Origin of the sequence: Bartonella sp. AP65SXKL (assembly GCF_042195725.1) — a bacterium.
GTDB lineage: Bacteria > Pseudomonadota > Alphaproteobacteria > Rhizobiales > Rhizobiaceae > Bartonella.
Map to the genome: position 1 here is coordinate 288,357 of NZ_JBHIOW010000001.1, position 57,671 is coordinate 346,027.

Genomic DNA, 57,671 nt, shown 5'->3' on the forward strand with positions numbered 1-57,671 from the left:
AATACACCAGCAGCAAATCCAAAGAAGAGAAAAAATACCAATCCCCAAGGCCATGAACCTGCTAACTTATCAAACCCCAACCCCAAAACAATACCAACTATAATACTTGCCAGAAACTCACTAGAAAGCTTAATTGCACCTGCCATCCTTCCTTGTGATTTTTCCCGCTTATTCCTATGCTCCCGCTTCTTTAATGCTTGCTTGCGCACTAAAGCTACGCTTAAGTTCCTACTACGACATTCCAAATCCTCTGAATGAAGACACTCTCCTTGCTTTTCCTCTTCAGCCTCCTTACGGCTCATAACGGGTTTCTCGCCCATCGCCATCATTGGCTCCTTAATTAAAAAGCAACGTAAGAATACATTTCATAAAACCGTGTGCATCATATTGTTCCCGAATTTATTCGTCAAGATACTAAAAGAAATCTATCACAAGTTATCGTATAAATTTTATTGCAGAAATAACGTATTTTTCAATTTACATGCTTTCTTAAAAAGATATTCCAAGCACCTAAACCGATTTCACGACAGCACCCGTGAATGTATAACGAAAAGTTCACGTGAATAATATAAAACTCATAGAACAACCATTTTTACACTTAACAAAAGGTGTAAACCAATACCATCTTATTTTCCGACTCCCAATGTTATATCAGTCCTAGTTTTGAAAGAGAACATAGAAAGCTAAAAACAGTATGAGAGCGTTGGTTTTCTCCTTTTATTCGAATAAACTTGCACTTTTTATTTTATGAAAATGAAATAATCAATGGTTTCTATATGATCCTATTCGCAAAGTATTTTATATACGCCATTACAGGCCTCATCACGAAATGAGCTTGAGGGTATTAAGAGAAGGTCCTTTAAATACAAGATATTAATAAATCCAAAATTTCAAATAGATTAAGCCAATAGAACACAATAAAATTTAAATACGATTACCATACTACTTTATACAATTTTAATCCACTTTTATGAATTTCGCTCTTTACAATTGAATATCCGTAGATTCAGCAAATATTTTTGCTTTTTATTCAGACAAACTATCGTAAGCAAAAGCGCTTATTCATAAGCTTTATTTTTATGAAACGATAATCTAATGCTGCTTTTCAAACAAGCATCATAATTACATTCCCCTACCCTCATATTGCATCTATTCTTGCACTTTAATAACCCATTAAGAGGATTATGTACTCTTTCTTAAATACTCCCTATTAAACTCTTCTCATGACATGCAAATAAATGATCTTTATCAAGATGAGAGAACTCTATTCAATAGCGCTCATGATAAATGATTATCAATAAAATTAAAACTTTAGCAAATAAAACTTTTTCTTTTATGAAAAGAACGATCATTTAAAAAACTTATTTTTAAGATTCTTAAGTATAGATTTCATTCACTTAAAAAATTAAAGAGTTATCATTTCTTCTTGGAACGTGTCGCAAAAGGATTATCAGAGGCTCGTAATGATATGCGAACGGGTATACCAGACATATCAAATGTTTCACGTAACCCATTGACAAGATAACGCAAATACGACTGAGGCATACTTTTGGGGCGCGAGCAGGAAATCATAAACCCAGGAGGACGTGTCTTAACCTGTGTGATGTATTTAACCTTAAGTCGACGTCCAGAAACCGCAGGAGGTGGATGATGTGCCACAACAGTTCCAAGCCATTGGTTCAATTTAGCCGTCGAAATGCGACGATTCCATACACGGTGCATCATCATGACATTTTCCATCAGTTTATCAATCCCTTGACCATATTGTCCTGATAAAGGAACAGCTCTCAAACCACGAACTTGAGGAAGAAATCGCGCACATTTTTCATGCAAATCAATCAATGTGGTCTGACTGTTTTCAATAAGGTCCCACTTATTGAAAGCAATAACTGGAACACGCCCTTCACGAATCACAAGATCAGCAATTTGTAAATCCTGCTTTTCAAAAGGTATCGTTGCATCAAAAACAATGACCACCACTTCTGCAAAACGAATAGCACGCAAAGTATCTGCAACAGATAGTTTTTCTAATTTTTCTTGAATTCTCGACTTTCGACGTAAACCTGCAGTATCAAAAAGTTTAATATGACGACCACGCCATTCCCAATCTACAGAAATAGAATCACGCGTGAGTCCTGCTTCTGGTCCTGTTAACAATCGCTCTTGTTTCAACATACTATTGATAAGAGTGGATTTTCCTGTATTGGGACGCCCCGCAATTGTAATCCTAATGGGCTTACTTTCATCGTAAATAAGCTCTTCTTCTTCCAAATCCTTTACATCATCACCAACAGATGCAGGTTGTATCATTCTATCTTCTTCTTTGTTGTTGCCAAAAACATGCTCTGATCCAACAGCATCTATAATTGCATCACGCAGATCACTAAGTCCCAAACCATGTTCAGCCGATATTGGGCATGGCTCTCCCAAACCTAATGACCACGCCTCATACTCTCCTCCTGTTGCCGCTCTTGACTCAGACTTATTGGCAACAAGCACAATTGGCTTTCCTGATTTGCGAACCAATGAAGAAAAATTTAAATCACTTGGTGTTATTCCGCTCTTTGCATCAAATACAAATAAAATAAGATCCGCTTCATCAATTGCAACTTTTGTATGAGAACGCATACGCCCCTCAAGTGTATGATCACCTGCTTCTTCCAGCCCAGCCGTATCAATCACATCAAAACGTAGATCTTGAAGTTTTGCCGCATGAATACGCCGATCACGTGTTACACCAGGCTTATCATCAACCAAAGCCAATTTTTGCCCAACCAAACGATTAAATAGTGTTGACTTCCCAACATTGGGACGACCAACGATAGCAATGGTAAGGCTCATCGATTTATTCCTTATTTGCCTTGCCCTCAGCTTGTATAAGCTCAAGCATCATTCGAGCCCGATCTGTTATTTTTAAACCCAAAGAACCTTCTTCAGAAATTTTCTTAAAATAATAAACCGCCTCATCCATTTTATCCGCCTTATAAGCAGCTAAGCCTAAAGCTTCTCTTGCAGACATACGCATAGGATCGGTATCACTTGCCATATCTTTGATGCGCTTTTCAACATCAGCTAATGTCCCTGTATCAACCAGAATATAAGCCGCCCGAATTTTTGCAACTTTCTGCAAAATCTGCGGTGCTTTCTCATCCGCTGCAACAGAATCAAAGATCTCCACTGACTTAATAATATCACCTTTCTCCATGAGTAAAGAAGCCTCACGTAAACGAGCAAGAAAAGGATACCCCCCAAAATGAGAGGTTTTAACAGTTTCTAATTGCTTTATCGCTTTATCAAAATCACGTGTATCCGCAAGATCAAGACTCTTTACAAATGCATCACCAATATAACCAGCTTTCTTTATTTGTGTATGATGATAAACTTGATAAGCAACTATCATGAATATAAAAAGAACAGCCGCTCCAATAATTGAAAAACCATACCGTCTCCAAAAAGCAAGCGCCTTTTCCTGACGAAATTCTGCATTCACTTCAGCAATAAAACTATCATACGACATATATCATACCTTGAAAAAAGTTACTTCACCTGTGCTTTTACGCATAAATGGATAAAGATGGTAGCCCTAATTAACTAAAAATCTTTAAATTGCTCGTTTATTTATTTTAAATCAACATGTAGCCAATTCAATCAGATTTTTGCAACAGTCTTAATCGAAAATGATGTAAGCACCCTGTTTGTTCACATTACAGCTTTTACATATTATGAAAAATTCACTGCCTTAATATTTATCATGATTGCCTATCATCTCAAGCGAACTTTCTCTCCATTATATAGAGGAATAATCTTTTAAAGTCTTCAACCGCAATCGTTGGTTGTATTGGATTATACAATTATAATAGAAAAACCAATTCTTGAAAAAACTTGAATAAACAGTAAATTTCCATGAATATCTACTAAAACCAAATAGATAAATTTTTATCTGTATCAAAAATACCGAAGCGCCATGATTACAGTGTGGTATAATTCCAAATCTTCAGTTAAAGCTCTTTATATAAAGTATATCCCTTCAACTTATCTTCATACGATTAACAACCTTTTATAATTGATTCTTAAAGTTTCTAAAAATATCCTATTGTAAAGGCCAAACCCACATAAGCATTGGAACAGCAATAATAACGATCAACACCGCCAATGGAGCACCTAAACGTGGATAATCACTAAAACGATATCCTCCTGGCGCCATCACGAGCATATTACTTTGATGTCCAATAGGTGTAAGAAACTCACAGCCCGCACCAATTGCAACAGCCATCAAAAAAGCTTCAGGCTTATAATGAAGGGAATGAGCAAAACTTGACGCAATTGGTGCTACCATCATCACTGTTGCTGCATTATTCAAAAATGGCGTAACCAACATAGCTGTCACCAACATAAGCGCTAAAGCACCGGATGGCGGGAAAAATATTGCCAATTGGCTCAGCCATTGACCAATGAGATCCGTACATCCTGTTTTCTCTAACGCTTCACTCACTGGAATAAGAGCCGCTAATAGCACTAATATTGAGCCATCTAATGCCTGATACAGATCACGCGCGGGCAAAACACGAAAGATCACCATTGCAGCAGCAGCAGAAAAGAAAGAAAAAGCAACTGGAACAATATGAAAAGCTGTAAAAATAATTGCTATAAATAAAACAGCTAAAGAGATGAAACCATGTCGTAAATTTCCAAACACAATATTTCGTTTTGCTAGGGGCAAGCATTTCAATTCTCTTAATAAATTTGGAATAACTGCATCCTGTCCTTGCAAAACAATCACATCTCCAAGATGGAAAATAATATCATCAAGTCTTCCCCGCACCCTTTCATGTTGACGACTTAACGCAAGCAAATTTACATTATACCGATCAAATAAGGAAAACTCTTTCGCACTAATACCGATAAGAGGTGAATTATGGGTAATGACTGCTTCAATAATATCAATATCACTGTCCTTATCACCTGCAACAATAGTTCGCCCCTTAGAAAACTCTAAACGAGCAGAATTCATCACGCTATCTAACCCTGTATGTGATCCTTCCAGCAAAATAATATCATTTTCAGACAAAACAAAATCTGGTAATGGTGAAATAGATACTTTGTTTCTGATGATTTGAATCACCATAACATCACCACTTGATGGCTTAACCAAATCAACAATATTTTTTCCCACAATCGGTGAATTTATTGGAATATGTACTTCTGCAACATAATTACGAATATCAATGGCATCATCAAATGATACACCTGAACGCACACGCACAGGCAAAAGCCAATAAAAAAGAACCAAATATACAACACCAGCCGTCGCAACAACCGCACCAACTGGTGTAAAATCAAACATAGTAAAAGGTGTTCCTGCTAAACGTTCTTGCATCGCTGAAATAACAACATTGGGAGATGTTCCTATCTGTGTCATAAGCCCCCCCAACAAAGAACCAAAGGCCATGGGCATCAAAAAGACAGAAGGAGAAACCTGAGAACGACGTGCAAACTGAAAAGCTATCGGAAGCATAATCGCCAAAGCACCAATGTTTTTAACAAACATTGATAATACGACAACAGAAAGAACCAAAAACGCTAATTGAAGACGCACCGATTTCACGTCTGGCCATATCCGTTGGATAATAAATTCCATTATACCAGAGCGAGATACAGCAGTACTGACAACAAACACACTCCCCACGATAATAACGATATCATTACTAAAACCGCTAAAAGCTTCCTTCGGACTGACAAGACCAAGGGCACAAGCTATTAATAAAGTACAAATAGCAACAAGATCATAACGAAATCGATCCCAAATAAAAACAACCATCATGAGACCAATGATCGAAAAAGCCATTATTTGATTTTCTGTCATAACACTTACCTCTCCCCATTAAATTATAATGAACAAGAACATATTTTTTATGTTTTAAATATTCCTATAAACAGCAGCAAGATAAAAGCAGACATCGAAATATTTTAGGATAATTTTAAAGTGATAAAAAATTATGATGCGCATAAACTTGCCTCTCCTTATTATGCGTGCTTTTCTATAAAGTGCTGAACCCAAAGAAAATTGATAAAAGTTGATAAAGCTATATTGCAAAAAAGATGAGAATAACTCTAATATAGAGAGTAGATAATTGTTGAAACTGGTACACGCTATATTTAAACCTTTGTCGTTGCTTAAAAGAATTTATCTTCACTCTCAATTCAAAGAGTGATAAAAATGAAAGAAGAAAGAATGGTCAATCTTAATAGTGGGTATCAAAGTAACCTCAGATATTGGCTCACTTGCATTATTGGATTTGTTGCTATCTTGGCAATTATAATTGTTGGTGGATTTTATATTGCAAAACCCTATCTTGACAGTTTTGTAAGAAAAGAAATAGCCCGTCATTCCATAAAAGCCGAAACATCTGAAGTAAGCATTCTAGGTAAAATCAATTTGAAGAATGTGACAATACCTGTTCCAGCTGGTACATCACTTAAAATTGGTGCCATTTCTGCCCGTCCTCCTCTTTCCTTTATTCCCGGAACTTTTACATTTTATAATGTTGATTTAAAGTATAATAATATTCATGTGCAAATTCCCCAAATTTCTCTTCGGAATGTATCCTTAAAAGAAAAAGATAGAACGATAACATCACGTCTTTTACAATCAATGATGCGTATTGAGCTTTCCTCAATTATTGCTCCCAATATACAACTTTCTATAGAAAATAAAAATAACCGAACAGAAACGGTTGAAATCAAGAATTTCCAGCTTTCTGATTTTAGAAATAACCATATCCATTCAGTTAGTATCAAAAATATGGATCTTAAAACGATCGTAGCAAATGGTGCCAAACAGATGCAACTTATGGCTAAAAGTAATACAATAAAAGCCCATGATATCGACATCAACTATGCCTACTCTATCATTTTTGGAAAAAACAATGCTCTCAATCAAGGTAAAACCGTTACTGGCCCCATTTCTTTGAATAATATAAGTGTCGATATTTTTGAAGAAGCAGAAAAAAACAGCTCTTTCTTCCTTGGGCAGTTTAAAACATCTGGTTTAAAGATGAAACTGCTTGAGCAAACTCCTGAAAAATTAATCAAAGCTTATCTTAATGCAAGAAAAGAGAATAATAAAATCGCTGAAAAAGTAGCACAAAATGGTCTTCTTCTAAACATACTGCTCGCCATTACCTCAGCGGATGCCAAAGTTGATAATATCACCGTTGATATACCGCAGTTGAAAGCAACGCTCGAATCATTCCAATTCAAACCAAGTTTGTGGAAACAACCTATCCCTAAAAAGCTTTTTCTTTCTCTCAATAACCTTTCCGTTTTACCTAAAAAAATGAATGAAAAAGACTTAGAGTTCTTCAAAAATCTGAACTTTGAGCGCTTTAATGTTTCAGGAAAAATTGATATTTCTTACGATGAAAAAAAACGTATGCTCTTTCTTGATACAATGTCTTTCAATATGAAAAACGTTGGATCTGGGAACATCTCGGCTAAGGTTATTGATGTTGATGAAAAGCTTTTTTCTGGTCAGAAAAATATAATGATTGCTGCGTCTCAAGACCTTGGCATCAATGAAATTGATATACAATATACGGATGCAGGTTTCATTGATAAGCTTTTTTCTTATCTTGCGCAAAATCTTAATGACAGCCAACATGATCTAAAAAAGGAACTTTATGACGATTTCTATCTAATGATGACGCAGACCCCAAAAATTCTGCTAAAAAATCATGACGAAGCAGAAAAAATTTCAAAATCCTTAGGAGAATTTGCTAAAAATCCACAAACATTGATCGTTAAAATTAAAGCAAAAGATAATAAAGGTCTCGCAATAGTTGATCTCGAATCTGCTCTACAAAATGATCTATCTAAGGCTTTAAGCAAAGTACATCTCACTATTAAAAATGAAGCGTCGCGTTAAACATTTTGTGCTTTAAACATGATGATCTTGTCTATAAATTAAGAACTTTATTCCTCTTTTTTCTTTTGTATGATACAGAAGGTATCATACAAAGTCATTTATACAGAGAGTATAGAATCTAAAATTGACGATGCTTGGAGTTGTTCATGTCTGATTTATCTTCAAATCGCCTGCCTAATCGCGCTTCTCGTGTCACTAATCAAGCGCTTTCTGCTATCGAGCGTTTTCTCCATATTGAAGCTCTTAGTGGTGTTGTTCTTTTATTAGCTGCTGCTGCTGCACTTATTTTTGCCAATTCTAAATATGCTGCTTTCTATGAATCTTTTTGGCATACACCTCTTGGCTTTAATTTGGGTCATTTCACTCTTTCATGGGATTTACATTTCTGGGTTAATGATGCCCTTATGACTATTTTCTTTCTCGTCGCAGGAATGGAAATTCGACGCGAAATTCATGAAGGGGCTCTTGCCGATTTTAAACAAGCAATCTTACCAATTGTTGCTGCAATAGGGGGCGTTTGTGTTCCTGCAATTATTTACTTTATCTTCAATTTTAACGAGGGACATATCCGCGGTTGGGCTGTGCCAACAGCAACAGATATTGCCTTTGCTCTAGGTATTCTTGCTCTTCTAGGGAAAAAAATTCCCTCTAATCTTCATATTATTCTTCTATCATTAGCAATTATTGACGATATTATCGCTGTTCTTATTATTGCTTTTTTCTACTCAACAAACATTGATCCTAGCGGTTTAATGATTGCAGGAGCGGGTATTGCTTTGGTACTATTTTTTCAGTGGATCGGGCTTGCATCAGCATGGCTTTACATTTTACCTGGTGCAATCATTTGGTGGGGTTTAATGGTAACAGGCGTTCACCCATCGCTTGCTGGCGTAATCTTAGGGATGATGACTCCCGTTCTTCCTACCCGTACTCTTGTAGCGCCACTCACCATGCTCAGTAACGCTATGCAAATTCTTCAAGAAAAAAATACAAAAACAGATCTGCATCATATTTCAACAGCATTGAAAAAGATGCGCAAAGGACAACGGGCCATGATCGCCCCAGTAACACGTGTTCAAAAAGCATTGCATCCATGGGTTGCATACGGTATCATGCCAGTTTTTGCCTTCGCAAATGCAGGAGTAAGTTTTGCAAACTTTGATCTTTCTTCTGACAAATCATTCTTGATTGTTTTGGGTGTTGTCATTGGTCTTTTCATCGGTAAGCCTCTTGGTATTATCACTGCCAGTTATATAGCTGTAAAATCAGGGCTATGCCGCCTCCCCCCTCATATGACCTGGACAGGCGTTTTACTCATTGGTTTTTTAGCAGGAATTGGCTTTACAATGTCTATTTTTGTTTCAATGCTCGCTTTTAAAGATATTATTCTGCTTGATGCGGCAAAAATTGGGGTTCTTTGTGGCTCAGGTTTATCTGCCCTTATCGGTCTGGGATATGGATTTATTTATATTAAGCGCAATAAAGGAATTTCTCATAGTTCCTAACAAACTAACTGAAAATACATTTTTATGCAGAACTTTTAAAAAGCGATTTCGCTCATTTGTTGGGTTCGGACGATATTTAATGTAAAAGCTGTTGTCTCGCCTCATCTTTACACTTATGAAGGAGAAAACTAACATCATCATACTATTTACGAGCCTCTAATGTTACAACACCTTTGACTCTTAAGAAGACTTATAAGAGATATTTTTATTCCTTTCTTCAATATTCTTTTACTCATGCACCAGCTCCACTCATGATATGTACAGAAATAATTTTAATTGTTTCAATATAAAAGGCTTCGTGGTTTCAGAAAAGCTGCCTTTCGTCGGAACTATTATTCACTATAAAGAAAAATTAATTATTATAAATCAATATCTTATGTTTAATCATACGAAACAGATAAGAATAAGCAAAATTCAATAATCAGTTAAGTAATTCCATGGTTTATTTTTTTCCAATAAACTACCCTCCTCGTTACTGATTTTATTGCGGTATTCTAAATAACTTTAATTTTTATCTTCTTAAAAGCACATTATTTTTGGATAAAAAATATTTGATTTATCATTATAAATCTTGAATGGAGTCTAGATATCGTATGATTTCCTCATTTCAAATCTGTACATGATGAATCAATCAAGACTATTCTCTTACACGTCACAAGCCGAGGAGAAGTATGGATTATTTGAAGAAAGAAATAAGAATGCTTCATCATATCCATATAAGCGCTGTTCAACAGGAAAACTAAAAATTAAATGATGACGACCAGCTGACACCTTTGATCTAAGTAAAGGAGATGGTGGTCCCCAATAAACTTTACGTTAGCCATCCACAGGCGCCATAATGTGGGGGGGCGCTTGGGGAGAGAGATATTTTTTCAAAACAAGCGCGTAAATTGGCACTATAATAGCGTTTTGTTTTACGTGAAAGGCATATACGATTTAAATAACGCAATAAACAAAAACGTGAACCAATGTGTAATATCCATTATTTAAAAGATATTGCTGTCAATACCTTTGAAAGTTGTAAAGCAGAATTAAAAGGAAGTTGTAAAATGGAAGTTGATTTTCACTTTTATGGCTTCATATTCTCACCCAATTAGGTTTTATCTCCATTTCAGAAATTACCCCACCAGTTATACGCAACATCCTTATTCCTATCTGGCATACAAAAAAAGGAGTTGCTCGTAAGCCCCTTACCCGTCTCAATATATATCGTCAAACACGCATCTACGCTGATATTAGATATTGATACAGGTAACAAAAAACAAAAGATTTTTTTGGAATAACAACGTCATAACATCACTACTAGATTGACAATGGAGTGGAAAAATATTCCCGTTTTTTATCATCGACACATCGCTTGTCTCACTCCATGAAAGAATTAAACTTGAAGCATGCTTCCATAGGGAGAACTCTAGTTTACGTAATTAACTCGCGGGAAAAAAGAAACCCCTAGTCATTTAGACTATTCTAAAACATATGATTGATGGAAAAATAGAGCATATATATCGTTGTTCTCCCCTTTTTCCGCTCTTATTTGATATTTATTTTCTTTTTGTTTAAAGAGGTCGCTCTATATTTCTTGATACCATAAAATACTCTTCATAGATAATTTAAAAAGCAATATTTCCGAGACTTTCGAATTTATACAACGCCACATAAAATACAAAAAGAGTAAAATAATATGGCTATATTTCTCACAAGAAGAGTTTTGCTTACAAAGACCACCATTTGCAAAATATGTAAACACGATAAAGAAACTAGCACGATATACTGAAAAAACGGAAGAATGTATTTCATGCGTGGTTGGCAGTATGACACAGAAAATACTTATAATAGAGTAGTTAAGGGAAGAAAGTTAACCTAAAGAACATATGGAGGTATCAAAAACTTTGAAAATCTTAATCATAATTCAAAAAAGAGAAATAGACATGAAAAAAAATTTAAGTAATAAAAGCAACACACTGTAACATTATCATTAATTTTGATCTATAGTTATATGATTTTATGAAAAGTACTTCTGAAGAAGCTATAAACGCATAAGATATAGTAATTTTATAACGTATAGCGTAAACATAAATATTGTCTATAGAGATAGATTTTTTATTGCCTCATAATACGGAAAAAATTAAATTTTCAAGATACACATAAAGTCATAAACAATCATTTGAAGATAAACTAAATATCTATAGAAAATACATCATCAATTTTATTTTTGGTAATTCCGTCACTAATCCAATGAGCTCCCATTTCTCTAAGATTTTTAATATTAAATCTGTATTGACGGGACTGTCCCTCATGCAACATGCATCTTTTGAATAAACACTGTGCACTGCTCCTTATTCCATTAAGGCTTATCGTAAAGTCTTCTCCATCTCACTCTATAGGCTCTAAAACGTTTATAGACGGCATATTTTTTATCCCTTCTTAAACAGAGTTTTTTACCCAAAAATCTTTCTCTTGTAATGTATAAGTGACCATTTTTAAATTCATCATGAACAAGCTTAAAATGAGAGAGTTTTGCTGTATTAAATATTCTATTTAAGTTAAAAATATAAATTGTTCTTAACAAAAATTATTAACATATATTAAAGCTTTATGTTATTGAAACTTTGTTGAAACTAAAAAATACTTATCCCTTATCAAGAGCATAAACAGCATGTAATGTTCTAACCGCAAGTTCAGTGTAAGCACTATCAATCAAAATAGAAATTTTAATTTCTGAGGTCGTAATTGCTTGAATGTTAATCCCCTTTTCAGCCAAAGCCTTAAATGCTGTAGCGGCAACACCTGCATGGCTACGCATTCCAATACCAATCACAGATACCTTGGCGAGATCGCCTTCAAATTGGAGAACATCAAATCCAATTTCTTTGCGATTCTTTTCAAGAAGTGTAACGGCTTTTTCTACATCTGATGATGGTACAGTAAAAGTCATATCAGTTTTTGAGCCATCTTCAGAAATATTTTGCACAATCATATCAACATTAATGCTTTCTTCAGCCAAGGGACCAAAAATTGCTGCCGAAATCCCTGGACGATCGGCAAGCCGACGAAGGGAAATTTGTGCTTCATCCTTAGCAAAAGCAATACCAGTAACATTTTGTTGTTCCACAATTTCATCCTCATCGCAAATAAGTGTTCCAGAAGAACTCATTGGATCCTCCATGCCTAACGCATCAGGATCCTCAAAACTTGAACGCACAAAGGTACGAACCTTATGAACCATTGCCAATTCAACAGAACGAACCTGTAAAACCTTTGCACCAAGAGAAGCCATTTCTAGCATTTCTTCAAAAGCTACTTTTGGTAAACGACGCGCTTTCGGCTCTATACGTGGATCCGTTGTATAAACACCATCCACATCCGTATAAATATCACAGCGATCAGCTTGTACAGCAGCCGCTATAGCAACAGCACTTGTATCTGATCCCCCACGCCCTAAGGTAGAAATCCGGTTATCCGGAGATAACCCCTGAAAACCAGCAATAACGGCAACCTGTCCTTCCTGAAAACACTCGATTAAAAAAGATCCATCAATATTAGTAATACGTGCACGGCCATGCGCATTGTCTGTATGAATAGGAATTTGCCAACCAAGCCATGAACGTGCATTCACCCCCATTTCTTGAAGTGTCAAAGCCAACAAACCTGACGTAACCTGTTCACCAGAAGCAACCACAACATCATATTCACGAGCATCTCTATGCATGGAGGAAGCGTCACTTGTCCACTGAACAAGTTCATTTGTTTTACCAGCCATCGCAGATACGACAACGGCAACCTCATTGCCTGCATCAACCTCTCTTTTGACATGCCGTGCAACATTATGAATACATTCCATGTTTGCTACAGATGTTCCACCAAATTTCATGACAATGCGCGCCATTAATAACACTCTTACCTTTACATCTCTTATCTCAAACAGTAATGAGAATTAGATGCTGTATCAACTAACCATTTTCTCGACATAGCGAATATCTATCATTTGTGCAAGTTTCATTATGATTATATTAATTTCTCTTGACTTTGTATAAAATCTACTTGACCTGATCATTAAAAATAAAAGGAAGGCAACATGATCGATGAAACACAAACAACTATTGATCAAAGTGAAATTGATCATTTTTCACGTATTGCTACAGAATGGTGGAATCCACAAGGAAAATTTCGACCTCTTCACCAATTTAACCCAACACGCCTTGCTTACATCAGAGAAAAAATCTGTTTAGAGTTTAATCGTGACCCTTCTTCACTTACGCCCTTTCACAATTTGAAAATTCTTGATATTGGCTGTGGAGGAGGCTTGTTATCTGAACCAATGGCACGTCTTGGTGCTATGGTTGTAGGCGTTGATGCTGCACAAACAAATATTGAAGTCGCAAAAACCCATGCTGCTCAAAATGACCTTTCCATTGATTACCGCACGACGACAGCAGAAGTACTTGCTAATGAAGGAGAAAAATTTGATATTATCCTTAATATGGAAGTTGTTGAACATGTCGCTGACGTTAATCTCTTCATAGCAGCTACAGCAAAAATGTTGAAACCACAAGGGTTGATGTTTGTCTCAACACTCAACCGCACATGGAAAGCATGGGGGCTTGCTATTGTAGGCGCTGAATATATTCTACGTTGGCTTCCTAAAGGAACCCACGATTATAAAAAATTCCTAAAACCTCTAGAACTTAAAAACTTCTTATCAAAAAACGCTCTGACTGTCATTGATGAGATAGGTATTACTTATAACCCTTTAAACGACAGCTGGAATCGCTCAAAAGATATGGGTGTTAACTATCTCCTTCTCGCAAAAAGGTCGTAAGGATATGTAATTTACAAATATTATATGCCTTGTAATAAAGAATTCAGCTTTCCCTCAGCCTCTAAAGCATAAAGATCATCACAACCGCCAACGTGATAATCACCTATGAAAATTTGTGGAAATGTATTACGTCCATTTGCACGCTGTACCATTTCTTGGCGAAGGGATGTGGAAGCATCAATCTCTGTATACTTTACGCCTTTTTTATTAAGCAAATCACGTGCTTTTGTACAATAAGGACAGTTAGGGCGTGTATAAATTATTATCTCTTTCATAGTATTATCCTCCAATATTTTTTAATAATATTCATTTTAAATTCCTCTTAAGAAGAGGGAAAAATAGAATCTTCTTTGAGAACACGCGAAAATGTTAGCACATCAACCTGTCGTGCACCTGCATCTTTTAATGCAGCAGCTGCTGCTGTAACTGTTGCACCCGTTGTAAATACATCATCAATCAGCAAAACAGAACATCCTTTGAGATATTTTTTAACTTTATGCGAAACCTTAAAAGCATTTTTTACGTTAAGTTTTCTCTCTCTCGAAGAAAGACTAACCTGCGGACGGGTATGCCGACAACGAACAAGCCAACTCGGTTTTAAAAGCTTTTTTTGTGATGCTGCAATGTAACGTGCAAGCTCAGCAGATTGATTATAACGCCTCTCCCAAAAACGACGAAAATGCAATGGAATGGGAATAATAACATCACAATCATCAATAACCTCGCGTCCAGCAAACATCATCCAATTGGCCATAAATGATGCCAATTCTATATGATCACCATATTTTAAGCGCGTTACTAAAGTTCGTGCAAGCCCTTTATGAACAATGACTGAGCGAACACGTGAAAAAGGATGGGAATTACGGAGTGCTTCACCACTAAGAAAACCATCCCCCATATCACAAACAAAAGGAGTCCCCATAACAGGACAATAAGGTTTTGTGATAAATTGAAGATCTTTCCAACATTCGGAGCAAATCGTACCATAAGTAGAAACATTTTGCTTACATCCAGGACAAATTGGTGGATAAAGCATCGTTTTCAAGCGTTCAACGAACTTACTTAGTATATCTCCGCTATTTAACGCCGCTTCTCGAAAATACAACATTATAAATTTAGGCTTTTACAAGTTTCCCTCAGAACAAAAGTTCCTTTGTATTTCCTCAATTTATAATTTTAATTCCTTTAAAAACTCTTACCTTCTATAAATTTATTTCTTTCATATTATAAACTTGACAGAGCTTGCACAAATAATGAACCTTTTCAAAATATATTCTTTCATAGATCGAAAGTGTTCTACAATATGTCGCATCCTTTAATTTTTGATCATAACCGCATTGAACAATTCCGAAAACGTGCCTTTCAAAAAGCAAAAAAAGGATGTGACTTTTTACTCTCTCACATGGCAGAAGATCTCTATAAACGCCTTAGCACTGTTGATCGCCTCTTTACATTAGCTCTCGATTTACACAGCCATACAGACCTTGCTGCGCAAGCTTTAATGAAATCTGGAAAAGTTTGTTCCATAGAACGCATTGAGACCGATCCGCTTTATCAAAGCCATGATAAAAAATTTCATTTACGTCATCGAGAATTTCTTGATTTACCTCAAAGTTACTGTGACCTTATTGTTTCACTTCTTTCATTACAATTGACCAATGATACCCCTGGTGTTCTAAGCCAGATAAAAAATACCCTTAAACCAGATGGCTTATTTCTTGCTGTTATGGCAGGAGCTGGTACATTAAGAGAATTGCGCGAAAGCCTGCTGCAAGCTGAAAGTGAAATTTATGATGGAGCAAGCCCTAGAATCTACCCTTTTGCCGACATTCGTGATGCAGGCGCTCTTTTACAGCGTATTGGCTTTGCCCTGCCTGTAGCAGACGTTGAAGATATCACAATACGTTATAATACAATGTTTGACCTTATGCACGATCTTAAAGCTATGGGAATGCAAAATGCACTCATCAATCGTTCACGACGCCCTGTATCCAAACGTTTTTTTCTCCGCGCAGCTGAAATCTATGCACAACGATTTAGTGATCCTGATGGACGTATTCGTGCACATTTTTCTTTCATCTGGCTCTCTGGTTGGGCTCCTCATCCCAATCAACAAAAACCGCTACAACCTGGTTCAGCGCAAATATCTCTTACAGATGTTTTACAGCCCCAAAAAATATAATCTAAAATTATTTTTTAAAAATACTTTTATCTGTTGTCCGTAATATTTGACTGGTGACCGTTCCAGCTATCATTGAATCGCTCACGTTTAGAGCAGTCCGTCCCATATCAATTAGCGGTTCAATAGAGATAAGTACAGCAACCAAAGTAACAGGAAGCCCCATAATTGGTAACACAATCAATGCAGCGAAAATAGCACCTCCCCCCACACCAGCAACACCAATAGAACTCAACGTTACAACACCAATAAGCGTAGCAATCCAAGTAGGATCAAGAGGATTAATACCCATAGAGGGTGCAATCATGGTCGCAAGCATCGCTGGATAAAGACCAGCACAACCATTTTGTCCAATTGTTGCCCCAAAAGAAGCTGCAAAACTCGCAATGGATTGTGGTACACCTATCCACTGTGTTTGCGCTTCAATATTCAAAGGAATACTTGCAGCACTTGAACGACTGCTAAAAGCAAATGTTAAAACTGGTAAAACCTTTTTGAAAAAACGAAAGGGATTAATCCCAGAAATACCAAGCAATACACCATGAATTCCAAAAATTAAAATAATACCGACATAAGAGGCAATGATAAAAACCAGTAAATTTAAAATATCTGTAATACGCGATATTGCTCCTACTTTCGTCATAAGTGCAAAAATACCATAAGGCGTCAAAGCAATCACAATACGGACTAACCGCATAATCCAAGCTTGTGCCACTTGAATAAATAAAAGCGCTTTTTCTCCTTTTTCTGGCTCATCTTTCTTTAAAAGAAGAACCGATGCACCTAAAAATGACGCAAAAATCACAACACTAATAATTGACGTACGTTTAGCTCCACTCAACTCAGCAAATGGATTTTTAGGAATCATAGACAAAATCATCTTTGGTATATTCATATCTCCAAGTTTAGAAATATGACCTTCAAGAAGAGCAGAAACATTTTGCCCTTCATGCACCAAACCATCGGTTGTTAATCCAAAAAAATTAACCACAAGCACACCAACCAATGCTGAAAGAGCCGTTGTAAAAAGCAATATTGAAATTGTTATTATACTCATCTTTCCAACAGCATAAACAGAATGTAAATGAGCAACTGCTGAAACGATAGAGATAAAAACCAATGGCATAACAATCATTTGCAACAATAAAATATAGCCCTCACCGACAATGTTAAACCATTCAACGGATTTCAATAAAGTGCTTTCACCCTCTCCATAAATAAACTGCAAAACACTTCCAAAAATCAAGCCAAGGATAAGCCATAGCATAACACGTAGTGAAAGACTCCATTGCATTTTCTTACTTTGAAAAACCAACAATAAAAAAATAACAAATAGAAATAAATTGACGAAAAAATTAAATGTCATTGTCTATGCTCACTATTATTATGGTTGACATAAATAATCTGCATAATTCAAAATCAATGCATGATATTTAAAATTAACCTATAAAGCTTACAAGGCTTTTACAAAATCATTATTTTTTTAATTTATAGATTAAAAGAGAATTTTTTATCTACTAATAACTGTTTAAAGAAAATAAATAAAATTATTTTCTTATTATTTAAATTTTCACTCTCATAAAATAGTTAAAAAAGAGAAATATAAGCAGCATTCATTGCATCTTAATACTGAATAATTCCAGCATATCTTATCATATAAATCTCCTTACCTCTCTCTTTTTCTATTTGAACTGAAGCGAGCTTTCCAAGCAAGGATGAATTAACAATCGAACATTCATGATTTTTCTAGAAAATACACCAACAAGCTACTTCTGCTCATTTTATGGACTGCACTCTCAATAGCTTTGATCAGCACTTCAAATATAATTATTTTATTGAAAATACTTTTTATACATTCTTTCTTTGCTCTCAATGAAAGCTTTTTTATTTTTCAAAACTCTTTTTATAATCATAAAAAGGCTTTGAAATACAACATGTTGATTTATAATCATAATTTACTGTTTTGCATATTAAATGAGAGTCCCGAATAACGTAAGATTCTCTCATTTCAAACCTGTTTATCTTGAATCAATCAAAATCATTTGCTTGCACGTCACAAGCAGGGCTGGCGTATGAGTAAAAATGTATAAGAAAGGAGTAGAAAGACCTCTTATGAAACATCTTAATGCAAGAGTTGCCGTAACATTGGAGGGCGGAGCTTGAGCAGAAAATATAAATAATATGATTGCTTTTTATAATAGCGCAGTAAAACGTTTTAACGATACCTATTCATATGCTGATCGAACAACACGTGCATGTGCTATAGATAATTTTGTCACTTTAGATATAAAAAAGATAAGTTGGAGTTATAATGTTACGCAAGAACTAATAAGAGGAAAGGTTTTTGAATTTGAAGAGGCATGCCTCACTCAGAGTTCATATCATCCTTTTACGCAACAGTGGTTTTATTATAATCGGAATCTCAACGATGGAATTTACCAAATGCCTCGTATAGTCCTGATAGGACAAAAAGTTGAAAATAGGATGATACAAATTACAGGCATAGGAGCACGAAGCGTTTTTTCTGTATTGATAGCTAAGAATTTGCCTAATCTAGATGCAATAGATACAGGTCAATGCTTTCCACGGTATCTTTATAAAAACGTTGAATCTCTGTAACTGTTCATGATGAAAAACAATCCCATTTGTTTGCAAATTCAATAAAGGAAAGAAAAACATCTGGTTTACAGAGGCGTGATGCCATTACGGATGAAGGACGAGCACATTTTAAAGCTGCTTATCCTAGTGGAGCATAACAAAGACGATTACAAATTTCTAGATAATGAAAACAATGGAAAAGACTGAGGATATATGATTACAATGAGAGGCTTTAAGCCTACAAATATTATAAATTTTATGAATAGTACAGTTTAAAGCATTAAAAGCAGTCTTACAGTAGATTTACAATGTATGGGGATAATTAGTTGCCTATAATAAGTTGCGCTCATACTGATAAAGATTATTCTGCTATAGAAATGTTGTGCTTTTTTGAATTTTTGTGCGTATTCAAACACTCATTCGTTACAAGCTCAATCTCTTTATCTCGTGCCTCTTTATCAAGAATAATAGTATTTTAATATAATACCCCTTTACATACAAATAGTTATTTCTTATCTATGAATAGCTTATAATTTCATATAACTCTATGAAGATAATATTTTTTATTTATCAATATTTAATGATGTAATTAACACATTCATTATATATAATAATCTTTATTTCTATCTATTTACATAATATATTTCTTTTTTTTATAAAAATAAAATTGAGTTATACATACATAGATCTATCGGTATTTTTTCTACTGTCTTTTTAGCGCACTGAAAGATTGATATCATAATTTTTGTATAATAAAATGCTCTTTCATATAAGCATTGTATATTGAATTATAATAATTGACTATTAACCGCAAATTATATTTTTTTATCCCTTTTAAAAGTGAAAAATATTATTTTCAGACCTATTCATAAGTAGATGAGCCAAGTGAATAAAAAATGTTTGATAATAAGCTTTATCTCTTATGAACTATCTTTAGTACAAAGGGACAACATTACGATTACGGAAATATCGTGATATTATTGGGTATAAAAATCACACTGCCCAAGAGATTTTTGTATTGTATCCTTTCCGTTATGAGAAATGTTAAAAGCAAGGTAGGATATGCTCTCTAGAGAAAATGAGTGAATGAACCACCACGGTGATATGCATTTTTAAAAAAGTAGGAAGTATCTTTGCTTCAAATTTAATAGGCACATTCTAAAAATAAAGGTTCTACCGACTCATTCCAAATAGAATAGTAATGGGACAAAAATTTTTCAGCATCTGTTTGTCCCATTGCAACAACCTCTTCTAGAGGATTAAGAAAATTTGTTTCATCAAAACCATTCGTATCATACTGTTTGCGATTTTTTAAGCCTTTGCGAGCAATAGCGAGAGCTTGACGTGCTAACTCTAAAAGAATAGTTTGACGAAAAGGAGTTCTTAACCCTTCTTTAGGAACGCGTTGGCGCAACTCTAAAACTTCTTCAAAACACCAATCTTTTGTCAAAGCCTCTGCCTCATTAAGTGCTTCCCTATCATAAAGAAGCCCAACCCAAAAAGCCGACAACGCACAAATGCGCTTCCAAGAACCACAATCAGCTCCCCTCATTTCTAAAAATCTTTTTAAGCGGACTTCAGGAAATAACGTTGATAAGTGATTAATCCAATCTCCCATGTTTGGAATTGAATTTGCAACTTGTCCTTTTAATGCTCCATTCATAAACTGACGAAACGTTATGTGTGTACAATCATAATAACGACCATCACGCACAACAAAATACATTGGAACATCAAGGGCCCATTCAACATAATCAGCAAAACCAAAACGCTCAGAAAATACAAAGGGCAGAACGCCTGTCCTCTGATTATCCGTATTACGCCAAATTTCAGAACGCCACGATAAAAAGCCATTTGGGCGCCCTTCTGTAAAGGGCGAACTTGCAAATAATGCCGTTGCAATGGACTGTAACTTCATGGATACTTGCATTTTTCGCCGCATATCACTTTCAGATGAAAAATCAAGATTAACCTGAACTGTTGATGTGCGATACATCATATTAAGACCATTATACCCCACTTTAGGCATATAATCAGTCATAATCTGATAACGTGATTTAGGCATTCGCGGCGTTTCAGCTAAAGTCCACTTTGGACTAGCTCCAAGACCTAAAAAACCTATACCTAATGGTTCTGCAATTTTTTTGAGAAGAGTTAAATGCTCCATCAACTCGTAATATGTATGGCTTACTGATTTTAATGGTGCACCAGATAATTCAAATTGTCCCCCAGGTTCCAAAGAAATGGCTCCCTGATCAACTGATCCTACGAGCCCAATAATATTCTCTTCATCTAAAATAGGTTTCCATCCTAAGGCGCTTTGCATCCTCTCTAAAAGCGCTCGGATTCCCCTCTCTCCTTCATAAGGAACAGGGTGAAAACCATCTCTATAAAACGGAAATTTTTCATGTTCTGTACCAATGCGCCAATCATCTTCTGCTTTATACCCCCCTTGGAAATAGCTAACCAAAGAATCTAAGTTATAAATTTCACTTTCATCAGTTATATCAAGCGCCATAACTTACCGTATCCTATAATTGGTATCATCATCTTAAATAAATTGTTTAGAATGATTTTACAGATTTCTCAATCCATTGCCCAATCCCCCACGGTAGCATTAAGAAGAGCCAAAGCAGCAACAGCGGCAGTATCAGCGCGTAAAATACGCGGACCTAGTGATATTGGAACCACAAAAGGATGTTTTTTTAAAAAGCTCCGCTCTTCTTCACTAAAGCCACCTTCCGGTCCAATAAGAATACCAGGTGTTGTAACGTCACGCTTTTTAAAAGAAGGTAATGGATTATGCGATTTATGCTCTTCATCACAAAAGAATAAAGGCTGTGTCTCATCCCACTGTGCTAAAAGTTCTGCTAATGATAGAGCCGATACGCATTCAGGAAGAGATAAAATTCCACACTGTTCAGAAGCTTCAATAACATTGGCTTCCATACGCGCCATATTGATACGCGTAACCTGCGTATGATGCGTTATAACAGGCTGCAAAATCGATACCCCCATTTCAACAGCTTTCTGCACCATATAATCCAACCGCGCATTTTTGAGTGGAGCAAAGCAATAAATAAGATTGGAATGCGTCGTTTGTAATCTTTCTTGATGGATAAGCTGAACCACAACAAATTTTTTCTTAACAGTGATAAGTTTAGCAAGCCACTCACCATCCTGTCCATTAAAAAGTAAAATTTCTGCTCCTTCTTTCATACGCAAAACATGCATAAGATAAGAAGCTTGTGCCCCCTCTATCTTTATTTCTTCATTCAAAGCCAATGTCTGTCGGATAAATAATCTTTTAAGTTTATAATTTATGCGCATAAAAATTTTGCCAATGCTCACTATCGTCATCGAGAAAATGAAGAAAAATATATAGCAAAAAGAAAAAATTATATCTATAGAACTATAATATATTAAAGAATTATAGAGTTTTTTTAGCTTTATGAGATAATAATAGGAACTTATAGATCCTTAAGTGATTCTGCTTTCATAAAAGTTTAAATAATGCACCATTCATCTTTGCATTCAGTCATTGATGCATCCGTGGAGGAAAAATATGTCTGCTAAAAAAGCTACAATTATTACGATTACAACCCTCTTAGCCTTTATTTTGATTACAGTGGGAATTGGTTCTGTTGGAGCCGACGGGAAGCATACAATTACCAAAGATGGCTATGGTATTTCTTCTGCGATTCAATAAGCACTGGCCAACATCCTCCTTAAAATTTTAATGTTTTTTAGCAATTTTTATAAGATTAGCACCGATATTATGAATCTCTTGTATTTGAAAGATTCCATAAGAAGGTTTTTTATTCCTCTCTTCAGTCATTTATCTATACCAACCTCACTTATTATGACGGTGAGGATGGTTTTTACTGCTTCACGACGAACGGATTTAAAATGAGAGAATCTTCCGATAATGGGAGCTCTGATTTAAATTTAAAAGACAATTTTAAGTTGCAAAAAGACGAATTACCATTATAGGATAGAATATTATACAGATGAAAAACGATACTCAATCTGCGTTAATATCTTTTGTAACCCAAAAATCACCATGATTTTGTCCTTTAGAGCTTAGAGAAAATGTAAAAGGCCATGCAAGGCTATTAGCAAGACATTGGACATCTTTACATAAAGTTTCTGATCTATAGTTTTTGCGTAGTTGTGCCTGTAATATCAGTTCATTTTCCTTCCCTTGCGCAATAGCAGTTGCAATGGTTCCTTGAATGGATAAGCTCAAGTCTGCTGTACGCATTAATGACTCTGTTACCTTCATCATACCTTCTGAAAAGCTTGTCTGAATATCCCAGTGATCAAATGTTGTTGAAAAAGTATCATTATTCATTAAAAGAAATTGTTGTTTATTTGAAAGTCTTGTTTGTAATTCATTCAGATCATACCCTAATAGCCGACCAGAAGACATCTTCAGTGTTAACTCACCCTGCATTTTCGTAAAAATTTCTGGCCAAGAATCAGCAAGTGTTCGTACCGTTGCAGTAAAATTCGTTTTGCTTTGTATAAATGGAATAAATCCCAAGATTTCTAAAGTCTCCTGCATATCAATAGAAGCACCTGAAATATTTCCTCCAATACGCACTTTCTGTCCAGCTGAGGTAACTTCAATATTACTTTGCACAGATCCACCAAAAATATTCGCATGTCCAAGATCAAAAATACCATGACCATCTCTTATTTGTATTGCAGCAGCTAAATTTGTGAGTGAAATATTTCCTATTTTAGCTTGTGGCGCAGAAAGTCGTATATCCACGCCAATACAATCAAAAGTTCTCATGTCAAAGCAGGCATTTTTCTTTTTACCTGAAAAAAACATTGAACCCAAGAGGCTAAGGTCTAGATTATCAAAGGCTAAAGAGCCCATGACATTTGGTACATAATCTTGAAAATCGAGTTTTAAAGCTCCTCGCGCATTGGCTTTCCCCATCGTAAATGTAACATTGTTCATTTGGATATGCATTGGCTGCGCTAAAAAATGAGATTCCCATACAATGGGTATTTTTAATTTATGTCCCCAAAACTGATTTCCACCAACCCAAGACAATGTCTGATTCCATCCAGGAGAACGCATTGACACTTTTCCGTCAAAAATATAATATTCAGATAATCGAGCCTTTCCTGTAAAAGTTATTCCCCCACGTACAGAATTGAGACTTGCCCTAATATGACTTTTGCCTCCAGCAAGAAGCAGTAATGCTTGAGAAGCATCAAGTGATAATTTTGTAAACTCTCCGCGCCAACGCGCATCTGCACGTAACCGTACTTCCTGAGTTGATTCCGGCCAATCTAAAGTTGCATTTAATCCTGTTATTTTTTCTGCTACTCCTGAAAAACTATCGTGATACACAAGAACACCATTTTTAATGACAATCCGTCCAAAAGGTTGTTTTAAAAGGTGCTCTATCTCTGGATGCTCAGGATTATGTTTTAATATTTCACGCGTATTACGTATTGCCACCCCTAATGCACCTTGTGAGCGAGAAAACCGATCAAAAAAATCTGCTATTGTTTTAACAGGCTTTTCCATAACAAATTGAGGATGCATAATCCGCGTCTCTGAAAAAGAAATATGTCCCCAAAGAAGATCGACGACAGAAAGATCAACTTCTATTGATTCAGCTTCCATTAATGGCGCAACATCATCCATTTTTGATGTTAAAGTAACGCCAGAAAGAAATGCTTTAGGATAAGGAAAAAGATGTAACCGCGGTGGATCACGCAATTGCACATTGTAACCCGTCCATGCACTTAAATCCTGCGCTAAACGAATACGAATCGCATCTGTAGAAATAAGATAAGGTAAAACGAGAATCCCCACTCCAAATAAAAAGATAATTGTAATAAAAACTCCGCTCAAAAATTTTATTATTCTGATGCGCACATTATCCCTCTATACTTATCCCCCTATAACAGATTAAAAACAAACTTAAATGATCATAAAAAGTTTTTATAACCCTATAATTCACTATATCCACTTTGTATCTTCATTATTTTTGTTCTTTATCCAAAATTTATTCAAACAGCAATGTTGCTGCTTCTTTATAAAGCAATTATTTAAAAGTCTTCAAAACTATAAATCCACAACATTATAAAACCATTCTTACTGTTCTCATATGAATATTGCTATAAAACTCTATCGTATTATTAGAAAATGCTTTACAAAAAAAAACAAACAGCCTTACCGAAAGGATCTCTGAATGAATAATATTATCGACGGAAAAAAACTTGCTGAAGAGATTATTGTGAAAGTTAAGGCCGAAACAGCAAAGCTCCGCCATCACTATAATATACAACCTAGTATCGCTGTTATTATCGTTGGAGATGATCCTGCAAGTCAAGTATATGTCACCTCAAAAAATAAAAAAGCCGAAGAATGTGGGTTTCTTTCAATCAAACATGCCGTTTCCAAAGAAACGCAAGAAAAAGAACTCCTTCAACTTATTGCAACATTAAATTCTGATCCCAAAATTCATGGTATTTTGGTACAGCTGCCTCTCCCTGCTCATATGAATACAAATCGCATAACACAAGCCGTTGCTTTCCAAAAAGATGTTGATGGTTTTCATTATATTAATGTAGGAAAACTTGCGGCAAATGCACTTGAAGATGCAATTATTCCCTGCACTCCAGCTGGTGCCATGATGATGATTGAACAACACTGTGGACGAGATTTATCTGGACTTGATGCTGTCGTTGTTGGACGCTCTAATATTGTTGGAAAACCTATGGCTGCCCTTTTAACAGCAGCCAATGCCACTGTGACAATTGCCCATAGTCGTACCCGTGACCTTGATGATGTGTGTCGAAGCGCTGATATTCTAGTAGCAGCTGTAGGCCGCCCACAAATGATTAAAAAAGACTGGATAAAAGATGGTGCAATTGTTATTGATGTAGGTATTAACCGCGTTGCTGCACCAGAAAAAGGTATAGGGAAAACACGTCTTGTTGGTGATGTCGATTTTGAAAACGTAAAAGAAAAAGCTGCTGCGATCACCCCTGTTCCAGGAGGCGTTGGACCAATGACAATTGCCATGCTTATGGTTAATACACTCAAAGCCGCCGCGCGATCACACAATCTGCCGATACCAAAATTCTAAAAATTGTAACAATTCCTTGTATATGGTTTCATTGTATATGATTCAGCTTATTTATTTTTGCATTTTTCATGTCATAAAAACAGATGCCCCTTGATCTGCACGATTAACGGATTGACGAAAAACATGAAAAAGTTCGCGTCCAACACCATGTTCGTTTTTTGAAAGATCCGGAGATATGATTTTTCGCGCGTTAAATTTTGCTAAATCCTCCAAAAGGGTTAATTTACCCTCATGAGCATCAAGAAAAACAATATCACCATCCTGCAAACGTGCAATGGGGCCATTATCCACTGCTTCTGGTGTCACATGGAGAGCAGCAGGAATTTTTCCTGACGCTCCTGACATACGCCCATCGGTTATCAATGCTACCTTTTGACCGCGATCTTGTAAAACGCCTAAAATGGTCGTTAATTTATGAAGCTCTGGCATACCATTGGCTTTTGGTCCTTGATAGCGAATGACAGCGATAAAGTCTTTATTATGCAACACTCCAGATTTAAAAGATTTTTGTAGTTCCTCTTGATCATTAAAAACAAAGACTGGTGCTTTAATCTGCCAATACTCTGGTTTAACAGAGGAAACTTTTATAATAGCTGTTCCCAAATCTCCTGATAAAACACGAAGACCACCATCAAGCTGAAATGGCTTTCTCCACCCCGCTAACACCTTATGATCACCACTCTCCTTAAGAGCCGCTTCACGCACCACATGACCATCAGCAGAAAGCTTTGCTTCAATTGCATAAGCATTGAGATCTTTACCAAAAACCGTAGAAACATCTTCATGGACCAAGCCTGCCTCGATAAGCTCGCGAATAATAAATCCCATTCCCCCCGCAGCGTAAAAATGATTAATATCTGCTAAACCGTTAGGATAAATGCGCGCTAAAAGAGGCACAACGGATGAAATTTCTGCAATATCATGCCATGTCAATTTAATACCGCAAACAGCAGCCATAGCAATCAAATGAATCGCATGATTGGTAGAACCTCCTGTTGCATTTAATCCTACAATGGCATTCACAAAAGAACGCTCATCAATGATCATACCAAGTGGACTATAATGATCACCAAGATCTGTCATTTCAAGTACACGTTTCGTAGCTTCTTTTGTTAAAGCATCACGCAACGGTGTATTCGCATTAATAAAAGAAGCTCCAGGCATATGAAGCCCCATCATCTCCAGTATCACCTGATTAGAGTTAGCTGTTCCATAAAATGTACATGTTCCTGGCCCATGATAAGAACGTGCTTCTGATGCTAAAAGTGTTTGGCGATCTATTTTATTTTCCGCGTAAAGTTGACGTATCTTCGCTTTTTCATCATTACCTTGACCACTTGTCATGGGACCAGCTGCTATAAAAATTCCTGGTAAATGACCAAATGTTAGGGCACCAATCAATAAACCTGGCACAATTTTATCACACACCCCAAGATACAATGCTGCATCAAAGACATCGTGTGATAAGCTTATAGCTGTTGCCATTGCAATTACTTCACGCGAAAAAAGGGAAAGCTCCATCCCCGCATTTCCCTGCGTAACACCATCGCACATCGCGGGAACACCACCTGCAACCTGTGCAACACCACCAACCATACGGGCCGACTCTTTAATTAAGTGAGGAAATTTTTCAAAAGGTTGATGTGCTGAAAGTATATCGTTATATGCCGTGATAATGCCAATATTCCCAACGATATTTCCCTTCAAACGCTCTTTATCTATTGCACCACAAGCAGCAAAGCCATGAGCCTGATTGGCACATCCTAAAAAACTCCGTTTGGGGCGATGAACTTGTGCTTTCGCAATACGATCTAAGTAAATTTCTCGTGTTGATCGAGAACGTTCATAAATTCTTCGTGTAACTGTGGCAATTGTCTTGGAAAGTGCCATATTTCTCTCCCCCTTTCATTGTTTCTTCCCCTCATTCATTGAGAGAGATTACGTTTTATTCACTTTGTGTCACATATTTTGATTCACTTATTTCATTTTCTGCAGGCGACCAATAAACCTGAACGAGATGAGGGGAATTACGCAAAATTGCCCGAATAGGCATTTCTATTTCAGACCCGTCTTGACAAGCTTCTTCAAAACAATCGCGTTTCTGAAAACCTTCGAAATGGAGAATAACGCAACGAGATTGCATAATAACTGGCAAAGTTAGTGAGAGTCTTGGCTCAACAGCACTCTTGGCATGAAGGGGTAAAACAAGTGCTTGCGTTCGAAGATCAAGCGCTTGCTTTAAACGATCAGCATCAGGAAAAAAGGAAGCTGTATGTCCATCCTCCCCCATTCCTAAAACAACAACATCAAAGGGTTTAGGCAAAGTATTAACACGACTCGCCGCTGAAAAAGCAGCAAGTTCAGCAGTAATTGCTTTATGATAAAGCCCTACAAAACGTGCTTTTTCGGCAAAATTTTGTAACAAATGACACCGTACCATATGTTCATTTGAACGTTCATCGTGTGTAGGGACAAAACGTTCATCGACCAAAGTGATAATAATATTTTGCCAATCAATATCCGCTTTTGACAAATAATGAAAAAACAATTCTGGTGTTTTACCACCAGACACCGCTAAAACTGCTCTCTTACGCTCAAGAACAGATACACTAAGCTCTGCGGCTACTCGATCTGCTAATGCCAAGGCTAAAGTCTGAGGGGTTTCAAAATCTAAACGGTCAATATTCATTCTATACATACTTATTGCTCTAAACTAAATTGTTCCATATACGCCTATCACGTTCCATGAGGCTCATCGAAGCAGACGGCCCCCACGAACCAGCGTTATAACTGTGAACAGGCTGTTGTATTGCTTCCCATCCCTCAATGATTGGATCAATCCAACGCCAAGCAGCCTCAACTTCATCACGACGCATAAACAGTGTTTGATCTCCACGAATAACATCCATTAATAAACGTTCATAAGCATCAGGATTACGTTCAGAAAATGCAGAAGCAAAACTCATGTCTAATGGAATGTGACAAAACCGCATACCGCCATAACTTGGATCCTTAATCATCAACCATTGTTTTACACCTTCATCAGGTTGGAGACGAATTACAAGCCGATTAGAAAAAATTTCATCTAAACCCACATTAAAAATATTATGAGGAATAGGTTTAAAAACCACAACAATTTCAGACATTCGCGTGAACATGCGCTTACCTGTTCGTAAATAAAAAGGCGTATTAGCCCAACGCCAGTTATCAATCTTAACCTTAAGTGCTACAAATGTTTCACTCTTACTCACTCTTCCCAGATCATCAAAATAAGACTCTACCGATATACCATTTGATAGACCAGAAAGATACTGCCCACGTACAGTATGCTGCCCTACATTATGGACATCAAGCGGTGTTAAAGAATGTAAAACTTTAAGTTTTTCATCGCGCACAGCATTAGCACTGTTGGTAAATGGTATTTCCATCGCAACCAAACAAAGTAATTGTAGCATATGGTTTTGAACCATATCGCGTAGAGCACCAGTGCTTTCATAATATTCTGTACGCCCTTCTAACCCTAAAGATTCAGCAACGGTTATTTGAACATGATCAATATAATTGGAGTTCCATAGCGGTTCATAAAGTGTATTAACAAACCGCAATGCCATTAAATTTTGAACAGTTTCCTTCCCAAGATAATGATCAATACGAAAGATCTGCTCTTCATTAAAGGCGCTTGCAAATACATCATTAAGTGAAACCGCTGTTTTTACATCGCAACCAATTGGTTTTTCAATGATAATCCGTGTTTGTGGTGTCACCAAATCATTTTTTTCCAACTTCATCGCAATATCAGCAAAAAGTGACGAACCAACAGCCAAATAAAAAGCTCGAATATCCGCTGAATCTTGTGACAGAAGGAGGGCTAAATCCTCCCACCCTCGATTTGAGGTAACATCAACAGAAACGTAAGTTAAACGTGCAAGAAAACGATTGAGTTCTGTTGAATTTAGATCTTTTGGATGGATATGTTTTTCTAAAGAAATGCGGACAAAATTTTGATATTCTTCACAACTTAAGGAAGTGCGCGAAACCCCAATAATACGTGTTGGCTCACTGAATTGCCCAGCACACTGACAATGATACAAAGCCGGCAAAAGCTTGCGCAACGCCAAATCACCATTGCCACCAAAAACAATACAATCAAAGGAAGAAACTGGAATAATTTTACGCACCATGAACTTGTTTATTTTTCTATTCGATTATGAAATCCCATATCACTTATAAAAGCTTTCATCATTAAAGCAGACAGATACTAAATAAGCCATTAATTTTCTTCATTTCAAGCAATGTTTACATTAAAGGCGATCCAATAAAGAAAACCAACGCATTGCTAAAAATATAAGCGGATAACGCAAAACGCGTCCCCCCGGAAAAGATGAAATCTTTAAGTCTTGGAAATAGGAAAAACGTTCATATTTTCCAGTTAACCATTCTGCGTATAATTTTCCCACGAAAGGAGCCAGCATAACGCCATGCCCTGAATAACCACCACAATAAGTTATCCTTGAGAAAAGTTGGCGAACATAGGGCATGCGCTCAACTGTGATGGCAACCGTTGCTCCCCACCGATGGCTTAAATTGATAGAATGTAATTGAGGATAAATTTCAACAATTTGCCGTTTTATACGTTCATCTAAATTTAGAGGATGCTTATTATCATAACTTTCTACACCACCAAATAAGAGACGATTATCAATGCTTTTGCGAAAATAGCGAACCATAAAACGGGAATCATCAACCGATTCCCCCCCTATAAGAATTGAACTATGCTTTGGTAATGGGTCCGTTGCTCCAATATAAGAGCGAATAGAAACAATATTTTTTTCAATAAAACGCTCCAGACCAAGTTTATACCCATTTGTTGCAAGTAAAACATGCTCTGCTGTTACACTGCCTTTTTCTGTTATCACTTTCCAATGTGCTCCCTTGCGCCTTATGGTCGTTACTTGTGACTTCTCATAAAGCTTAGCACCAGCATCTTGGGCTTTTTTTGCCAATCCAACAACCAATTTTAAGGGATTTATATGGCCGGTATCCGCATCATAAATACCACCACAATAAAAAGTTGATCCAAGTCGCTCAAATGTTTCAGCCTTATCCATAAAAGTAAGCGCGTGATAGCCATAACGCTGCATCGCCTCAATATGCCGTTGATAAGAGAGAAGCTCACGCCTTTTATGGGTTACAGAAAGCTGTCCTCCTATAAAATCACACGGACAATTAGGCATTGCGCATAAAGATAAAATATCTCTTTTAGCTTCTTCTGCCAAATCAAACAGAGCCTTACTTCGCTCAAAACCATACTTTTTTTCTAATGTTTCTACCCATTGCCGTTGCCCTGTTCCCAGCTGTCCACCATTGCGCCCTGAAGCGCCGTCACCAAAACGTGATGCTTCAAATAAAACAACATCTACTCCAGCCTTGGCTAAATGATAAGCAGCCGAAAGACCCGTAAATCCGCCTCCAATAATGACCACATCACACTGTCTGTTTTCACAAAAAGAGGGATACGATGGACGTTCTCTTAAAGCATCTTCATACCAAGAAATTCCTGGAGAAATTGAATTATAATCAATCATCGTCATAAAATTTAAACATTCAGCAGGAGATATTCACGCTCCCACGGACTGATTACTTCCATAAAAGTTTCAAACTCTTGGCGTTTGATTGCAGCATAAGTACTGACAAACACATCCCCTAAAATAGCACGTATCACTGTATCTTGTTCAAACAAATTGACTGCCTCAATGAGTCCACGCGGCAACTCAATATTATCAGCGTTTACATTATTTGTCGCTGGCTCATCCGGCTCAATTTTTTGTTGCAAACCAATAAGACCACACGCTAAAGAAGCTGCAAGGGCTAAATAAGGATTCGCATCTGATGAAGGAAGTCTATTCTCAACACGTCGCGCTTGAGGAGCAGAACGGGGAACTCGAAAAGCTGTAGTACGATTATCATATCCCCATCGCAAATTAACAGGAGCCGAATTATCAGGGACAAGACGTCGATAAGAATTCACATAAGGTGCAAGCATCACAAGTACCCCTGGCATATGTTTTTGCAATCCACCAATAAAATGGCGAAAACAGATACTTTCTTCACCATTTTCCTGTGTAAAAATATTCATACCGGTTTTCTTATCAACAACCGATTGGTGAATATGCATAGCAGAACCCGGCTGCCCTTGAATGGGTTTTGCCATAAAAGTTGCATACATATTATGTTTTAGTGCTGCTTCACGAATTGTTCGTTTAAACATAAAAACTTGATCCGCTAACTCAATAGGATCACCATGACGTAAATTAATTTCAAACTGACCTGCTCCTTCTTCATGAATGAGGGTATCAATTTCCAATCCTTGTGCCTCTGAAAATTGATAAATATCATCTATCAAATCATCAAATTCATTAACACCAGCAATGGAATACCCCTGTCCACCACCAATTGAACGCCCAGAACGACCAACCGGTGGAACTAACGGATAATCAGGATCGGGATTTTTTTGTACCAAATAAAACTCAATTTCTGGTGAAACAACAGGGCTTAAACCCATTTTTGTGTAAAAGTGAACCACCGTTCGTAAAACATTGCGTGGTGTGTAATCTACAACCTGACCATTTTGATACACAAGATCACAAATCACCTGTGCCGTAGGAGCATCTTCCCATGGAACAATGCTTAACGTAGAAAGATCAGGCTCAAGGCGTAAATCACCATCTGCTTTAGGATATTCAAAACCATGACCATCTTCCGGATAATCCCCTGAAATTGTTGCCATAAAAACTGCTGAAGGCAATGCCAATGATGTTTCCGATGTAAATTTTTTAGAAAGCATCATCTTGCCCCGTGGTACCCCTGCTTGATCAGGCGTAATACATTCAATATCCTCTACCTTACGGAAAGCAAGCCATTGTGAAACTTGTTCCCAATTGTGCACACCACGTAAACTTTTGAGAAAACGAGAAACAGGTTTAAAATTCTTACTTTTCGTTTGTTTACCATTTTTTACATCCATAACATACCAACTTTAAAAACAATCAAGTCCTATTCTTATTGTATCAGCCCATGCATAAACGACACGAAAAAAATTTATCAACTGATATTTTGAATAATACTATAAGATCCATCAAGGTAAAAGAACTTTACGCTCAACAAGCTATCCTATCACCATAGTGAAAAAATTGATATTGCACGCGATACATCGGTGCGAACCTTCTCCTTATATAAAACAGCGAGAAATACCATATTGTACGTAACCTAATTCCGATTCAAATAATCATATATAAACAAACATTGGCGAGAATAATAAAGGCGAGATATTTAATTTCCTTTTGGTTGTAGCAATGCTTAATTAAAAGAAAGGCAACTTTTCTTTTAATATTATGAAGCAAGTTTTGTAACTCTATTATTATCCACATAGAAGTAAACACCCTAGGATGGTGAGTAGCCTTTACAGCTAGTGCTTACAAACACTCACCCCGCCATAATATGCGTAAATGTATTTTCAGGATAAGACATACGCTCAGCATTTCCAATATGAAACTTAACCATCGCCTGCATAACAGAGCTATCAACCTTGTTCTGAGCGGATGGTACAAACTCTGCACTTATATCAATTCCCACCGCTTGACATTGCACTTCACACACAATATTTAGAGTTGAGAATCCAGTAGAGCATACCAAATCCAATAGATAGGATTTTTTGCTAATTGCGCCATGCGTGATCCAACATCTGATAGTCTCCAGCCCACTAGGAGGTGTGTTGTTTATATCTAAAAAGCCAAAAAATCAGGATATGAAAACACAATAATATCAATTTTCTTTGAACTAACGTCCTTCATCATCGATCTTCCACCATCGTAAATTTTTTTTGTATCAGTTGCTTTCACATACTTTGACTTATGACCTCGTGATACTGTGCAGATTGAGTACACATCCCCAGAGCCCAGATTGTAATTAAGTTCGTACCATTCTGCTCTTTTATAGAGCTAATATTTGAAAATAAATAACCATAATCTTTAGATATAACACGCCTAGGTTCAATAATTACCGTAAGCTTATGTAAACCACAACCCAATTGTGATAATGCCTCATAAATTTTACGAGGGTATTCGTCATTGATCGTCATGGCATCGCAGAACGCTGTGGAAGTCGGATATCCCCGCCTAAACTGATAAAACTTTTTTGATCCTTCAATGCGTAAATATCCTTTCCAGCCTTAGTTAAGGTGGATACTATTAACTCAGTCGAATTCAAATTAGAGCCCACATGAAAAGGCGCCCCATTAAGCCTAATCCTATTGGATTCTAGCAAAGATAATGCGGCACGTAACTCCGCCGCAGTCATACCAAAACGCGATCTATCCCCGTTTGCCAGTACATGGCACAATCTCAATGAGATTTTAGGTAGTATATCAAAATGGCGTGCAAGAGTGATGATGTCATGTAATTCGATAATATTATCACACTGGATATTTATATGTTTTCTAATAGGATAACTCTATCTCTTCTCGAAGTTTTACAGGGATATTAAAAAATGTATCTCTACCTTTAAAACCATCTTTTTGCGCTAATGATATCTCATAACCAGACGCAAATTCCAAGTCCCAGCAACATAACAATGATGCCCCGCACGTCCATTAAAATACCCTGCTTTTTCTCGCCCTAGGCATCCATAGCCCAACCACGTAAAACAGGATACCAATTGCAATATCAGACCATAAGGCTGCAAGAGAAAGTTCTTTTATATTTTTATCTTTACATTGCCTCTTAAACAAGCTCATCTGTTCATATAATGAGTTATATGTATAATACATATAACTTCTACAAAAGGAGGATTCATTATGTTCCGTGAAAATCTTTGGTAATACACTCGGATAATTGGATCACCAGTCGCCCGTCAATAATATAGTGCGCGTTAAGAAATTGGGGGAGATAAGCTATGCAACTCGTGGATCATCCTTTTGTGAAATTCGATCAACTCAAGCTGATTTACAACTTCACATATCCGTTATTTCGCACTATTTCAAATGAATTTTACGATTACCTAGACTTTAATAAACTAGCGCACAGTAAGCAGATTCCACAAGCGCATACTATTTCTCTTTATTTGCATATTCCCTTTTGTGAAACCATCTGTTCCTTCTGTCCCTTTCAGAAAGGGGCCTACAAGCACGTTAAGCAAATCGAATCTTATATGTCAGCGCTTACCACAGAGATCAGAAACAAAGGAAATTTCATTCGCTCGCTTAGAGGGCCCATCCGCAGCATCTATATAGGGGGCGGCACACCGTCGCTTTTGTCTGCAGATAATATCCGCCACATCGGAAAAGTATTGCATGCCGAATTTGAGCTCTCTTCCTTAACTGAGCTTACACTGGAAAGCGAACCGAAGAGCGTCACACGTGATAAACTTTATGCTGCCCGTGAGATCGGCGTTAACCGGATCAGCTTCGGTATACAGAGTTTCATTGAGCGTTTCCGATCATTGTTTAACCTCACCTCAACACGTGAACAAATCAACAATACCGTAGCTTGGTCACAAGAGATAATTGGACATGTCGGTTTAGACCTACTATATGGCATGCACAGCCAGCAAGCCGAAGAACTATTATACGATTTGAAGCAAGCCAGCGAGCTTCACCCTGAAACCATCAACCTCTATGCAATTAACAATCTGGCTATCACGTCGCAACTGCATAAGTCTTACGCACAAAAAGGGCTAAAGCCATCCAGCCTACAGCATCGACAGATGCTTCGCTTATTTAGCGACATCGTTATGCGCAGCTGCGGCTATGCGCCGTGTAATGGGCATTCCTATATCAAAATTGCCAATAACACTCCTCTAACGCTCGCTAAAACGAGTTCAGCTAATTATTTCCGCTATCACAAATATTTGCATGGTTATCATGACGATTATGTGGTTGGCTTCGGGGCGTCAGCAATGTCGATTCTCGGCTCACTCGTCACACGAGCCAATCCCAGTCGAAGCGGATACATTACCGACATACAACTTAAAGGCAAATCCAAAGTATACTACAATTGGGTATCAGCAGAGCAACAAGCCTCCAAGGCTTTGTGTATGAGGCTACCTTATAACGGTTATGCCAAAAAAGAAAGAATTGACTGGACCGCACTCCCCTCTTTCGTTTACAATAACCTACAACAGCTCATAGGTGCAGGTCTCATCGCAGAAAGTGATAACGATCTCCAGCTGACTCAGCGTGGTTGGCAATGGTATTCCAACCTTATGTATTTTCTTCTACCTCAGGCAGATAGGAATATCTTGGACGGCTATGTCGCAAACATGCTGAATACAACCGCCGTACTTGATGGAACAATGGAAACCTGTGTGGCATCTTAAGGAGAACAGAATGTTCACGCTTTTTTCCAACAAGAACATACGCTATTTTTGCCTAACCGTTAGTCTGCTCGCCTTACTCAGCGGTGCTTTGCGCACTGCCATCCCGCTATTAGCAAGACAATCTGGATATGGCGTAGTCGGAGTAAGTTGGGCGCAAGGTCTCTTCTCATTAGCGTGGCCAATTTTCGGCATCCTTGCAGGCGTTTTACTTGATCGCTGCGACAAAATAAAACTTGCCACCACAGCTCTCTTCATCTTCATGCTACTGCATATTGTCCTGTTCATACTACTTATGATACAGATTACTCCAGCCGAACAAATTTTCTTCTATGCAACCATTGCTGGATTCATCGTCGTTTCTGCCGAAGCTTATATAATGACGATTCCACCACTTATCATGGAGGGAGAGCGATTGATGACCTTCTACTCTATTGTCTTGTTCTTAGATTTCGGGGTCTCCTATTTTCTTGCCCCTGTCATAACAAGCAGCATTTTAGCGCATAGCACCCTGCTATTTCTCGGCCTGTTAATCGTGCTTTTTATCGCATTGATTTTTACCGCTCGCCGTGCTGTTCCGACATCGCCAGCACTTGATAAAGAAAACATCACTTTCCGTTATATCATTGCCGGCTTTCGTTTCATTTTTTCAAATCGGCATCTTACCTCCCTTACATTACTCACATTCTTTCTATCGGTGGTATTTGGAGCATTCCTAACCTCATTCATCTTCTTCGTTACCGACAGTCGGTATCTGGGCCTACATAGCAGCCAATATGGCGTGATGTTTGCGGCCTACGCGCTTGGAACAATGGCAGGCGCCCTATTTGCACCGCGTATACGTTATGCACCGGTGCGCCTAGCTGTTCTCACTGACGGTTTAGGAACTGTTGTCTTGTTGCTGATTCCAGCCTTTTCAAAAAGTGCTGTCGTCGTATGGGGCGTCACCTTTATTGCTGGCGTTGGAGCAAGCTTATGGTTTATTGGTGTTACCGCCTTCAGGCAGCGCCTCACACCAAAGCAACTTCTCGGGCGAGCTAATTCTGCTTTTCGAGTGATAGGCTATGCTGGAACGCCGGTCGGAAGCTTTTTGGTCGGCGTCCTTGGTTCTTTTATATCATTGCAGTTTGCTGCCACCTTTATCGCTGGACTCCTATTGGTGGCTATCGCAATAACGCTTCCTTTTCTTTGGCAGGCTGATCATATAGACACACCCAATCCTTCCACGAGGTAACAGCTGCTTTAAAAAAAAGACACGGTCAAAAAGGCACACATACCCTATTACGCAATCAATTGATCTATTCTTTGGACGAGAAAATTATCACCATAATGGCTGATAGAGCCAGCGGCACTATAGAAGCAGCCAAACAAACGCTAAAGACAAAACAGCCCCTTTACGTTGATTGGGCGATGATCCAACGCCTATATGAAGGATGCAGAGAGCTTATAGCGTACGAAGTGCAATTCTTAACCAAAAACTCCGCCCTAGCAATACCCACTTATACTCCAGTTAATCCGTTACCCGCTGGACATCAAATGCCTCACCCCTCTGCTCCTCAAAATACATTTTGCTGCACTTACGCGCCGTATTCTTCCTTTGTAATTAGCCGTATTCTTCCTTTGTAATCAAAAGAGCAGCCCTCCTTTCCTAGTTTAGGATCTTTGCCTACACAACGCAGCAACAGATGCGACCATATATGCAATCACGCCTTAGGGCCTGCATAGTAGAAAGCTTAGTTCGAGAGATTCATAAAGCCTATATTCCAATAAATTTTCCACCCAATCCACCTTTTAAAAGGGCGGCTTTATATAAACCGTTAGAGCAAGCTATGAAATCCTTAGGTGTATTAGAAATAATTGACGGTTTTTACCTCAGACCAATGTTGATTGACTTTTACTCGTACATATACGCAAGCGGTGCTACTCTTTTCTTAGATAGAAAGGACATAATCGTTACCATCTGACCTATTATTGTTTGAAAATAAAGAAAAAGTATCAGTGTAACTGATGATATTGAAGAGCTATCTCATTATGTAGCTGTACCTAATTACGGCATTGGGAAGCTAGACACGCAATCACCCATTTCTGCGTGCCTTCTGCATGATATTCATAAGATTTTATTACGCGGTAAACGCGGTACGTCCAAAAGCCTTAGCGAATTTCGCAAAGCACAAAATTAGCTTGGGGCGGTACGCAACTAAAGACAGCGTCATTCGTGCCGCCCACTCTTACCACAGCCACCACTCTCTCTACCACCATCCCCGCTTAGAATCGCGCCAACTCATCACCGGTGCCTCGTTAAACACCACACCAGTTTCAAGAGCGGTAAAATGCGCCTTGCCGCATTTAATCTTCAGCATTTCTTTAAGGCGCAAATCAAAATCGCTATTCGTTCCTTTTGTTTCCAGCACAAAGTAAAGCTTTTGTTCGCCATCCCTCTCTAAAAAACCGCCCAATCAGGCGTATAAGAACCAATGGGAGTGGCTATTTTTAAATTTCTTGGCAGTTTAAAAAACAATCTTACATCAGAGTCATTATCGAGATTTTGCGCAAACTCTTTCTCAATACGGCTCTCACAAATCTCATGATCATAAATACTTTTCTCATTGACCACCGTCGGCCCTATGATCGCCTTTTCCGACCTAATTTTACAGATGTAGAATCAATCTTATTGTGATGCGCACATCCAGAGATTATTTTATCCTCTGCATTAGAACCAAAAACATGAACAATACGCAGAGGCTTCGGTAAGAAGGCCAACCGCTCAATCTCAACCTACACGAAAATACATGTGCAGGCGAATGCCCCCCATAATATGCAATATTTCAAGCCCGTCCATAGGGGTACCCCTTTTAAAAATTGTGCCTATGGCTTATAATAATCTCCAAAATATATATTTAGCCCTTGTCTGAAATAACTCAATTTTGGATTGATGAAAACGAAAACGCGCTGCGATAATCACGTTGCTCAGCCCTAATAACCGGCGAAGGGAGCCAATATTCCTGTACCACCAACGACTAACTAACGGTATTTCCTATCATTTTTGATCATATCCTCCACCCTTATTGTACATTTTATCAGCAAGATGTGCGCAGCAAGCCCGTACATTTACGCTGCTAAGTCTCCGTGTACGGTTTTCATTCTCAAACGCAAAATCATCTTTAGCCGAAGCAACTTGATATTGCAGCGCCTGTCCATAAAGCGTATGCACAATTGGTACCAAATATACACAGGGCAGTGCGCATTTTGGGTTATATTGTCATGAGAGAGATGACCAAAAACTTTATCCCAAAAGCATTATACTCTAAATTATCAAGAGCATTCTTCAATCACCCTGAATAAGACCCGTGATAAACAGGGCTTGCAAGAATAACATCATGAGCGTCTGCGATTGTTTTGACAAATGCATGCGTTTTAGCATCACAATGGTAATGACTTATAAAAACAACAACTTTTTTAAATGCCTCCTCAACGGCGTATGAATATAAGCACGTTTTTTCTCGTCATTTTTTAAGGTATTAAACTCTTCCAATCTACCGAACTTACTCTTAAATTGTAGCCGAATGATTTTAATAAACCCATATTATTTTAAAAACTCAACAAATAATATTGAGGCTACAATCAAAGACACTTCTTTTCAATATTAAGCAAGTTTTGTAACCTATATTGTTATCTCCATAGAAGTAAAACAGCCTCTATGGACGATGAGTAGCTAAGCCTTCACAGCTAGTGCTTTACAAGCGCTTTTATAACACTCACTCTGCCCCAAATATAGGATTGCATTTTATTAAATAACCCACGCGCATATAATTAAAGAGAGAAACGATTAAGCTTGCACCAATCATGCCAAGCCAATAGCCAATAAAGTCATATTCAAAAAAATGCGCCATTAGTGCTCCCCCAAATAGGCCTAACCCCCAATAACTTATTGCTACAACAATTGTTGACCAAAACGTATCAAGCAAACCCACAAGTATGCCATTGAGCATAGCTCCTAAAGTGCCAAAAGCAAAAGACAATAAAATGAACGGAAGCAACTTCCAAGAGAAAACAACAACGCGTTCTGAAGAAATATTAAAGATGGTTGTAAGGATGAATCCATAAGAGAGATAAACAATCCCTGATAAAAACAAGACATAAGCTACAGCAAAAACAGTGACACTCATACGCAGCTGTTTTAGAGCCATATTATTCCTATCTGCTCTATACCACGCTGCTATTGTCGCGGCTGCGCTGGAAATCCCCAAAGCCACCACAGAAATAAGCATATCGAGACGCATCCCTATCGTATGCGCGGCCAAAGATTCGACCCCATAAGCCGTAATCATAAATGCAATGACCGAAGGAAAGCCCTCCGCAATAAGAATACGTATACCAATGGGTAGCCCTACTCGCAGCAATTTTATTATTCGTGAAATCTCTAACTTTGGTCTCAAATAATTAAAGCGAAAAGAATGAAAAGCAGAATTGCGGGACAAAATTATTGCTGCTGCAATAACAATTAAAATACGGATCAAACTGCTCGCAATTCCTGCACCAAAGACACCTAATCCGCTTGCAGAACCTATACCAAAAATAAGCGGCCAAGAGATAAGAAAATTCACAAGGATAGCCGCAAGCATAACCCAAGTTAAGGGCTGTGGATTACCAATTGCTGACAGCAATCCTCGGCTATTCACATAAAGATAAAAAAACACCACTCCTATAGCAGCGCCACTATTATATTCCTGTGCTATATTGGCAATTGTCTCATCTTGGCCGAGAAGACACAAAATATTCCTCGTATTGAGTAAAATGATTGCACTCATCATTCCAATCACAAGGGAAAGCCATATTCCTTGATCAAACCATGCCTTTAATGCATATCTATCTTGTCTGCGAAAACTTTCCGCAAGTTTTGGTGCAACCGCGGTAATAATACCTAGCCCAAACAACATAACAAAACTAAATATACTCAGAGCTAACATTGTACCACTCAAGGCTTGCACGCCTAAATGCGCTACAAGCGCTGCATCTGTGAAGGAAATCATCATCTGAGAGATCAACCCAACAGCCAGTGGCATGCCAAGAGAGAGCAATTGCTTCATCACAACAAACATTGTGAAATACCCTTCCATATTGAAGGGCATATTAAGCTCAGATCTTTTAAACAAAACACATTGATTTTTTCCGTAAAGTCTTTCCATCGCAAGTCTTGTGTAAAGGCTGCATAATGAGAACGCATTAAGGTAAGAGGAGATGCCCAGTTCTTAAAAAAGAAGCGCAATGCACCTTTATTGGTTTTTTGTACAATATTATGCCCCCAAGCAACTACAGTCATTGATAAAAGATCCTCAGCGAGCCGTTTGTTCGTCTTGTATATCCATTTTTAGTATTTTTAATCAAACTTTTTGGTACTGCAAGTAATACACCTGTGCTAACCTTTGCTTACTCGCTGCTTACATACGTAAAAAAAACAAAGCCGACCAAGTTGTCAAAAAACACAGGTATTAGCATTTTTACAATCCATTGTGCCTATACACCAATTAAAAAAGAGCGTTTATGATACATAAGGCACCTCGATGCCCCACCGCTCTACGATCTAAAATTATGAAACTTTAGTTCAACAACCAACGCACAATATTTTACGAACGCAAAAGCACCATCTAGCACTCACTAGGAGAGCATTCTATAACTATACGCACCATGTCCACATCACAAAACCTATAGAGGCTTCATATGAATGATTGCCCTCCCCAAAAATAATAATTTTGGCCTCCTCCGAATCCAATCTGAAGTATTCATTTAACAACACATCAATATCATATCCTCTTGATATACTCGTTCGCGATATTTCTGGAGAATAACAGCACAATCATTTGGCGCATTCAAATCGGTAAGCATCTCTGCTAAAAACGATGGACAGCTATTAATTTCGACTCAATCCATATAAGATGACCCACACACTATTTTTTCCTGTGTCTTTATGTAAGTCATAGGCAAGTCCCTATTCAACTGTATCTTCACTCTCAGACCTCTTCGTTTTTTATTAACTTTTTATCAGTATAAAGCTAGGCCAAATTAAGCGGGATAATTGAACATATACAAACCAAGGCAAAACAAAAAGCTGCTTCTATACAAACATTATTTGCCAACCAACAATCAGCACAAGCGCTAAAATACCAAAAATACGCGCAAGAAAACTAACAATGGATAAAACCGTATTTGCATTCTTTTGTTGAATATGTTTAAAAAATTCTGCTTCAAACTGCGTCATAGGAACAGAAAAAAACTGTGAAATACGGTGAATAAAATAATAGGAGCCCAACTGTTTGCAACGAGAAGCAGAGCAAGCATAACAACAGCACTTAGGACGAGTGAGCACAAAGTTATCGCCATAGGAGCATATTTTTGCATAAGATATTTAATCACAAAGCGATTAAATAAGTATTTTACGAGAGTATAAGACACAAAGCACAGGCCAAGAATAAGAATTTTAGTCTTTCCTGTCGCATTGTCTAATACTCCTGTCTGTCCCAAAATAAAAGGTTGCCAAAAATGAAATATTGGCTGCAATGCAGCAACAATAAAACCACATATCAATATGTAATATAACCCGATTTTTGAGGTAACTAAATAAGTAAAAGCTTCTGTTGCATGCAACAAAGAACCCGAGTCTATTTACTGACTATCCGAAGCGGATGCAATACCTATCCCCGTCACCCGACTAAACAAGAATACAAGCACGAGAAACCCGAAAGAACAAAAATAATATGCCGACTGATAATTATCCATACACAAAACAATAAGAACACCTAGCGCACCAGCAACCATATTCATGAATGCCATCAGTTCCCGCTTATAGACGTTTACTTGGTGGTAGATCAAACTACCCTTGTATCCACCGCCGTCGATTAAGCCTTTAATCCATGTGCTATCAGCGCCAGAACATAAAGCAAAGCCTAAAGCATATATAATTTCTGCCGGAATTAAGACAGAAAGATTAGGCGCGTAAATAGATAAAAAGAAGAAGAGCGAAAAAAAGAAACATGATAAGATAACATTTTTTTAATGCCAATTTTATCTCCTAAAATCCCACAAGGCACTTCAAAAATACAAATAGCCGCGCTAAACACAATTTGCAATAAGGCTAACTGTGCTATACTAACGCCCATAGACAAGAAAAAAAAGCATGGAAGGAACCTGTAATCAGCCGAACCTCGCTCATTGCCCCACAGCCATAGAGCAACTTTTTAACTTCATAATCTATCGTCATTAATATATCCAAAAGCTATAAAGCTGGCAGCTTTTTTTGCCGCCAGCTTTGTATATTTTAAAACTTCAATTCATAGAAGCGCCTCAAGCAGCCATTTTCTGCTCACTTGCTCGGGCTTTGAGCGCAGCAACATCAACCCGTTTAATTTTTTTTCAGTGGTTTATACATATCTTTAGTTTTCATAACTTTACCTCCTGTATTAAATGAAAACAATTAAATTCAACATGAAGTGTACATTATAACTACCTTTTATCAATTTATTATTTTGATATAAAAAGCTTTTCTCCCCTCCCCCTTAAGTATTTCATGCTCCAATCATTCTGTAACAACCACCGCAGCACTTGGAAACTCATGCGCCCCTTCGGGCAAAGTACGCTTATATTCACGCCAATTTATCACCGGCTGGTCGTTAAACGCAACGCTCGTTTGCAGTGCAGCAAAATGCGCTTTGCCGCATTTAATCTTCAGTATTTCTTTAAGTCGCAAATCAAACTCGCTGTTTGCCCCTTTTGTCTCCAGCACAAAGTAAAGCTTTTGTTCGCCATCTCGCTCTAAAAAAACTGCCCAATCAGGCGTATAAGAACCAATGGGAGTGGCTATTTTAAAACTTCTTGGTAGTTTAAAAAACAATCTGACTTCAGGATCATTTTCAAGACTTTGTGCAAACTCTTTCTCCACACTGCTTTCATAAACCACATGATCATACACACTCTTCTCACTCACAACAGCTGTACGCTCTAAATTTGCCACAAGCTCTTCACTGGTAAAAAGCTCTTGCACACTATATTCTTGCCCGACCAGCTTTAAATATTTAATGCCATCAATTGTAAGATTAACATGGGTTTTATTGAGTATTTCTTCTATGCGCTCTAAAAAAGCTTGTGGATTTTTTACAAACTCATGCTCACGGCCACTCTTGGTCAAAATACCAATAATTGTCTTTGTGGTTAATTTCAGCTTTAAGGTCAAATAATGTACAATGTTCGGCAGTGCACAAAAACTATAATCAAGCGCACTCTGCTTTAATAACTGCTCTTCATAGGTCACACCAGCACTATCCAGTTCTATCTCTGCTGTCTGATAAACCAAATGCGCGGGCGCAACTGGCGCCATTTTTTCCACTGCATCCACTGCTTTGGCAACAAACTCTGTGCGATCAAGCTTTGCACGATAAGTGGTCTTTTTATTGATCTTCTCCCACAAGGCCAAAAACTCTGGTGAAGCCACTGTTTGCTTTTTAAGCTTAACCCGCACCTCGCGCGTAGCATTACGAATAATCGGCATGGCTTGGCTCGCTTCTAGCGCCTGCAGCACAGCCTGCTTCTGCCCTTTACTAAAACGTTCACTTAAATCTAACGTCCCAGTCGCCCATTGCGCTTTTAATGTATCTGTGATTTTTCCTGCTGATGTAAGCAAGGCTTTTTCACGCAACTCAACCAATATATCAGCAGCCTCTTGCGAAGACAGAATTTTTGTTTCCGTCACAGCTGTCATATAAATCAGATCTTGCAGCGTCTCAACATTAATAAGCGCGCCCGCATCAGTTTTTTTCACAATTTCTTGACGCAATTCGCGTGGCATTTCCTCCGCCCCTATAGCCTCAAATTCGCTCGCCACTAAATCTTGATCTACTTTAACGACACCCGCCTCATCAATAAAATCTTTTGCAACAAGTATTTTAACAATTTTTTGTGCTTGCGATACTTCCACTTTAGCGGCCACATATTTTACATCTTCATAAATACGGCCAACCAAATGCTCCATCTGCAATGTACCAAGTTTATAACCAATATCCGCCTCTAATTCTTTTTGCAATGTACTCACAAACTCAGCAAAGCTTTCATTCACCATGACATGCAGCACATTTATATCTTTATCTTCTACCTGTTCACCGTGTTGGTTTACGCACAAGCGCAAACCGCGACCAATCTTTTGCCGTGCGGTAAAATTCGATTTTTGCTCAATCAACATACACACTTGAAACACATTCGGATTATCCCAGCCTTCTCTCAAGGCAGAATGTGAAAAGATAAAACGCAAGGGGCATGCAAAAGATAATAACCACTCCTTATCACGCATAATCGTGTTATAAGTGTCATCATCAGCTTGGCTGTCGCCCTTTGTATCCTTATACACGCCTTTCTTGTCTTGCGAGAAATAACCGCCGTGCACATTTCGAACATTTTGCGCAAACTTAGTTCGTAAGGAGGCATATTTCTTTTTCGTCAACAGCTCTTCATAACATTCTTCAAACATACGCTCATAAAGTGCTGGCTCTTCATCAGAGCTACGATATTTAGCCACCTCATCAATAAAAAAAAGTGATAAAACTTTAATCCCTAAAGGCGCAAGCCGCAATTCTTTATCTAAATGTGTTTCTATAGTGCGATAAATTTGCGCGCGTTTAAGCTCTATTGTATTCACATCACCAAGGGCGTGGCCAAATTTGACAACTTCAGTATCAGAAAACTCAACAGCTTCATCCCCCGCCATGCAATTGATACCCGAAACAATATAACCCCTATAAAGCTCACGCCCGCCCGTAACGCGATACAGATCATCGCCTTGTCTCACTGTAACTGTTTTGCGGCTCACAGTGCCATTCTTTCCCGCAATATCCAACTCTAAGCGCGCCTTAAAGCCATGTTTGTGTGATACGGATTTCAAGGCAATATAGGGACGGTTAAAATCTTGCTCTATCTGATTAGAAGAGACACAAATTTGCTTTACCAGTCCTTTTTGATAAGCATCAACAGGTGTTAAACGATATAAAAGATTAATCTCCTCTTTATGCGTGGCACTATAGCGGAAAACACAAAGCGGATTAAGGCTCGCAATAGCCTCCTTCGCTTTTGCTGTATTATCCACCGATTGCGGTTCATCTATGATCACAATCGGATTTGTATCTTGGATATAGCGCATAGCACTTTCGCCATTCAGTCTATCTTGCGGAAGGTTGATAATATTTTCTGCTTTTTTAAATGCATCAATATTGATAATCATAATTTCAATATTGGTAGAGCTTGCAAATTGGCGAATTTGCGAAAGATCTTTTGAATTATAAATAAAATAACGATAGGGCAGATTATCAAACTCTGCTTGAAAATGCTCCCTTGTTACCTGAAGTGATTTATACACCCCTTCGCGAATAGCAACACTTGGTACGACGATAATAAATTTGGTAAAGCCATAGCGTTGATTTAACTCAAAAATCGTCTTGCTATAGACATAAGTTTTGCCTGTTCCCGTTTCCATCTCAATAGAAAACTGCTTTTGCTCTAGCGTCTCACTCGCCACGAGTTTATTGTTCTGTTGCACCTCTTGTAAATTTGCTAATATGCTTTCATCACTAATCAATAATTGATTACCATAACCAAATTCATTTAACGCTAATTGTCCTTGTTCTGAACACAAGAAAATAGAAGAATCTCGTCTTGGTTGGCCTTTAAATAAATCAATGACGCTTTTAACCGCATCATTTTGAAATTCTTGTTGTTTAAATTTAAGTTTCATATCGCCGCCCCAATCGTCTCTCTATAGTTTAAATTTTATCAAAACTTACTTCATTGTCTTTAAAGATAAAGTCGCAATTAATAAGTGCCTCATCACTTTTAAAGGCCGCATCAAGCGCTACGATTTTTACGGGCAAATACTTTATCATCTCTTCCGCATCTTCGGGGTCAAAGGGCGGATCTATGGCTATAATCACTAAGACATCGCCTTCGCTCTCGCCTATATAATAGAATTTTTTGCCATTGATTGGTAAAGGATAAATTTTTAAATCCAATGGCCAACCATATTTAAGTATGATCTCGAAGATAATATCTTGATGAGAGCGCTCGGGATTCACCCCCCGCAAAATATGATCCAAACGCATTTGCAATTGTTCTTTAACATCAAATGCATCCGGATCAATCGGGCTATCGTCCCATATGGAAAAGTTGGAACTATCGAGCTCTAGTACGCGAAATCCGGTGTCTAGAGGCTTCTCGCTTGTGAATTCTGCTTCATGCTTTTGCTTGATTTGTGCACCAGCGCGGCGAATACGTTCACTACCTATATCGCAGATAGTTTTATAACCAGCCTTATAAGCTTCGCTTTTCTCATCACACAATTCAGGCAATTGCACCATGATGAATTTGCGATTTCCACCATCTTCGGCATTCAAAGCCATCACTGCATGCGCTGTTGTACTAGAGCCAGCAAAAAAATCGAGAATGATGTCGTCTTTGTTCGTGCCGATTTGCATGAGCAATTTTATGAGTTTGGTAGGTTTAATATATTCAAACAATCCTTGAACATGCATTAATTGATCAATTTCACGTTTGGAAAAAGCGGTATCACCTGAAAACTCTCGTTTAAAAATTCCTGCAAATTCTTCATCAAAATTGACATCGATCTCCTTGCCGAAAAAAGTCGTAGGAACCAACCCATCTTGAGTCTCATTTAAAAATCTTTTAATCATAGGATAGGATTCGCCTTCGCCCCATATGATCTCATCATTAGCAATTTTTTCTTTCAAAACTTTTTCGCTAAAAGCCCAGTAACGGCCTTGCGGCCTTTTCAGAACCACTCCATTCGGCTTGGTAATTGTATAATCTGCAGCATAAGGCTTATGCGCAGTAATAGGGTCTGCTTTCCAAGGACCCTTGGGGTGATTATCTGGATTCTTATACGCAGAGCTATCCTGCCGTGGTAGTAAATTCCTCTTAAAATTTTCCTTATACTTTGCGTAGCATATAATATATTCATGGCTGACAGAAAAATATTTCGCTGAATTCTTGCGCGTGTGAACCTTCTCCCACACTAATTGAGCAACAAAATTCTCTTCGCCAAAAACCTCGTCGCACACTTTGCGCAAATTATGCGCCTCGTGATCATCTATTGAGATAAATATCACCCCATCGTCACGCAATAAGGTCTGAGCCAAACGCAAGCGCGGATAAATCATATTGAGCCACGCCGTATGAAACCGCCCCATTGTTTCAGGGTTTGACTTCGTTGTCTGCTTGGTCACTTCCTTATATCGCGCCAATGGGTCTTTAAAATCATCATCATAGATAAAATCATTCCCCGTATTATAGGGCGGGTCGATATAGATCATCTTCACTTGGCCAAAATAAGCCCGCTGGATAAGTTTTAACACTTCAAGATTATCGCCCTTAATATAAAGATTATGTGTATTATCAAAGTTTACGCTCTCCTCGCGCTTCGGGCGCAATGTCGCAAGTGAAGGCTTTTGCGCAAGCTTTAAACTTGCTCCTTTGCCCTTCCATTCAAATTTGAACTTCTCAAAATCATTATCAATATATTCGCCGCATAGATTAAGAAGCTGATCTATATCCAGCTTTCCCTCAGCAAAACATTGCGGAAAGGCTGCTTTTAACTTTTCTATGTCTGGATTAATAGGGCTTTGACTCATGCCCTCTATTTTATCTTCACCCGCTATTATACTCATCTTTGCGCTTCTCCGTTACGCTTAGTATAAAATATGTCTATGAATATTTCTTTTGTACGTCGCAATTCCTTTTATCCTATTTATTTCTATATCCTCTGCAAATTTACTTTCATGAAAAATGTCGTATAAGCTGTTCTCTTTATTTTTTAAAGTTTCTTGTGCTTGTTTTATTTCTTTTTGCTTACGCAAGTCAGCTAGATCAATTCGCATTACCACATTTTGATCATTTTGCTTTTCTTTGATTTACTTTGCAAAAGCAATAATTTCGCGCTCTAAATTGGCGTACTGTTTGGCATAATAAAGGCGGTTATTTTATATTTTTTCTTGTGTGCTATTATGGCACTTACAAATATTATCAATAAGCTTATCAATTGGCACAAGCACATCCAAAATATGTCTATCTTTTAGCCTTGTCATATTTCTTACAAATCGAAGAGCTGTATCGTCAATTTGACGACATGCCACCATGGGTAATTTTAAAATTGCGTCACATGTGGCTTGGTCAAGCACATACAAGTACTATCACTGCCAACGAAAACATAAATTTCTTCATCATTTATTTTGACGCAATAAAAACCATTTCACAAGGGATTATGTCAGCATCCACTTCTAGTTCTCCCTTGTCCGCACAAGCAAGATTTGCTAAAATACCTTTCACGGTGTGTAAAAACACCCTCAAACGCCCACCAGCAAGCTGAAAATCCTTCCCATGCCATAAAACGCTTTGCCTTATAGGTTTTATACTGTGTGTCAGATTCATAATAAAATATAGCTCTTATCATTTTGTCCCTGAGTGATTTGTATTGCCTTATCAATCATATAATTAGGCTCATGTACAAACCATGCTTTTACAATCTGCCATAGGAATGTATTAATCTCTTGCACTCGCTCCTTAAATATATTGCGGCATGATTTTTACATTATCAGCAACGTTGGTATTAATTGCCAACCTTCATGACGGTAAGCTTTAACAAAGCTTTCGTCTGCTTCTTTTTGTCGTCCCGTTAGTTAAACTCTTGCTTTAAACCTTCTTCGGTTTTACGTCTATATATAGCGCCGCGTATTGGTTTTATCGCTTGTTTAAGCACCTTTCTTGTCCCCAGTCATCCTCTCATCCCCGCCTTACAAGGCCAAAAAACAAATGGCCATTCCAATTGATGCCGGTAATATGCTTAGCAATAGCTTTCAAGCTTTTGTAAATCTTGCCCTCATTGATAGCCTTTTGACACCACAAGCACATGATGCGTTTGTCCTAAATAATCGTCACTGAAATAAGTGTGCCATAAGGCTTTGGGCTCCTACATTAACGTATACTTTACAGTGGCTATTTCTTGCTCTAATTGTTTACAACTCATTGTCTAATCCTCTCAACACAGGAATGTTGTATTTCCTCGATTAGTCCAGAAAATAGTGTGTGTTCACAAAGTTAGACAAAAATGCAATTTATTCTTTTTCATTGGATAGCTCAACTCCCTCCACGCTTAGAACCAATAAACCTAAGCTTATTGCTGCTATAAGTTTACCGCGCACCCAAAACGAGAAATTTATATCCTATTGAAAAAATAAATTTAGAAGATCCCTTCTTAAACAAAGTCTCGACTAAATAAGATGGTTTGAGCATTTTTAGCAAAAAGAGATAAAAATTCACTATCTCAAGGATCTTAACTACGTTATCGATCATACGCAAAAAAAGCTGAGAAGTGCAGATTTCTAAAAAAAATGAGAATAGTTTTATAAAGAGAAATGGTACTGCAAGCGATACATCGGTTCGAACGTTCTCTTTAAAAACACACCGTAATTACAAGCGGCTTCAAAAAACAGCCTTACTAATATAATATTAGCTAGAGGGTTACATGTATATCGCAATAATAATGCACTCATTCCCGCAAGAGTGCTCCACATATTATGGCGTAGACTGTATAAACTCTGCCGCTCTTGCATACTCAGACGTAAGGCCACTTAGTCGTATAGCAGCCGCAGTTTCAACGTAAAACAGCGGACGCTTCTGTATCATAATACTTGACAGAAGCATCAACAGCTAAGGATATAGGAACTAATTTATATTTTTTCGAAATGTTATATATAAATTTAATGTGCCGCCCCAAAACACACCACCAGTGAACCCACTTAAAAGACCAAAAAGAAGGTTAAAATCAAATGCATATTTCAAATCAGGTACAACCTTGAGAAAAACAATCAATGTGAATTTGATGACAAAAGCGATAAGAATAAATGTCAGCGTCAACGGCGTACCAGGCAGAATAATGAAATCCGTTCCTTCTTTGATTTTTAAACGCGCAGTAGCACGCCAGAGCAACCAGCCAACGCCAACGCCGATCATCAGCCCTGCCAACATTGAGACTGCTCCCCAGCGCAGGAACGCCAGCTCTTTAATCACATCGCTTGCGCCCAAAAAAAGAAAGACTAACGGCAATAGAAAAAGGCGGTTAACCTTCATTTCCCTATCTTTCAATGCGATTATTCCCCTCGCAATGAGAAAAATAAGCAAAATCCAGGCCCATAAAGGAGTTCCAGTCAGAATGTTAAACAATGACATATTATGCTCCATGATGTTTGATGCGATAAAAATATCGCATCATGTTAGGAAAATATTTAGAAAAAAAGATACCAACACAAACTAAACCCATATTGATCCACCAAAGCTGGGGAGTCCCTTCAAAAAAACATTGGGCAGCCCATTAGCAAAAAATATGATAACCCAAATCCATGTAATATATTTATTGATGAGATACAACATAATATGTCTACGTTTTTCCTCACAGACACCAGCACTGGCATAAAAAATAGTAAAGGGTTTCTTTAGTAAAAGGCTAATCAATTTTATCTTCACCCGCTATTATACTCATCACTGCATTTCCCCTTATGCTCAGTATAGAAGAATAGAATATTTATTTTCATGCATATTGCAAGCTTACTGTAAAAAAACAAAACCTTATAGGGGAATTATAGCGATTCTACTTAAACAGAGGCCTTAGGTTCGTATCACGCGCGCCACCCACAAGATGCATACCGACCATAAAATGAGCAATTTTATAACATATTGAAAAATAAATATAAATTGAGCGGAGACCTTTTTAAAAAAGTCTCCGCTCAATGAGACGTTTTGGCCATTTTGGGCGAAAAAGAGGAAAATACACCCGCGCAAGGCCTCGGCTCTGTTATCAGTCAAAGGCAAAAAACGCCGAAAACTGCGTCTTTTAACCGCTTTACAAAACACTGGAAAGGAGAATGAGAAAAGTTGTAAGGAAATCAATGGTACGGTTGGTGGGATTTGAACCTACGACCTCTGGTGCCACAAACCAGCGCTCTAACCAACTGAGCTACAACCGCATAAAATCAAATGTATCATAACTATTCACGATTTCGTAAACATTTATTCTTTGCTTATGTGACATAAGGAAGATCAACAAAGTTTGCAAGCCCCTTTAAAAAAATCTCGCAATTTTTTGTGAAGAAAAAAGCGTTTTTTACAAAGGAAATTTTGCCCAATGCTCAAGACTATGATCACGATAGCCTTTTATGTTATCAACACCATCTTGGTGCATCATTTGCAAAATCTCTTTCAGAATAGTTATGGCAAGATTTGGACCTTCATAAATCATCCCACTGTATAATTGAATCAAATCTGCACCAGCTTTTACTTTTTCCAAAGCGGTTTCAGCATCCTTTACACCGCCAACGCCGATAATTGCAATCTCCTTCCCTAACTTTTGACGCATTTTTGCAAGCATAATAGTAGAACGCTCAAAGAGTGGACGTCCAGAAAGCCCACCCTCTTCATTACGGAAGTGACTATTGTTAAGACCTTGGCGTGAAAGAGTTGTGTTAGAAACAATGAGTCCATCAAAATCAGAAAGTTTTATTTCTTCAGCAACATCATCTAATTCTTTCTCTGATAAATCAGGAGAAATTTTTAAAAAAATGGGAATGGAGAATCCATGCTTGTTCTCTTGCTCATTTCGCGCTTGCGAAATTGCACTCAACAAAAGATGCAAACTGTCACGGGCCTGTAAATCACGTAAACCTGGTGTATTAGGAGAAGAAATATTAACCGTAAAATAATCAGCAACATCATAAAAATGAGCAATACCAACAGTATAATCATCAATCTTATCGACCGTATCCTTATTGGCTCCAATGTTGACTCCTATAACACCAGTTTTTTTACACGCATGCAATCTATTGTAAACAACTTGATGTCCGTCATTATTAAAGCCCATTCTATTAATAATCGCTTCATCTTCTTTTAAACGAAAAAGCCGTGGTTTAGGATTTCCAATCTGAGGCTTTGGTGTCACTGTCCCAATTTCAGTAAAACCAAATCCTAACCGAAAAATACCATCTACAACCTCTGCATTTTTATCAAACCCCGCTGCAAGACCAATAAAATTTTCAAACTCAAGACCAGCAACAGTTACACACAAACGTTTGTCGATAACCTTTTGACAACCATTTAATCCACTTTTCAGCCCAAGAATCGCTAAACCGTGTGCTTGCTCTGGATCCAACATAAATAAGGCAGAACGGCCAATACAACGAAAAAAACTCATCAATTCTTCTCCACAACATAAAAATGATCCATCGCACCTCACCTCTACCTTTTAACACAAAAGATTTCCAATCAAAGCAAGCATATTATCCAAATAATATTCCCCTTCTAGAAGAAAACTCATCACATAATAGCCATACATGTTTATATTGGTTATATTATGTAAAGAACTTTTTATTCTTAAAAAATGTTTCTCTTTTTCGACATTTTTTAAAGATTAAAATATGAATCCTAATCTTATAAAATTCAGCATGAATTGGAACATCAATGGCTCTTACCATAGTCATGGTTTTATGACGTCTTATGCAGGCACGCTCATAATTTTCTTAAAAATGCAGGCAAATTATCTCTATTCCCAAAGTTCCTTTGTGTAATATTGTTTTCAATAGAAACAAAGCTTGTTCTATAAAGCTATTTTTTCCTAGCATTTATAGGATACATAGTTCATAAAATCATCTAAATTCATACTATTGTTGCACTATTTATGAGCAACAGAATGTTCAATCAATTTGTACTCTATTGATAATCTGCGTTGTTTTCTTTGCCATTTCTGATGTATTAAATACAATTTTGCATCTATTAAGTGCTCTGCCTAACATATATTTTAAGTAATGACAGTTGATTATTGAACTCAAACATCATACCAACGACTTCCAAACCAAAATGATCTTGCAAACCCTAGAGCTCTGCTATTTATAAACTGATACAATCTTCCAGCAGATGAAATGTGTTTCTTCCATCCGAATTATCGCCATTTTAGCTCATGTAACCCAATACAAATAGCTTTTAGATAAGCCATAATGCCCTCCTAATTGCTATTATCGCTTACTAAATTAAGAGGAATTAAATTATAAGTTTTACTCCTGTCTCATCTATCTATTTCTTCTATCAGTGCTGAAATATATTTTTTATTCCTAAATTCTCTTTTTATGACAAAATGTTATGCTAATATATGTACTTCATTTGAAAAGCTTTCTGATAGCTCAACTTTCTACACTACTTATTTTGTGGTATTGTGTAAAAACCTCTCTTTTTAATGTTAACATAAAAATCTTGAGGCAATTATATAAATTAAGCTACAGTTTTCTACTTTCTGTTGAAAAAGCAGATATAGTTTTTATCAAAAAAGCTTTTTTCTAGGAAATATTCTATGTACATTCAAATAGAGCCCTAAAGCTCTTTATTAAACCTTATAAAGTTCTTTGAAAATAATATTAATATCGTAATATAATCCTAAAAATAAAATCTGCCCTTTCCTTTTTCATCAAAAGCGGTAAGTAAATTACCGTATATCGCTTATATAAAGGGGAAAATGCAATGCTTAAAGAATTCAAAGAATTTGCCCTAAAAGGTAATATGATTGATCTTGCTATCGGTGTGATTATAGGGGGTGCTTTTGGTAGCTTGGTCAACTCAATTGTCAATGATATTTTTATGCCAATCATTGGGCTGATTACAGGTGGGATTGATTTTTCTAATATGTTTATTCAACTTGCTGGCGAAAAACAAGCAACATTGAGTGCCGCCAAAGCAGCTGGAGCAACCATTAGCTATGGACACTTTATTACTTTACTTATCAATTTTCTCATTATTGCTTGGGTTCTTTTTTTATTCGTTAAGGCTATGAATAAAATTCGTAGAAAAGAAGAAGAAAGCCCCAAAAAAACGTCTTCAGAAGAACAACTTTTAACAGAAATTAGAGATCTTTTGGCTAAGAAAAAATAATTTTATGCAAGATTTACATCATGGAACACGAGGAAAAAACATTTCCACAGTTGTTCCATGATTGGGTTTTGAGAACAGTAAAAATTGTCCCCCTCTTTCTTCCACCATTGCTTTACACATTGGGAGGCCTAAACCTGTTCCCATAAAAGCGCTATCACCAGATCGTCCATCTTTGCGCTCTACTTGACCATAAGGTTGCAGTGCCTGTATAATCTCTTCTTCGTTCATCCCTATACCATTATCACTCACTGAAATTTTTACACGTTCTTTTCTATAAGAAACGTGAACAATAATCTGTCCACCCAAAGGTGTAAAACGAATAGCATTGGAAAGAAGATTCCATATAATCTGGCGAAACACTTGTTGTGATACAGGAATAAATGGAACGTGAGGTGGAGCAACAATACGCATGATAATGCCGTTCTGATTGGCTTGAGTTTCAAGAAAAGCTATCGTCGCACGTAAACAAGATATTACATCAAATGTTTCAGAAATAAGGGAAGAATCAATCTGGTTATCGGAACCAGAATAATTTATCTTCGAGCACTCTAGTAATTGATTAATCAGCAATAATATATGTTTTCCAGAGGAAATAATATCGCGTAAATATCCATGATAGCGCTCATTTTCTATCGAACCAAAACGGCCTTCTCTCATAATTTCTGCAAAACCAATAAGAGCATTCAAAGGTGTTCGTATTTCATGAACAACTCCAACGATTTTATCCTCTTCTGCTTTTTTTTCTCCTGATGGAACTGTTTGTGTCCTATCACGCAACATAACAGCATAATTGCCTTGCTTTGCCAAAAATACAATCGTTATCAAAACGGTTATATTTTTATGATTTTTTGTCATTAAATCAGCGGTTTCACTGCGATTTAAAACCTGATTTTTTTCCTCCATACGGATTGATTTAAAATACTTTTCAACCAAAAGTCGGCTTTGCAAAGTAAATAATGAAGAGAATGGTTGTCCTCGTAGTTCATTTATTTCATAACCCATTAATGCTAAGGCTGCCCTACTCGCTGATTGAACAAAGCCCTCTTCATCCAACCATAAAACACCATCTGTTGCTGTATCCAACAATGATAAAACTGCAGCGGGCTCTTTTACGAGAGCTTGTTCTATAGCATTTACCGGCAATGTTTGTGCATATGGTAACTGAATAGCTGTTTCTTCAACTAAATTTTCTTCTTTTACCGATGAATTCAATTCATCACGCAATTGCTCTGCAATTTCACGAAAAGCTGAGCGTTCTATCTCCGTAAGACATAGCATTTCTGTTTCTAGCTTTTCATTTCTTTTTTCTTGGACTTTTTTTTGTATTTTTAAAACACCAAAGCCACGAAACCCCTTAAGCTGCTTTTTAACATCAAAAATTGGCAAAGCCGACAATTCAACATCAAGCCATTGTAAGCAACCATCAACAGGCCATTGAACAATCTCTTTACTCCAAGGCATAGCCGCTTCAATAAAACGACTGAGAACCAGATATCGATCATCATTAAATTGATGAGCAAGCTCATGAAAACTACACCCTAAAATAGAAGAAGAGAGAGGACCAACAACTTCAGCTAGCTCTTTTGAGACTTCACAAAACAAACCATTGTGATCGATTTCCCACGTAAAAGGCCGTGGCAAAAGCTCTGGTGTAAAACGAAAAGCTTCTTGCTGACATTTTAATTCATTTGTATTTAACTTTAACTCATCTGCTTTTAATGGCATAACTAAAACTAAAAAGTGTTGAATTTACTCTCAAATGAATAATGCTAATTTGTTTACAATTATCTATTCTGGTTAAAATAACTTGATATCTCATATCAATTGTCTGTAGCAAAATTTTGACTGTTTCATCAACAAAACAAGAATAAAAAGAAGCTTCCAGCTCTTGTTGCTTATTCACCCATTATGTAATAAATCTTGTTACAATAATGGTAACATCTCCCTCGCATAAATAGTACTCAAAAAGAATACACTTATTTTACACATTCATGCGCCTTTTTTGAAAAGATATCTCCCAAGATCCCCAAGCTTATTTTACGACGTCATCTGTAAATGGTGTAATGTAAAAGTCCCTATAGAGGATATCAAGGCATTGTGCATTACCATTTTTATACTTATAAAAGAGCTGGTTAGCACCATCATTATA

The 57,671-nt window shown here is 37.4% G+C and carries 42 protein-coding genes, 1 tRNA gene and 1 pseudogene (1 of these 44 only partly in view); 12 read left to right on the top strand and 32 right to left on the bottom strand.

The window, feature by feature from the left end; genetic code table 11:
* The 4 genes from ACFIMP_RS01180 to ACFIMP_RS01195 form a co-directional block, all read right to left on the bottom strand.
* A protein-coding gene (locus tag ACFIMP_RS01180; protein WP_375612110.1) for an AtpZ/AtpI family protein crosses the window boundary here: on the bottom strand, window positions 1–326 show its 5' portion. The gene continues 109 nt to the left of window position 1, outside the view; only the first 326 of its 435 coding nucleotides appear in the window; it begins with the start codon at window positions 324–326; its stop codon lies off the left edge, out of view.
* 1,090 nt (window positions 327–1,416) lie between these two features.
* Window positions 1,417–2,841 (bottom strand): ribosome biogenesis GTPase Der, encoded by a 1,425-nt coding sequence (gene der, locus ACFIMP_RS01185; RefSeq protein ID WP_375613533.1) that lies wholly within the window; start codon window positions 2,839–2,841, stop codon window positions 1,417–1,419.
* Window positions 2,842–2,845: 4 nt separating this feature from the next.
* Window positions 2,846–3,517 carry a tetratricopeptide repeat protein gene (locus ACFIMP_RS01190; RefSeq protein ID WP_375612087.1) on the bottom strand — a complete coding sequence of 224 codons (672 nt, stop codon included), beginning with the start codon at window positions 3,515–3,517 and terminating at the stop codon, window positions 2,846–2,848.
* 573 nt (window positions 3,518–4,090) lie between these two features.
* The gene (locus ACFIMP_RS01195; protein ID WP_375613534.1) at window positions 4,091–5,863 is read right to left on the bottom strand and encodes an SLC13 family permease; all 1,773 of its coding nucleotides are present in this window, start codon (window positions 5,861–5,863) and stop codon (window positions 4,091–4,093) included.
* 354 nt (window positions 5,864–6,217) lie between these two features.
* Between ACFIMP_RS01195 and ACFIMP_RS01200 the strand changes: the two genes are divergently transcribed.
* Window positions 6,218–7,924 carry an aq_1923 C-terminal domain gene (locus ACFIMP_RS01200; protein WP_375685903.1) on the top strand — a complete coding sequence of 569 codons (1,707 nt, stop codon included), beginning with the start codon at window positions 6,218–6,220 and terminating at the stop codon, window positions 7,922–7,924.
* A 146-nt stretch (window positions 7,925–8,070) separates the two neighbouring features.
* Complete coding sequence (nhaA, locus tag ACFIMP_RS01205) at window positions 8,071–9,429, top strand: Na+/H+ antiporter NhaA (protein ID WP_375613536.1); 1,359 nt, start codon at window positions 8,071–8,073, stop codon at window positions 9,427–9,429.
* 2,629 nt (window positions 9,430–12,058) lie between these two features.
* Here the strand turns inward: nhaA and ACFIMP_RS01210 are convergent.
* Window positions 12,059–13,315: an aspartate kinase gene (locus ACFIMP_RS01210; protein ID WP_375685904.1), complete on the bottom strand. Its 1,257-nt coding sequence runs from the start codon at window positions 13,313–13,315 to the stop codon at window positions 12,059–12,061.
* Window positions 13,316–13,504: 189 nt separating this feature from the next.
* Between ACFIMP_RS01210 and ubiG the strand changes: the two genes are divergently transcribed.
* The gene (gene ubiG, locus ACFIMP_RS01215) at window positions 13,505–14,248 is read left to right on the top strand and encodes a bifunctional 2-polyprenyl-6-hydroxyphenol methylase/3-demethylubiquinol 3-O-methyltransferase UbiG (protein ID WP_273790390.1); all 744 of its coding nucleotides are present in this window, start codon (window positions 13,505–13,507) and stop codon (window positions 14,246–14,248) included.
* Between the two features lie 20 nt (window positions 14,249–14,268).
* Here the strand turns inward: ubiG and grxC are convergent, their stop codons facing one another.
* Together grxC and ACFIMP_RS01225 are read right to left on the bottom strand one after the other, a co-directional pair.
* Window positions 14,269–14,523 carry a glutaredoxin 3 gene (gene grxC / locus ACFIMP_RS01220; RefSeq protein ID WP_375685905.1) on the bottom strand — a complete coding sequence of 85 codons (255 nt, stop codon included), beginning with the start codon at window positions 14,521–14,523 and terminating at the stop codon, window positions 14,269–14,271.
* A 47-nt stretch (window positions 14,524–14,570) separates the two neighbouring features.
* Window positions 14,571–15,356, bottom strand: coding sequence for a ComF family protein (locus tag ACFIMP_RS01225; RefSeq protein WP_375613539.1), 786 nt, complete (start codon window positions 15,354–15,356; stop codon window positions 14,571–14,573).
* Between the two features lie 195 nt (window positions 15,357–15,551).
* Between ACFIMP_RS01225 and ACFIMP_RS01230 the strand changes: the two genes are divergently transcribed.
* The gene (locus ACFIMP_RS01230; RefSeq protein WP_375613540.1) at window positions 15,552–16,430 is read left to right on the top strand and encodes a class I SAM-dependent methyltransferase; all 879 of its coding nucleotides are present in this window, start codon (window positions 15,552–15,554) and stop codon (window positions 16,428–16,430) included.
* A 7-nt stretch (window positions 16,431–16,437) separates the two neighbouring features.
* On the opposite strand, the gene ACFIMP_RS01235 is transcribed toward ACFIMP_RS01230, so the two are convergent.
* A complete protein-coding gene (locus ACFIMP_RS01235) occupies window positions 16,438–17,793 on the bottom strand; it encodes an L-cystine transporter (RefSeq protein ID WP_375613541.1) in 1,356 nt (451 codons plus the stop codon).
* 797 nt (window positions 17,794–18,590) lie between these two features.
* On the opposite strand from ACFIMP_RS01235, the pseudogene ACFIMP_RS01240 reads away from it, so the two are divergent.
* Window positions 18,591–19,174: pseudogene (locus ACFIMP_RS01240) on the top strand (type ISP restriction/modification enzyme); the annotation flags it as partial.
* Between the two features lie 995 nt (window positions 19,175–20,169).
* On the opposite strand, the gene ACFIMP_RS01245 reads toward ACFIMP_RS01240, so the two are convergent.
* Window positions 20,170–21,543: a glutamate--cysteine ligase gene (locus tag ACFIMP_RS01245; protein WP_375612076.1), complete on the bottom strand. Its 1,374-nt coding sequence runs from the start codon at window positions 21,541–21,543 to the stop codon at window positions 20,170–20,172.
* A 68-nt stretch (window positions 21,544–21,611) separates the two neighbouring features.
* The gene (locus ACFIMP_RS01250; protein WP_375613542.1) at window positions 21,612–22,355 is read right to left on the bottom strand and encodes a 16S rRNA (uracil(1498)-N(3))-methyltransferase; all 744 of its coding nucleotides are present in this window, start codon (window positions 22,353–22,355) and stop codon (window positions 21,612–21,614) included.
* A gap of 235 nt (window positions 22,356–22,590) precedes the next feature.
* Between ACFIMP_RS01250 and ACFIMP_RS01255 the strand changes: the two genes are divergently transcribed.
* Window positions 22,591–22,734 (top strand): hypothetical protein, encoded by a 144-nt coding sequence (locus ACFIMP_RS01255; RefSeq protein WP_273790383.1) that lies wholly within the window; start codon window positions 22,591–22,593, stop codon window positions 22,732–22,734.
* 315 nt (window positions 22,735–23,049) lie between these two features.
* Here ACFIMP_RS01255 and ACFIMP_RS01260 read toward each other — a convergent pair whose 3' ends face one another.
* Entirely contained in the window at window positions 23,050–24,930 is a 1,881-nt protein-coding gene (locus tag ACFIMP_RS01260) for an AsmA family protein (protein ID WP_375613543.1), read from the bottom strand.
* A gap of 316 nt (window positions 24,931–25,246) precedes the next feature.
* Here ACFIMP_RS01260 and folD point away from each other — a divergent pair, with 316 nt between their 5' ends.
* Window positions 25,247–26,146, top strand: coding sequence for a bifunctional methylenetetrahydrofolate dehydrogenase/methenyltetrahydrofolate cyclohydrolase FolD (folD, locus tag ACFIMP_RS01265; RefSeq protein ID WP_375612073.1), 900 nt, complete (start codon window positions 25,247–25,249; stop codon window positions 26,144–26,146).
* Between the two features lie 66 nt (window positions 26,147–26,212).
* Here folD and edd read toward each other — a convergent pair whose 3' ends face one another.
* The 7 genes from edd to ACFIMP_RS01300 form a co-directional block, all read right to left on the bottom strand.
* Window positions 26,213–28,036 carry a phosphogluconate dehydratase gene (edd, locus tag ACFIMP_RS01270; protein ID WP_375612072.1) on the bottom strand — a complete coding sequence of 608 codons (1,824 nt, stop codon included), beginning with the start codon at window positions 28,034–28,036 and terminating at the stop codon, window positions 26,213–26,215.
* Between the two features lie 55 nt (window positions 28,037–28,091).
* Window positions 28,092–28,844: a 6-phosphogluconolactonase gene (pgl, locus tag ACFIMP_RS01275; protein ID WP_375631536.1), complete on the bottom strand. Its 753-nt coding sequence runs from the start codon at window positions 28,842–28,844 to the stop codon at window positions 28,092–28,094.
* A 10-nt stretch (window positions 28,845–28,854) separates the two neighbouring features.
* On the bottom strand, window positions 28,855–30,327 hold the full coding sequence (zwf, locus tag ACFIMP_RS01280; protein ID WP_375685906.1) for a glucose-6-phosphate dehydrogenase: 1,473 nt from the start codon (window positions 30,325–30,327) through the stop codon (window positions 28,855–28,857).
* 120 nt (window positions 30,328–30,447) lie between these two features.
* A complete protein-coding gene (locus tag ACFIMP_RS01285) occupies window positions 30,448–31,731 on the bottom strand; it encodes an NAD(P)/FAD-dependent oxidoreductase (RefSeq protein WP_375678056.1) in 1,284 nt (427 codons plus the stop codon).
* Window positions 31,732–31,742: 11 nt separating this feature from the next.
* Entirely contained in the window at window positions 31,743–33,170 is a 1,428-nt protein-coding gene (locus tag ACFIMP_RS01290) for a glutamine synthetase family protein (RefSeq protein WP_273790377.1), read from the bottom strand.
* 458 nt (window positions 33,171–33,628) lie between these two features.
* A complete protein-coding gene (locus ACFIMP_RS01295) occupies window positions 33,629–33,925 on the bottom strand; it encodes a class I SAM-dependent methyltransferase (protein ID WP_375613552.1) in 297 nt (98 codons plus the stop codon).
* 354 nt (window positions 33,926–34,279) lie between these two features.
* Window positions 34,280–34,645, bottom strand: a complete 366-nt coding sequence (locus ACFIMP_RS01300; RefSeq protein WP_375681072.1) for a type III PLP-dependent enzyme domain-containing protein — start codon at window positions 34,643–34,645, stop codon at window positions 34,280–34,282.
* A gap of 450 nt (window positions 34,646–35,095) precedes the next feature.
* Here ACFIMP_RS01300 and ACFIMP_RS01305 point away from each other — a divergent pair, with 450 nt between their 5' ends.
* The 3 genes from ACFIMP_RS01305 (at window position 35,096) to ACFIMP_RS01315 (ending at window position 38,140) form a co-directional block, all read left to right on the top strand.
* Entirely contained in the window at window positions 35,096–36,517 is a 1,422-nt protein-coding gene (locus tag ACFIMP_RS01305; protein WP_375685907.1) for a coproporphyrinogen-III oxidase family protein, read from the top strand.
* A 10-nt stretch (window positions 36,518–36,527) separates the two neighbouring features.
* Window positions 36,528–37,748 (top strand): MFS transporter, encoded by a 1,221-nt coding sequence (locus ACFIMP_RS01310; protein ID WP_375685908.1) that lies wholly within the window; start codon window positions 36,528–36,530, stop codon window positions 37,746–37,748.
* 71 nt (window positions 37,749–37,819) lie between these two features.
* Window positions 37,820–38,140, top strand: coding sequence for a hypothetical protein (locus ACFIMP_RS01315; protein WP_524535887.1), 321 nt, complete (start codon window positions 37,820–37,822; stop codon window positions 38,138–38,140).
* 623 nt (window positions 38,141–38,763) lie between these two features.
* Here ACFIMP_RS01315 and ACFIMP_RS01320 read toward each other — a convergent pair.
* The 9 genes from ACFIMP_RS01320 to ACFIMP_RS01360 all read right to left on the bottom strand — a co-directional run bounded on the left by ACFIMP_RS01320 (window position 38,764) and on the right by ACFIMP_RS01360 (window position 49,443).
* Window positions 38,764–38,970, bottom strand: a complete 207-nt coding sequence (locus ACFIMP_RS01320) for a restriction endonuclease (RefSeq protein ID WP_375652343.1) — start codon at window positions 38,968–38,970, stop codon at window positions 38,764–38,766.
* The gene (locus ACFIMP_RS01325; protein WP_375652344.1) at window positions 38,955–39,128 is read right to left on the bottom strand and encodes a restriction endonuclease; all 174 of its coding nucleotides are present in this window, start codon (window positions 39,126–39,128) and stop codon (window positions 38,955–38,957) included. The genes ACFIMP_RS01320 and ACFIMP_RS01325 overlap by 16 nt, the downstream gene beginning before the upstream one ends.
* A gap of 423 nt (window positions 39,129–39,551) precedes the next feature.
* Entirely contained in the window at window positions 39,552–39,725 is a 174-nt protein-coding gene (locus ACFIMP_RS01330) for a hypothetical protein (RefSeq protein WP_273790372.1), read from the bottom strand.
* A gap of 544 nt (window positions 39,726–40,269) precedes the next feature.
* Window positions 40,270–41,613 (bottom strand): MATE family efflux transporter, encoded by a 1,344-nt coding sequence (locus ACFIMP_RS01335; RefSeq protein ID WP_375685909.1) that lies wholly within the window; start codon window positions 41,611–41,613, stop codon window positions 40,270–40,272.
* Window positions 41,614–42,626: 1,013 nt separating this feature from the next.
* Window positions 42,627–42,878: a hypothetical protein gene (locus ACFIMP_RS01340; protein WP_375638002.1), complete on the bottom strand. Its 252-nt coding sequence runs from the start codon at window positions 42,876–42,878 to the stop codon at window positions 42,627–42,629.
* 296 nt (window positions 42,879–43,174) lie between these two features.
* A complete protein-coding gene (locus ACFIMP_RS01345; protein ID WP_375631516.1) occupies window positions 43,175–43,342 on the bottom strand; it encodes a hypothetical protein in 168 nt (55 codons plus the stop codon).
* Window positions 43,343–44,084: 742 nt separating this feature from the next.
* Window positions 44,085–47,282 carry a restriction endonuclease gene (locus ACFIMP_RS01350; protein ID WP_375685910.1) on the bottom strand — a complete coding sequence of 1,066 codons (3,198 nt, stop codon included), beginning with the start codon at window positions 47,280–47,282 and terminating at the stop codon, window positions 44,085–44,087.
* 28 nt (window positions 47,283–47,310) lie between these two features.
* Window positions 47,311–49,227, bottom strand: coding sequence for a site-specific DNA-methyltransferase (locus tag ACFIMP_RS01355; RefSeq protein ID WP_375685911.1), 1,917 nt, complete (start codon window positions 49,225–49,227; stop codon window positions 47,311–47,313).
* A gap of 21 nt (window positions 49,228–49,248) precedes the next feature.
* The gene (locus ACFIMP_RS01360) at window positions 49,249–49,443 is read right to left on the bottom strand and encodes a hypothetical protein (protein ID WP_375685912.1); all 195 of its coding nucleotides are present in this window, start codon (window positions 49,441–49,443) and stop codon (window positions 49,249–49,251) included.
* A 155-nt stretch (window positions 49,444–49,598) separates the two neighbouring features.
* Between ACFIMP_RS01360 and ACFIMP_RS01365 the strand changes: the two genes are divergently transcribed.
* On the top strand, window positions 49,599–49,925 hold the full coding sequence (locus tag ACFIMP_RS01365) for a hypothetical protein (RefSeq protein ID WP_375637995.1): 327 nt from the start codon (window positions 49,599–49,601) through the stop codon (window positions 49,923–49,925).
* Window positions 49,926–50,338: 413 nt separating this feature from the next.
* Here the strand turns inward: ACFIMP_RS01365 and ACFIMP_RS01370 are convergent, their stop codons facing one another.
* From ACFIMP_RS01370 to ACFIMP_RS01385, 4 genes are all read right to left on the bottom strand, one after another.
* A complete protein-coding gene (locus tag ACFIMP_RS01370; RefSeq protein WP_375631508.1) occupies window positions 50,339–50,467 on the bottom strand; it encodes a DUF2924 domain-containing protein in 129 nt (42 codons plus the stop codon).
* An 813-nt stretch (window positions 50,468–51,280) separates the two neighbouring features.
* Window positions 51,281–51,784, bottom strand: coding sequence for a hypothetical protein (locus ACFIMP_RS01375; RefSeq protein WP_375631507.1), 504 nt, complete (start codon window positions 51,782–51,784; stop codon window positions 51,281–51,283).
* 717 nt (window positions 51,785–52,501) lie between these two features.
* Window positions 52,502–52,578 (bottom strand) — tRNA-His (locus tag ACFIMP_RS01380).
* Between the two features lie 137 nt (window positions 52,579–52,715).
* Window positions 52,716–53,798: a quinone-dependent dihydroorotate dehydrogenase gene (locus ACFIMP_RS01385; protein ID WP_375685913.1), complete on the bottom strand. Its 1,083-nt coding sequence runs from the start codon at window positions 53,796–53,798 to the stop codon at window positions 52,716–52,718.
* A 1,316-nt stretch (window positions 53,799–55,114) separates the two neighbouring features.
* On the opposite strand from ACFIMP_RS01385, the gene mscL reads away from it, so the two are divergent.
* Window positions 55,115–55,522, top strand: a complete 408-nt coding sequence (mscL, locus tag ACFIMP_RS01390) for a large conductance mechanosensitive channel protein MscL (RefSeq protein WP_026500234.1) — start codon at window positions 55,115–55,117, stop codon at window positions 55,520–55,522.
* A gap of 18 nt (window positions 55,523–55,540) precedes the next feature.
* Here the strand turns inward: mscL and ACFIMP_RS01395 are convergent, their stop codons facing one another.
* Window positions 55,541–57,247, bottom strand: a complete 1,707-nt coding sequence (locus ACFIMP_RS01395) for a PAS domain-containing sensor histidine kinase (protein ID WP_375652351.1) — start codon at window positions 57,245–57,247, stop codon at window positions 55,541–55,543.
* Between the last annotated feature and the right edge of the window lie 424 nt (window positions 57,248–57,671).

Coding starts and splice junctions, on each gene's coding strand:
- der (WP_375613533.1), bottom strand. CDS start 2,841: ATGAGCCTTACCATTGCTATCGTTGGTCGTCCCAATGTTGGGAAGTCA.
- ACFIMP_RS01190 (WP_375612087.1), bottom strand. CDS start 3,517: ATGTCGTATGATAGTTTTATTGCTGAAGTGAATGCAGAATTTCGTCAG.
- ACFIMP_RS01195 (WP_375613534.1), bottom strand. CDS start 5,863: ATGACAGAAAATCAAATAATGGCTTTTTCGATCATTGGTCTCATGATG.
- ACFIMP_RS01200 (WP_375685903.1), top strand. CDS start 6,218: ATGAAAGAAGAAAGAATGGTCAATCTTAATAGTGGGTATCAAAGTAAC.
- nhaA (WP_375613536.1), top strand. CDS start 8,071: ATGTCTGATTTATCTTCAAATCGCCTGCCTAATCGCGCTTCTCGTGTC.
- ACFIMP_RS01210 (WP_375685904.1), bottom strand. CDS start 13,315: ATGGCGCGCATTGTCATGAAATTTGGTGGAACATCTGTAGCAAACATG.
- ubiG (WP_273790390.1), top strand. CDS start 13,505: ATGATCGATGAAACACAAACAACTATTGATCAAAGTGAAATTGATCAT.
- grxC (WP_375685905.1), bottom strand. CDS start 14,523: ATGAAAGAGATAATAATTTATACACGCCCTAACTGTCCTTATTGTACA.
- ACFIMP_RS01225 (WP_375613539.1), bottom strand. CDS start 15,356: ATGTTGTATTTTCGAGAAGCGGCGTTAAATAGCGGAGATATACTAAGT.
- ACFIMP_RS01230 (WP_375613540.1), top strand. CDS start 15,552: ATGTCGCATCCTTTAATTTTTGATCATAACCGCATTGAACAATTCCGA.
- ACFIMP_RS01235 (WP_375613541.1), bottom strand. CDS start 17,793: ATGACATTTAATTTTTTCGTCAATTTATTTCTATTTGTTATTTTTTTA.
- ACFIMP_RS01245 (WP_375612076.1), bottom strand. CDS start 21,543: ATGGCGCTTGATATAACTGATGAAAGTGAAATTTATAACTTAGATTCT.
- ACFIMP_RS01250 (WP_375613542.1), bottom strand. CDS start 22,355: ATGCGCATAAATTATAAACTTAAAAGATTATTTATCCGACAGACATTG.
- ACFIMP_RS01255 (WP_273790383.1), top strand. CDS start 22,591: ATGTCTGCTAAAAAAGCTACAATTATTACGATTACAACCCTCTTAGCC.
- folD (WP_375612073.1), top strand. CDS start 25,247: ATGAATAATATTATCGACGGAAAAAAACTTGCTGAAGAGATTATTGTG.
- edd (WP_375612072.1), bottom strand. CDS start 28,036: ATGGCACTTTCCAAGACAATTGCCACAGTTACACGAAGAATTTATGAA.
- pgl (WP_375631536.1), bottom strand. CDS start 28,844: ATGTATAGAATGAATATTGACCGTTTAGATTTTGAAACCCCTCAGACT.
- zwf (WP_375685906.1), bottom strand. CDS start 30,327: ATGGTGCGTAAAATTATTCCAGTTTCTTCCTTTGATTGTATTGTTTTT.
- ACFIMP_RS01285 (WP_375678056.1), bottom strand. CDS start 31,731: ATGATTGATTATAATTCAATTTCTCCAGGAATTTCTTGGTATGAAGAT.
- ACFIMP_RS01290 (WP_273790377.1), bottom strand. CDS start 33,170: ATGGATGTAAAAAATGGTAAACAAACGAAAAGTAAGAATTTTAAACCT.
- ACFIMP_RS01305 (WP_375685907.1), top strand. CDS start 35,096: ATGCAACTCGTGGATCATCCTTTTGTGAAATTCGATCAACTCAAGCTG.
- ACFIMP_RS01310 (WP_375685908.1), top strand. CDS start 36,528: ATGTTCACGCTTTTTTCCAACAAGAACATACGCTATTTTTGCCTAACC.
- ACFIMP_RS01335 (WP_375685909.1), bottom strand. CDS start 41,613: ATGTTTGTTGTGATGAAGCAATTGCTCTCTCTTGGCATGCCACTGGCT.
- ACFIMP_RS01345 (WP_375631516.1), bottom strand. CDS start 43,342: ATGGCATTCATGAATATGGTTGCTGGTGCGCTAGGTGTTCTTATTGTT.
- ACFIMP_RS01350 (WP_375685910.1), bottom strand. CDS start 47,282: ATGAAACTTAAATTTAAACAACAAGAATTTCAAAATGATGCGGTTAAA.
- ACFIMP_RS01355 (WP_375685911.1), bottom strand. CDS start 49,227: ATGAGTATAATAGCGGGTGAAGATAAAATAGAGGGCATGAGTCAAAGC.
- ACFIMP_RS01370 (WP_375631508.1), bottom strand. CDS start 50,467: ATGTGCTTGTGGTGTCAAAAGGCTATCAATGAGGGCAAGATTTACAAA.
- ACFIMP_RS01375 (WP_375631507.1), bottom strand. CDS start 51,784: ATGTCATTGTTTAACATTCTGACTGGAACTCCTTTATGGGCCTGGATT.
- ACFIMP_RS01385 (WP_375685913.1), bottom strand. CDS start 53,798: ATGAGTTTTTTTCGTTGTATTGGCCGTTCTGCCTTATTTATGTTGGAT.
- mscL (WP_026500234.1), top strand. CDS start 55,115: ATGCTTAAAGAATTCAAAGAATTTGCCCTAAAAGGTAATATGATTGAT.
- ACFIMP_RS01395 (WP_375652351.1), bottom strand. CDS start 57,247: ATGCCATTAAAAGCAGATGAGTTAAAGTTAAATACAAATGAATTAAAA.